Annotated in this window: 56 protein-coding genes (2 of these 56 only partly in view); 19 read left to right on the top strand and 37 right to left on the bottom strand. The window is 72.5% G+C overall.

The window, feature by feature from the left end:
• Positions 1-1576 carry the 3' portion of a beta-propeller domain-containing protein gene (locus tag GA0070213_RS04665; RefSeq protein WP_091057765.1) on the top strand. It extends 386 nt beyond the left edge of the window, so 1576 of the gene's 1962 nt are visible here — the last part of the coding sequence; the start codon falls outside the window, past its left edge; it ends in the stop codon at positions 1574-1576.
• Positions 1577-1679: 103 nt separating this feature from the next.
• Here GA0070213_RS04665 and GA0070213_RS04660 read toward each other — a convergent pair whose 3' ends face one another.
• Positions 1680-2717: a LacI family DNA-binding transcriptional regulator gene (locus tag GA0070213_RS04660; protein WP_091057761.1), complete on the bottom strand. Its 1038-nt coding sequence runs from the start codon at positions 2715-2717 to the stop codon at positions 1680-1682.
• Positions 2718-2870: 153 nt separating this feature from the next.
• On the opposite strand from GA0070213_RS04660, the gene GA0070213_RS04655 reads away from it, so the two are divergent.
• Positions 2871-3821: a LamG-like jellyroll fold domain-containing protein gene (locus GA0070213_RS04655; RefSeq protein ID WP_091057758.1), complete on the top strand. Its 951-nt coding sequence runs from the start codon at positions 2871-2873 to the stop codon at positions 3819-3821.
• 26 nt (positions 3822-3847) lie between these two features.
• A complete protein-coding gene (locus GA0070213_RS04650) occupies positions 3848-5950 on the top strand; it encodes a PQQ-dependent sugar dehydrogenase (RefSeq protein ID WP_245716261.1) in 2103 nt (700 codons plus the stop codon).
• 49 nt (positions 5951-5999) lie between these two features.
• Here the strand turns inward: GA0070213_RS04650 and GA0070213_RS04645 are convergent, their stop codons facing one another.
• Complete coding sequence (locus GA0070213_RS04645) at positions 6000-6674, bottom strand: response regulator (protein ID WP_091057754.1); 675 nt, start codon at positions 6672-6674, stop codon at positions 6000-6002.
• Positions 6671-8305, bottom strand: a complete 1635-nt coding sequence (locus tag GA0070213_RS04640) for a sensor histidine kinase (RefSeq protein WP_091057750.1) — start codon at positions 8303-8305, stop codon at positions 6671-6673. The genes GA0070213_RS04645 and GA0070213_RS04640 overlap by 4 nt, the downstream gene beginning before the upstream one ends.
• A gap of 99 nt (positions 8306-8404) precedes the next feature.
• Between GA0070213_RS04640 and GA0070213_RS04635 the strand changes: the two genes are divergently transcribed.
• The 4 genes from GA0070213_RS04635 to GA0070213_RS04620 are packed head-to-tail and all read left to right on the top strand — an operon-like array spanning position 8405 to position 11930.
• Positions 8405-9406 (top strand): Bug family tripartite tricarboxylate transporter substrate binding protein, encoded by a 1002-nt coding sequence (locus GA0070213_RS04635; protein ID WP_245716260.1) that lies wholly within the window; start codon positions 8405-8407, stop codon positions 9404-9406.
• On the top strand, positions 9403-10038 hold the full coding sequence (locus GA0070213_RS04630) for a tripartite tricarboxylate transporter TctB family protein (RefSeq protein WP_091057745.1): 636 nt from the start codon (positions 9403-9405) through the stop codon (positions 10036-10038). Before GA0070213_RS04635 ends, GA0070213_RS04630 begins: the two co-directional genes overlap by 4 nt.
• Complete coding sequence (locus GA0070213_RS04625) at positions 10039-11541, top strand: tripartite tricarboxylate transporter permease (RefSeq protein ID WP_091057742.1); 1503 nt, start codon at positions 10039-10041, stop codon at positions 11539-11541.
• Positions 11538-11930, top strand: a complete 393-nt coding sequence (locus tag GA0070213_RS04620; protein WP_091057736.1) for a universal stress protein — start codon at positions 11538-11540, stop codon at positions 11928-11930. The genes GA0070213_RS04625 and GA0070213_RS04620 overlap by 4 nt, the downstream gene beginning before the upstream one ends.
• 113 nt (positions 11931-12043) lie before the next feature.
• Here the strand turns inward: GA0070213_RS04620 and GA0070213_RS04615 are convergent, their stop codons facing one another.
• A complete protein-coding gene (locus GA0070213_RS04615; protein WP_091057733.1) occupies positions 12044-13150 on the bottom strand; it encodes a cellulose binding domain-containing protein in 1107 nt (368 codons plus the stop codon).
• 340 nt (positions 13151-13490) lie between these two features.
• Between GA0070213_RS04615 and GA0070213_RS04610 the strand changes: the two genes are divergently transcribed.
• Positions 13491-13823, top strand: a complete 333-nt coding sequence (locus GA0070213_RS04610) for a YciI family protein (protein ID WP_091057731.1) — start codon at positions 13491-13493, stop codon at positions 13821-13823.
• On the opposite strand, the gene GA0070213_RS04605 is transcribed toward GA0070213_RS04610, so the two are convergent.
• A complete protein-coding gene (locus tag GA0070213_RS04605; RefSeq protein ID WP_091057727.1) occupies positions 13820-14179 on the bottom strand; it encodes a hypothetical protein in 360 nt (119 codons plus the stop codon). The two genes, GA0070213_RS04610 and GA0070213_RS04605, sit on opposite strands and share 4 nt — an antisense overlap.
• A gap of 108 nt (positions 14180-14287) precedes the next feature.
• On the opposite strand from GA0070213_RS04605, the gene GA0070213_RS04600 reads away from it, so the two are divergent.
• Positions 14288-14557: a GlsB/YeaQ/YmgE family stress response membrane protein gene (locus GA0070213_RS04600; RefSeq protein ID WP_091057723.1), complete on the top strand. Its 270-nt coding sequence runs from the start codon at positions 14288-14290 to the stop codon at positions 14555-14557.
• Between the two features lie 35 nt (positions 14558-14592).
• Here the strand turns inward: GA0070213_RS04600 and GA0070213_RS04595 are convergent, their stop codons facing one another.
• From GA0070213_RS04595 to GA0070213_RS04545, 11 genes are all read right to left on the bottom strand, one after another.
• Complete coding sequence (locus GA0070213_RS04595; RefSeq protein ID WP_175441200.1) at positions 14593-15165, bottom strand: GNAT family N-acetyltransferase; 573 nt, start codon at positions 15163-15165, stop codon at positions 14593-14595.
• A 62-nt stretch (positions 15166-15227) separates the two neighbouring features.
• Positions 15228-16481 (bottom strand): DUF6357 family protein, encoded by a 1254-nt coding sequence (locus GA0070213_RS04590; RefSeq protein WP_175441199.1) that lies wholly within the window; start codon positions 16479-16481, stop codon positions 15228-15230.
• Positions 16482-16488: 7 nt separating this feature from the next.
• Positions 16489-17142: a hypothetical protein gene (locus GA0070213_RS04585; RefSeq protein WP_091057717.1), complete on the bottom strand. Its 654-nt coding sequence runs from the start codon at positions 17140-17142 to the stop codon at positions 16489-16491.
• Positions 17143-17236: 94 nt separating this feature from the next.
• Entirely contained in the window at positions 17237-18403 is a 1167-nt protein-coding gene (locus tag GA0070213_RS04580) for an SGNH/GDSL hydrolase family protein (RefSeq protein WP_091057713.1), read from the bottom strand.
• A complete protein-coding gene (locus GA0070213_RS04575; protein WP_091057709.1) occupies positions 18400-19542 on the bottom strand; it encodes a glycerate kinase in 1143 nt (380 codons plus the stop codon). Before GA0070213_RS04575 ends, GA0070213_RS04580 begins: the two co-directional genes overlap by 4 nt.
• A complete protein-coding gene (locus GA0070213_RS04570) occupies positions 19542-20381 on the bottom strand; it encodes a sugar phosphate isomerase/epimerase family protein (protein ID WP_091057706.1) in 840 nt (279 codons plus the stop codon). Before GA0070213_RS04570 ends, GA0070213_RS04575 begins: the two co-directional genes overlap by 1 nt.
• Positions 20378-21541: a dihydrodipicolinate synthase family protein gene (locus GA0070213_RS04565; RefSeq protein ID WP_091057702.1), complete on the bottom strand. Its 1164-nt coding sequence runs from the start codon at positions 21539-21541 to the stop codon at positions 20378-20380. Before GA0070213_RS04565 ends, GA0070213_RS04570 begins: the two co-directional genes overlap by 4 nt.
• A complete protein-coding gene (locus tag GA0070213_RS04560; protein WP_091057698.1) occupies positions 21538-22689 on the bottom strand; it encodes a Gfo/Idh/MocA family protein in 1152 nt (383 codons plus the stop codon). The genes GA0070213_RS04565 and GA0070213_RS04560 overlap by 4 nt, the downstream gene beginning before the upstream one ends.
• A 20-nt stretch (positions 22690-22709) precedes the next feature.
• Positions 22710-23531 (bottom strand): ABC transporter ATP-binding protein, encoded by an 822-nt coding sequence (locus GA0070213_RS04555; protein ID WP_175441198.1) that lies wholly within the window; start codon positions 23529-23531, stop codon positions 22710-22712.
• 5 nt (positions 23532-23536) lie between these two features.
• A complete protein-coding gene (locus GA0070213_RS04550) occupies positions 23537-24556 on the bottom strand; it encodes an ABC transporter substrate-binding protein (protein ID WP_091057690.1) in 1020 nt (339 codons plus the stop codon).
• 17 nt (positions 24557-24573) lie between these two features.
• Positions 24574-25452 (bottom strand): ABC transporter permease, encoded by an 879-nt coding sequence (locus GA0070213_RS04545; protein ID WP_091057687.1) that lies wholly within the window; start codon positions 25450-25452, stop codon positions 24574-24576.
• 175 nt (positions 25453-25627) lie between these two features.
• Between GA0070213_RS04545 and GA0070213_RS04540 the strand changes: the two genes are divergently transcribed.
• The 4 genes from GA0070213_RS04540 to GA0070213_RS04525 are packed head-to-tail and all read left to right on the top strand — an operon-like array spanning position 25628 to position 28970.
• A complete protein-coding gene (locus tag GA0070213_RS04540) occupies positions 25628-26626 on the top strand; it encodes a LacI family DNA-binding transcriptional regulator (protein ID WP_245716259.1) in 999 nt (332 codons plus the stop codon).
• Entirely contained in the window at positions 26623-27780 is a 1158-nt protein-coding gene (locus GA0070213_RS04535; protein WP_091057680.1) for a mandelate racemase/muconate lactonizing enzyme family protein, read from the top strand. Before GA0070213_RS04540 ends, GA0070213_RS04535 begins: the two co-directional genes overlap by 4 nt.
• A gap of 21 nt (positions 27781-27801) precedes the next feature.
• Positions 27802-28434, top strand: a complete 633-nt coding sequence (locus tag GA0070213_RS04530) for a tyrosine-protein phosphatase (RefSeq protein WP_175441197.1) — start codon at positions 27802-27804, stop codon at positions 28432-28434.
• Between the two features lie 26 nt (positions 28435-28460).
• Positions 28461-28970, top strand: a complete 510-nt coding sequence (locus tag GA0070213_RS04525) for a pyridoxamine 5'-phosphate oxidase family protein (RefSeq protein ID WP_091057676.1) — start codon at positions 28461-28463, stop codon at positions 28968-28970.
• 273 nt (positions 28971-29243) lie between these two features.
• On the opposite strand, the gene GA0070213_RS04520 is transcribed toward GA0070213_RS04525, so the two are convergent.
• Positions 29244-29870 carry a class I SAM-dependent methyltransferase gene (locus GA0070213_RS04520; protein WP_091057671.1) on the bottom strand — a complete coding sequence of 209 codons (627 nt, stop codon included), beginning with the start codon at positions 29868-29870 and terminating at the stop codon, positions 29244-29246.
• 70 nt (positions 29871-29940) lie between these two features.
• On the bottom strand, positions 29941-30885 hold the full coding sequence (locus GA0070213_RS04515; protein ID WP_091057667.1) for a sugar phosphate isomerase/epimerase family protein: 945 nt from the start codon (positions 30883-30885) through the stop codon (positions 29941-29943).
• Between the two features lie 130 nt (positions 30886-31015).
• On the opposite strand from GA0070213_RS04515, the gene GA0070213_RS04510 reads away from it, so the two are divergent.
• Complete coding sequence (locus tag GA0070213_RS04510) at positions 31016-31492, top strand: NUDIX hydrolase (RefSeq protein WP_091057664.1); 477 nt, start codon at positions 31016-31018, stop codon at positions 31490-31492.
• On the opposite strand, the gene GA0070213_RS04505 is transcribed toward GA0070213_RS04510, so the two are convergent.
• Together GA0070213_RS04505 and GA0070213_RS04500 are read right to left on the bottom strand one after the other, a co-directional pair.
• Entirely contained in the window at positions 31423-32319 is an 897-nt protein-coding gene (locus GA0070213_RS04505; protein ID WP_091057660.1) for an arginase family protein, read from the bottom strand. The two genes, GA0070213_RS04510 and GA0070213_RS04505, sit on opposite strands and share 70 nt — an antisense overlap.
• Positions 32320-32469: 150 nt before the next feature.
• Positions 32470-33201, bottom strand: a complete 732-nt coding sequence (locus tag GA0070213_RS04500; RefSeq protein WP_091057656.1) for a class I SAM-dependent methyltransferase — start codon at positions 33199-33201, stop codon at positions 32470-32472.
• A 93-nt stretch (positions 33202-33294) separates the two neighbouring features.
• On the opposite strand from GA0070213_RS04500, the gene GA0070213_RS04495 reads away from it, so the two are divergent.
• Positions 33295-33828 (top strand): DUF6817 domain-containing protein, encoded by a 534-nt coding sequence (locus GA0070213_RS04495; protein WP_091057653.1) that lies wholly within the window; start codon positions 33295-33297, stop codon positions 33826-33828.
• A 25-nt stretch (positions 33829-33853) separates the two neighbouring features.
• Here the strand turns inward: GA0070213_RS04495 and GA0070213_RS32495 are convergent, their stop codons facing one another.
• The 5 genes from GA0070213_RS32495 to GA0070213_RS04480 form a co-directional block, all read right to left on the bottom strand.
• Entirely contained in the window at positions 33854-34111 is a 258-nt protein-coding gene (locus GA0070213_RS32495) for a DNA/RNA helicase domain-containing protein (protein WP_281182245.1), read from the bottom strand.
• Positions 33996-34589: a DNA/RNA helicase domain-containing protein gene (locus GA0070213_RS32040; protein WP_281182244.1), complete on the bottom strand. Its 594-nt coding sequence runs from the start codon at positions 34587-34589 to the stop codon at positions 33996-33998. Before GA0070213_RS32040 ends, GA0070213_RS32495 begins: the two co-directional genes overlap by 116 nt.
• Positions 34486-34953: a hypothetical protein gene (locus tag GA0070213_RS32035; protein WP_245716258.1), complete on the bottom strand. Its 468-nt coding sequence runs from the start codon at positions 34951-34953 to the stop codon at positions 34486-34488. Before GA0070213_RS32035 ends, GA0070213_RS32040 begins: the two co-directional genes overlap by 104 nt.
• Positions 34954-35382: 429 nt before the next feature.
• The gene (locus tag GA0070213_RS04485) at positions 35383-35718 is read right to left on the bottom strand and encodes a nucleotide pyrophosphohydrolase (protein WP_091057649.1); all 336 of its coding nucleotides are present in this window, start codon (positions 35716-35718) and stop codon (positions 35383-35385) included.
• Positions 35719-35842: 124 nt separating this feature from the next.
• The gene (locus GA0070213_RS04480; protein ID WP_245716257.1) at positions 35843-36445 is read right to left on the bottom strand and encodes a DUF4352 domain-containing protein; all 603 of its coding nucleotides are present in this window, start codon (positions 36443-36445) and stop codon (positions 35843-35845) included.
• A 562-nt stretch (positions 36446-37007) separates the two neighbouring features.
• Between GA0070213_RS04480 and GA0070213_RS32490 the strand changes: the two genes are divergently transcribed.
• Entirely contained in the window at positions 37008-37160 is a 153-nt protein-coding gene (locus GA0070213_RS32490; RefSeq protein WP_281182259.1) for an NUDIX domain-containing protein, read from the top strand.
• A 293-nt stretch (positions 37161-37453) separates the two neighbouring features.
• Here GA0070213_RS32490 and GA0070213_RS04470 read toward each other — a convergent pair whose 3' ends face one another.
• Both GA0070213_RS04470 and GA0070213_RS04465 read right to left on the bottom strand, forming a co-directional pair.
• Entirely contained in the window at positions 37454-37939 is a 486-nt protein-coding gene (locus GA0070213_RS04470) for a GNAT family N-acetyltransferase (RefSeq protein ID WP_217628580.1), read from the bottom strand.
• Positions 37940-38035: 96 nt separating this feature from the next.
• On the bottom strand, positions 38036-38380 hold the full coding sequence (locus GA0070213_RS04465; protein ID WP_139128617.1) for a hypothetical protein: 345 nt from the start codon (positions 38378-38380) through the stop codon (positions 38036-38038).
• Positions 38381-38492: 112 nt separating this feature from the next.
• Here GA0070213_RS04465 and GA0070213_RS04460 point away from each other — a divergent pair, with 112 nt between their 5' ends.
• Positions 38493-44447: a DUF4011 domain-containing protein gene (locus tag GA0070213_RS04460; RefSeq protein WP_091057641.1), complete on the top strand. Its 5955-nt coding sequence runs from the start codon at positions 38493-38495 to the stop codon at positions 44445-44447.
• Between the two features lie 141 nt (positions 44448-44588).
• Here GA0070213_RS04460 and GA0070213_RS32485 read toward each other — a convergent pair whose 3' ends face one another.
• The 4 genes from GA0070213_RS32485 to GA0070213_RS04445 form a co-directional block, all read right to left on the bottom strand.
• Positions 44589-44723 carry a hypothetical protein gene (locus GA0070213_RS32485; protein WP_281182243.1) on the bottom strand — a complete coding sequence of 45 codons (135 nt, stop codon included), beginning with the start codon at positions 44721-44723 and terminating at the stop codon, positions 44589-44591.
• Between the two features lie 232 nt (positions 44724-44955).
• Positions 44956-46038: a hypothetical protein gene (locus GA0070213_RS04455; protein ID WP_091057637.1), complete on the bottom strand. Its 1083-nt coding sequence runs from the start codon at positions 46036-46038 to the stop codon at positions 44956-44958.
• Positions 46035-46601: an RNA polymerase sigma factor gene (locus GA0070213_RS04450; protein WP_091057633.1), complete on the bottom strand. Its 567-nt coding sequence runs from the start codon at positions 46599-46601 to the stop codon at positions 46035-46037. Before GA0070213_RS04450 ends, GA0070213_RS04455 begins: the two co-directional genes overlap by 4 nt.
• 382 nt (positions 46602-46983) lie before the next feature.
• Positions 46984-49362, bottom strand: a complete 2379-nt coding sequence (locus GA0070213_RS04445) for a glycoside hydrolase family 3 protein (protein WP_245716256.1) — start codon at positions 49360-49362, stop codon at positions 46984-46986.
• Positions 49363-49657: 295 nt separating this feature from the next.
• On the opposite strand from GA0070213_RS04445, the gene GA0070213_RS31400 reads away from it, so the two are divergent.
• Positions 49658-50290: a hypothetical protein gene (locus tag GA0070213_RS31400; RefSeq protein ID WP_175441194.1), complete on the top strand. Its 633-nt coding sequence runs from the start codon at positions 49658-49660 to the stop codon at positions 50288-50290.
• A gap of 136 nt (positions 50291-50426) precedes the next feature.
• Positions 50427-51218, top strand: a complete 792-nt coding sequence (locus GA0070213_RS04430; RefSeq protein WP_091057619.1) for a class I SAM-dependent methyltransferase — start codon at positions 50427-50429, stop codon at positions 51216-51218.
• A gap of 162 nt (positions 51219-51380) precedes the next feature.
• On the opposite strand, the gene GA0070213_RS04425 is transcribed toward GA0070213_RS04430, so the two are convergent.
• The 6 genes from GA0070213_RS04425 to GA0070213_RS04400 form a co-directional block, all read right to left on the bottom strand.
• Entirely contained in the window at positions 51381-51665 is a 285-nt protein-coding gene (locus GA0070213_RS04425) for a hypothetical protein (protein WP_091057616.1), read from the bottom strand.
• Positions 51665-52813 (bottom strand): WXG100 family type VII secretion target, encoded by a 1149-nt coding sequence (locus GA0070213_RS04420; RefSeq protein WP_245716255.1) that lies wholly within the window; start codon positions 52811-52813, stop codon positions 51665-51667. Before GA0070213_RS04420 ends, GA0070213_RS04425 begins: the two co-directional genes overlap by 1 nt.
• Entirely contained in the window at positions 52810-53130 is a 321-nt protein-coding gene (locus GA0070213_RS04415; protein WP_091057612.1) for a type VII secretion target, read from the bottom strand. The genes GA0070213_RS04420 and GA0070213_RS04415 overlap by 4 nt, the downstream gene beginning before the upstream one ends.
• Positions 53117-53518, bottom strand: a complete 402-nt coding sequence (locus GA0070213_RS04410; protein ID WP_091057609.1) for a hypothetical protein — start codon at positions 53516-53518, stop codon at positions 53117-53119. Before GA0070213_RS04410 ends, GA0070213_RS04415 begins: the two co-directional genes overlap by 14 nt.
• A 105-nt stretch (positions 53519-53623) precedes the next feature.
• A complete protein-coding gene (locus GA0070213_RS04405) occupies positions 53624-54229 on the bottom strand; it encodes a hypothetical protein (RefSeq protein ID WP_091057605.1) in 606 nt (201 codons plus the stop codon).
• 26 nt (positions 54230-54255) lie between these two features.
• Positions 54256-55055, bottom strand: the 3' portion of a protein-coding gene (locus GA0070213_RS04400; protein WP_091057601.1) for a pyridoxal phosphate-dependent decarboxylase family protein. 601 nt of this gene lie beyond the right edge of the window; only the last 800 of its 1401 coding nucleotides appear in the window; the start codon falls outside the window, past its right edge; its stop codon occupies positions 54256-54258.

Below are 55055 nucleotides of genomic sequence, written 5' to 3'. Positions count from 1 at the left end.
CTCCCGCGGCACGCTGTCCGTGGTGGACCCGGCGAGCCGCCGGCTGACCGGCCGGCTGGTGCTCGACCCGCGGTCCGAGCAGCAGCGGTACGCCGGCGGCGAGGCCAACCTGCTGCTGCACGGCGACCGGGCGCTGGTGTTGCTGCCCGACCGGTGGGTCACCGCGCCGGTCGCGGCGAGGCGCCGGCCGGCGCCGGGCGCCGCCCAGGCCCGGCTGGTGCTGGTCGACCTCGCTGGCGCGCCGAGGATCGTCGGCGACTACCAGGTCGACGGGCACCTCGTCGACGCCCGGCAGGTCGGCGCGACCACCCGGGTGGTGGTCCGCTCCACGCCGCGGATGGCGTTCCCGCAACCGGCGAAGGGCACGGAGGCGCAGCGGATCGCCGCCAACCGGGCGGTGATCGACAAGGTGACGCTCGACGACTGGCTGCCCCGCTACCAGGTCCGCGAGGGCGGTCGCACCTCCTCCGGGCGGGTCGGTTGCGACCGGCTCAGCCGGCCGGCCGGGTTCTCCGGCGCGTCGCTGGTCACCGTGCTCAGCTTCGACCTCGGCGCGGCCGCTCTCGGCACGGGTGACCCGGTGACCGTGGCGGCCGACGGGGACACCGTCTACAGCAGCGGCCCGCGGCTCTACCTCACCAACGACAACCGCTGGCGGCTTCCGCTCCGGCCGGCGACCCGGGCGGACGACTCCACCGAGATCTACCAGTTCGACGTCGGCTCAGGCACGCCGCGCTACGTCGCCGCCGGCACCGTGCCGGGCCGGCTGATCAACCAGTACGCGCTGTCGGAGTGGGACGGTCACCTGCGGGTGGCCACCACCACGGGCGGCGACCGGTGGGGTGGCGGCGACGACTCCGTCTCGGGCGTGCACGTGCTGCGGGCCGACGGCGCGCGGCTCACCGAGGTCGGCAAGGTCACCGGTCTGGGCAAGGGGGAGCGGATCTACGCGGTGCGGTTCCTCGGCCCCACCGGCTATGTGGTGACGTTCCGGCAGACCGACCCGCTCTACACGGTGGACCTGCGTGATCCGGTCGCGCCGCGGCTGACCGGTGAGTTGAAGGTCAACGGCTACTCGTCGTACCTGCATCCGGCCGGCGACGGCCGCCTGCTCGGGGTCGGGCAGGAGGCGACCGACCGGGGGCGGATCCAGGGCCTGCAGGTGTCGTTGTTCGACGTCGCCGACCCGGCCCGACCGACCCGGGTCGCCCAGCACCACGTGGCGCAGGGCTGGTCCGACGCGGAGTTCGACCCGCACGCGTTCCTCTGGTGGGCGCCGGAGCGCCTGGTGGTGCTCCCGGTGATGCGGCCCGGCGTGACCACCGACCGGGCCGGCGGCGAGGGCGCCCGGGGCGCGCCGGGCGCCGAGGTGCTGGCGTTGCGCGTCGGCGCCGACGGGTTCACCGCGGTCGGCACGATCGCGCATCCGCCGTCCCTGGCCGACGGCGCGCAGTGGAGCATGCGGATCCGCCGCTCGCTGGTGGTCGACGGCGTGCTCTGGACCGTCTCCGACGCCGGCCTGAAGGCGACCGGACTGACGGGCCTGACCACACTGGCCTGGGTGCCCATGACCTGACCCGCCCGGTCCCCGACCCGACGGGCCGGCTCTGGTCGCCGGCTCGGCGATGTGGCGGCATCCCGGCGGGGTGGACCCGGCGACCTCCCCGAGCTGGTGTCGATCACGCCGGGGCCGGGGCCGGGCCGGTGGAGTCGCGGACGATCAGCGTGTGGCCGGTGGAGCGTCGGCGCGGTCGGGTGGCGCGGGGCTTCAACGCGAGTTGCAGCGCCATCCGGCCCATCTCGGTCATCGGCAGGCGCACGGTGGTGAGGCTCGGTGCCAGGTCGGCGGCGACCGACACGTCGTCGAAGCCGACCACGGAGATCCGGTCCGGCACCGGGATGCGCCGGGACCGCAGCACGGAGAGCACCCCGATCGCCATCGCGTCGTTGAGCGCGACGATCGCGGTGCTGTCCGGGTACGCGCCGAGGATCCGCTCGGCCGCCACCCGGCCGCCGTCGCGGGTGAAGTCGGAGTGCACCACCGACAGCGCGTCGGGGGAGTGCCCGGCGGCGGCCAGCGCGGCGGCCACGCCGGCGAGCCGGTCGGCCACCGTGGTCAGGCCGGGCGTGCCGGCCGCCACCGCGATCCGCCGGTGCCCGAGGCTGAGCAGGTGCGCGCCGAGGGCGCGGCCGCCGGCCTCGTTGTCCGGCACCACGGCGTCCACGCCGAGCGCGTGCCGCCCGACCACGGCCACCCGGCCGCCGCCGCGCTGGAACCCGGCCAGCTCGTCGCGGGCCTGCGCCTCGACCGCCGGGTCGTCGTAGCCGGAGCCGGCGATCAGGATGATGCCGACCCGCTGGGCGATGAGGTGCCGCAACTGGCGCAGCTCGTTCTCCGGGTCGCGGCCGGAGTGCGCGATCTGGACGAGCAGGCCCTGCGCGGCGGCGATCTCGATGACGCCGCTGGCGATCTCGGAGAAGTAGGGGTCGTCGATCTGGTGCACGATCAGCCCGACCGTGGAGGTGGCGCCGCCGGCCAGCGTCCGGGCGTAGGGGTTGGCGACGTAGCCCAGCTCCCGGGAGACCTCCCGGACGTGCCGGGCCAGTTCCTCGCTGACGCCGTCGCGGCCGGCCAGCGCGCGGGAGGCGGTGGCGAGGGAGACGCCGGCTCGCGCGGCGACGTCGGCGAGGCGCAGCCGTGGACCGGGTCGGGGCATCGACGAACTCCTGCTGAGGGCATTGATCCGCGCCGCGCTCTTGCCTGGGCGTGGGGACAAGCATAGGGTACGAAAGCGCTTACGTAAGCGCTTTCGCATCCCGGTGATCCACCTTCGACACCACCTCACACCGACGAAGGGAGCACCACCACCGTGAGAAGACCTCGACGCCTCGCCGCCGCGGCCACCGTCGCGCTCGCGACGGCCCTGGTCGCCGCCGCCGGCCCGGCCAACGCCGACCGGCCCGCCTCGGGCGACGTCCACCCCACCCTCCGACCGCACCTGGTCGCCTACTACGACTTCGACCACCCGGTGCCGGGCGACCCGGCGCTGGAGCGCGACCAGGGTCGCTCCGGCACCGAGATCGAGCTGGTCAACGGCGGCGCGGCCATGCGGGTGCCGGACCGCGCGTACCCGGGCAGCGGCCGGGCGCTGCAGACCCGGCAGGTCGCGCCGGACACCGCCGGCAACGACGACTGGAAGGCCGGCACCTGGTCCGCCAGCGGCGTGCGCACGCTGCGCCCGTTCGCCGCCACCGGCGGCACCACCGTGATGGGCTGGTTCAAGCGCGAGATGGACGGCCCGGCGCTCAACTCCACCACCGCCGACCCGACGGACCGCTACAACGCCATCGGCCTGGCCGGCGTGCTCACCGGCGACTCCGACGGGCACGGCGTCCGGGCGCTGCTCGAACTCATCGACGTCAACGGCGAGCTGCGCCTGGTGGCGCTCGGCCGGCGGGTCGACGGCGGTGCCTCGCAGACGTTCGCCGCCCGCGCGGACTGGCGCACGCTGCTGCCCAAGGGGGAGTGGGTGCACCTGGCCGCCACGTACGACTTCACCCGCGGCACCATGGCCCTCTACCGCGACGGCCGTCCGGTCGACGGCTTCTACACCACCGCCGGCGACCCCTGGCAGCTGAGCGGGCCCGGCCCGCACCTCACCAGCGCCACCGACCCGCGCGGCATCAAGATCGGCGGGAGCTTCCCGCAGGACACCCTGGAACGCAATCCGTGCGACTGCCGGATGGACGGCCTGATGTTCCTCGACACCGTGGTGCCGGCCCGCGACATCGCCGCGCAGTACCGCCGCATGGCCCGATGACCCGTCCACCCGAGAAGGAGAACCGCGTGTCACACCACCGTGGCAGCGCCGGCCGGCTCCGCAGAGCCGTGTTCACCGCCGGCGTCACCGCCGCCACCCTCGTCCTGTCCACAATGGTTGGCGCGCCCGCGCGGGCCGCCGGTGCGGTCTACGACCCGATCCCGCAGACGCCCACCCAGTCCCGCCTCGGCCTGGTGCTCGAGGAGTACGCCAGCTTCCCGCAGTCCACCCCGAACCCGGTCCCGGTCGACAACCGTCTGGTCCGCAAGGCGCGGATCAACACCATCAGCGAGCTTCCGGACCGCTCCGGCCGCCGCGCGGTGCCCGACCTCAACGGCAACCTCTACCTGGTACGGAACGGGGTGCCGCACGTCTACCTGGACGTGGCCGCCACCTTCGCGCCGCAGTTCTTCTCCGGCCGCGGCCTCGGCCAGGGCTTCGGATACGTCGCGTTCCACCCCGAGTTCGGCCGCAACGGTCGCTTCTACACCATCCACACCGAGCAGGCGTCGCTCGCCACCCGGACGCCGGACTACGCCCAGCCGAAGACGATCTACCAGGCCGTCATCACCGAGTGGACGGCCACCGATCCGGCCGCCGACACGTTCGCCGGCACCCACCGGGAGATGCTGCGCATCGGCTTCGCCGGCCAGATCCACGGCGTCCAGGAGATCAACTTCAATTCGACCGCGAAGCCGCGCGACCGCGACTACGGGATGCTGTACCTCGCCGTCGGCGACGGCGGTCAGGGCGCCGGCAACGGCGACCCGCAGAACATGGGTCTGCCGCACGGCAAGCTGCTGCGCATCGACCCGCGCGGCACCAACGCCCCCAACGGGCGGTACGGCATCCCCGCCGACAACCCGTTCGTCAAGCGGGCCGGGGCGCTCGGCGAGATCTACGCGGTGGGCTTCCGCGACCCGCACCGGTTCTCCTGGGACAAGGCCACCGGAAAGATGTACCTGGGCCACATCGGCGAGCACGCCGTCGAGTCGATCTACGAGGTGCGCGCCGGCGACAACTTCGGCTGGAGCGAGCGGGAGGGCAACTGGGTCTTCGACAAGACCGCCACGAACCCGTGCGACAAGCTCTACCCGCTGCCCGCCGACGACGCGAAGTACGGCTACACCTACCCGGTCGCCGCGTACGACCATGACCCGCCCGCGGACTGGAACTGCACCTCGGACGTCGGGGTCGCGGTGGCCGGCGGGTTCGTCTATCGTGGCCGCACCCTGCCGGCGCTGACCGGCAAGTACGTCTTCGGTGACCTGGTCGACGGTCGCGTCCTCTACACCGAGGCCAAGGAGATGCGGCGCGGCCGAGGGCTCGCCGAGATCCACCAGCTCGCGCTCTACACCCCGGCCGGTGACCTGGTCCGCATGCGGGACCTCTCCGCGCCCGGCGCGCCCGGCGACCCGAACCGCGTCGACCTGCGTTTCGGCACCGACGCGGCCGGGGAGATCTACCTGGTGGCCAAGGCCAACGGCACGATCTGGAAGGTGGTCCGCACGAAGAAGGTGGCCGACGGCGACGTGGGCCGCACCCGGGTGAACAATACCGCGGGCGAGCGCAACTGGGCGCCGCGGACGCCGTCGAAGTGGCGGTTCGAGGGCAACCAGGTGATCCTCGCCGAGGCCGGTGACGCGCCCGTGGGCCCGCGGCGTCCCTTCGAGTACGCGGTGCTGACCAAGGGCCCGGCCTGGACGTCGGTCCGGATCGACGCGAAGGTACGCCTGGACACGCCGGTCGAGGTGACCAACCGCGACGTGATCGTGGTGTTCGGCTGGCAGTCGGACACGCAGTACTACTACGCGCACCTCTCCACCGACAACACGATCTATCCGCACAACGGCATCTTCAAGGTGGACAACGCCGACCGCGAGCGCATCGACCACCAGTGGAACGGCCGCTCCCGGGGCGCCGACCCGGCGGTCACGGACGCGAAGTGGCACGACGTGCGGGTGGTGCACCTGCCCGCCACCGGCGAGATCGCCGTCTACGTCGACGGTCACGCCGATCCGTTGATGACCGCGAAGGACACCACGTTCACCTCGGGTCGGGTGGGCTTCGGCTCGTTCGACAACGTCGGTCGTACCCGGAACTTCACGGTGACCGGCAGGCCGGCCTGACGGACGTCGACGGTGGGGGCGGTGGCCGGACGGTCACCGCCCCCACCGGTCAGGACAACCAGGCGTAGCGGCGTTCCGGCCGGCCGGCGGCGCCGTAGCGCAGCGTCACCTCGGCGCGGCCGCTGCCGGAGAAGTGCTCCAGGTAGCGGCGGGCGCTGACCCGGGAGATGCCGACCCGGTCGGCGCACTCGCTCGCCGACAACGTCCCGTCGTGCCCGCGCAGCGCGCGTTCCACCAGGTCGGCGGTCTCCGCGCTCAGGCCGCGCGGAAGCGTCGGGACGGCGGCGACCGCTCCGCCTCGTGACAACACCCGGTCGACGTCGGCCTGGTCGGCGACGACCGCCGCGCGCAGCGCGCTCCGGCGCGCGGCGTACTGCTCCAGGCGGACCCGCAGCTCGTCGAAGCCGAACGGTTTGAGCAGGTAGTTGACCGCGCCGTAGCGGACCGCGCGGCGCACCGCCTCGGCCTCCCGGGCGGCGCTGATCACCAGCACGTCGCAGTCGTGCCGGGCGGCCCGGATCCGGGTGACCACGTCCAGGCCGAACATGTCGGGCAGGTAGAGGTCGAGCAGGATCAGGCCCGGGCGCAGCCGGTCGATCTCGGAGACCGCCTCCTCGCCGGTGCTGGCGGTGCCGACCACCCGGAAGCCGGGGATCCGCTCGACGAAGCCGCGGTGGATCCGGGCCACCATGAAGTCGTCGTCGACCACGAGTACGTCGATCATCGGGCCCCCTGCGGCGCGGTCGGAAACGTCGACATCCGGGCGGTGAACATGGCGCCCTCGTCGGTGTTGGTCACCGCCACCTCCCCGGCGCGGCGGTGGCACACCAGCCGGGTGAGCGCCAGGCCGATGCCGCGTTCCCCGCCCTCGGCGGCCTTGGTGGTGAAGCCGTGGGTGAAGACCTCGGTGGCGAGTTCGGGTGCGACGCCGGGGCCGCTGTCGCGGACCACGATCTCCACCGAGGCGGTGTCCTGGCGCAACTCGACCTCGACCCAGGCCGGGCCGGTGGCGGCGTCACCGGCCACCGCCTCGACCGCGTTGTCCAGCAGGTTGCCCAGCACGGTGGCCACGTCGGCGGCCACCTCGGGCGGCAGCCGGTCCAGCCCGGTGCGTTCGGAGACGCGCAGCTCGACCCGGCGCTCGGCGGCCGCCGCCGACTTGGCCATCAGCAACGCCGCCACCGCCGTGTCGTGGATGCGGCTGGTGATGGTCAGGTCGAGTGAGGCGCGGTGCCGGCTGAGCGTGTCGACGTAGCGGACCACCTCGTCGTGCTCGCCGATCTGGATCAGCCCGGAGATGGTGTGCAGCTGGTTGGCGAACTCGTGGGTCTGCGCGCGCAGCAGCTCGGTGGTGCTGCGGAACGAGCCCAACTCCTGCTCCAGGCGGGCCAGCTCGGTGCGGTCGCGCAGGGTGGTGACGGAACCGAGCCGGCGACCGTCCTTGGTGACCGTCGTCCGGTTCATCACCAGCACCCGGCCACCCCGGACCACCACCTGATCCGGCGTCGCGCCGCCGCCGGCCCCGGCCAGCACGTCCCGGAGCCGGCCGTTGATCCGCAGCTCGGCGAGGCTGCGGCCGAGGCAGTGCTCGGGCAGGTCGAGCAGGCGGCGGCCGACCGCGTTGACCAGGGTGACCCGGTGCTGCGGGTCCAGCGCGATCACCCCCTCGGCGATGCCGTGCAGCAGCGCCTCCCGGTGCTCGGCCAGGCCGGCGATCTCCCGCGGCTCCAACCCGAGGGTCTGCCGTTTGATCCGGCGGGCCAGCAGCCAGGACCCGGCCACACCGAGCGCGCTGGCGATACCCAGGTAGGTGAAGAGGTACGACGAGGCTCCGACCAGCCGCTGCCACCAGCTCGGCGACGCCTCGCCGATGACCACGACGCCGAGGTGCCGGCCCAGGTTCTCCTCCCGGGCGCCGAGCACCGGCACCTGGGCGACCAGTTCCCGTGACCGGCCCAACTCCAGCTCGCCGAACCAGCTCCGGCCCCGGGTCACCCCCGGGTCGCCGAGCACCAGTTGACCGCCCACCAGCGTCGGGTCGGTCGAGCTGACCACCCGGCCCCGGGCGTCGGCCACCGTCACCGAGGTGACGCCGGACTGGGTGAGCGTGTGCTGCACCAGCGGGGCGATCGCCTCGCCCGGTGCGGGCCGGTTGAGCCGGTCGCGCAGCAGCGCGTTGCCGGCGAGCTGTTCGCCGAGGGCGGCCACCCGGCGGCCCTCGACCCGGTTGAACGTCGCCGCCGACTGGGCCAGGGACACGGCGGCGACCGCCACCAGCACCACCAGGATGATGGCGAGCTGGAGGATCAGGAGCTGCCCGGCGAGCGTACGACGCCGGGACGTGACCGCGACCACAAAGACCTCAACTTCCGCTGGTGACACAACGCAGACGGGCGACCCGACCGGGAGCCATCATCTTGCCGCCGGACTCATTCGAAACGGAAGAGAAACATGATGGCAACCAGGAACAGTGTGCTGGTCATGGGCGTCGCGATGGCGACGGCTCTCGCGCTGGGCGGGTGCGGTGCCACCGCCGGGCAGGACGAGCCCGGCGAGGACGGCAAGCCGGTCGCCGGCTTGCGAATCATGGTGCCGAACAGCCCCGGCGGCGGTTACGACACCACGGCCCGGACCGCGGCCAAGGTGATGGAGGACGCCAAGATCGCCACCGGCGTGCAGGTGTTCAACCTGCCCGGCGCGGGCGGCACGGTGGGCCTCCAGCGGACCGTGAACGAGAAGGGCAACGGCAAGCTCGCCATGCAGATGGGGCTGGGCGTGGTCGGCGCCTCGTACACCTCGAAGTCGGCGGCGACGCTCACCCAGACCACCCCGCTGGCCAAGATGATCGAGGAGGCCGGTGCCGTGGTGGTGCCGAAGGACTCCCCGTACCGGACGATCAACGACCTGGTGGCGGCGTGGAAGGCCGACCCGAAGAAGGTCGCGGTCGGCGGCGGCTCCTCGCCCGGCGGCCCGGACCACCTGCTGCCGATGCAACTCGCCAAGACCGTCGGGATCGACCCGCGCCAGGTGAACTACGTGTCCTACGACGGCGGCGGCGAACTGCTGCCGGCGGTGCTCGGCGGCAAGGTCGCCTTCGGCGCGAGCGGCTTCGGTGAGTTCCTCGACCAGGTGGAGGCCGGTCAACTCCGCGTCCTCGCGGTCACCAGCGAGGCGCCGATCGACGCGCTGAAGGACGTCCCCACGCTCAAGTCCGCCGGGATCGACCTGGTGTTCACCAACTGGCGCGGGATCGTCGCCCCGCCCGGGATCAGCGACGCCGACAAGAAGGTCTGGATCGACGCGCTGACGAAGATGCACGAGTCCGCGGAGTGGAAGGCCGAGCTGGCCAAGCGCGGCTGGACCGACGCGTTCGTCACCGGCGACGAGTTCGGCGCGTTCCTCACCGCCCAGGACACCTCGGTGGCCGACCTGCTCAAGCAGCTCGGACTGGCATGACCGGCGCGTCGACCCGACCGGACCGGGACGGCGACCCGCCGTCCCGGCCTCCGGGCGTACCCGAGATCCCGGCACAACCCGGTCCGACGCCCGCCGGTGAACCGCTCGACGCCGTACCCCCGGGCGCCGGGCCGTCCGCCGGCGAAGCGCGGCCGGACCGCGCGCAGTACGCGGTGTGCGTTTTCCTCGCCGTGCTCGGCGCGCTCGTGCTGGTGGACGCCGGCCGGATCGGCCAGGCCCTCAACGCCGCCGACCCGATCGGACCGAAACCGGTGCCGATGCTGCTCGGCGCGCTGCTGCTGGTGGTCGCGGCGGTCTACGCGGTGGACGTGTACCGCGGCGGCGCCGGCGAGCCGGAGGGCGGCGAGGACGTCGACCTGAGCAGCCCGATCGACTGGCGCACGGTGCTGCTGCTGATCGCGGCGTTCGTGGTGAACGCGGTGCTGATCGAGCCGCTGGGCTGGGTGATCAGCGGCGCGCTGCTGTTCTGGGGCTCCGCGTTCGCGCTCGGCAACCGGCACCACGTGCGCAACCTGGTGATCGCGGTCGCGCTGTCGCTGATCACCTTCTACGCCTTCGCCATCGGGCTCGGCGTCAACCTGCCCGCCGGTGTGCTGCAAGGGATCCTCTAGATGGACAGCCTCTCCGCCCTGCTCGACGGGTTCGGCCACGTGCTGACCCCGATGAACCTGCTGATCGCGTTGCTCGGCGTCACGATCGGCACCGCCGTCGGCGTGCTGCCCGGCATCGGCCCGGCGATGACCGTGGCGCTGCTGCTGCCGGTCACCCACGGCATGGAACCGGCCCAGGCGTTGATCCTGTTCGCCGGCATCTTCTACGGCGGCATGTACGGCGGCTCGACCACCTCGATCCTGCTGAACACTCCCGGCGAGTCGTCGTCGGTGGTCACCGCGATCGAGGGCAACAAGATGGCCAAGGCGGGCCGGGCCGCGCAGGCGCTGGCCACCGCCGCGATCGGTTCGTTCGTCGCCGGCACCATCGCGACGCTGCTGTTGGTGCTGGTCGCGCCGCCGGTGGTGTCGTTCGCGGTCAGCCTGGGCGCGCCCGACTACTTCGCGGTGATGCTGCTGGCGTTCGTGGCGGTCACCGCGGTGCTCGGCGCCTCCCGGATCCGCGGCTTCGCCTCGCTGCTGCTCGGCCTGGTGATCGGTGTGATCGGCATCGACCAGACCGGTCAGCAGCGGCTCACCCTCGGCCTGCCGCAACTCGCCGACGGCATCGACGTGGTCGTGGTGGCGGTCGGCATCTTCGCCGTCGGTGAGGCGCTCTGGATCGCCGCGCGCCTGCGGCGACGCGCCGGCGAGGTGATCCCCGTGGGCCAGCCGTGGATGGGCCGGCAGGACTGGCGGCGGTCCTGGAAACCGTGGCTGCGCGGCACCGCGCTCGGCTTCCCGTTCGGCGCGGTGCCGGCCGGCGGCGCCGAGATCCCCACCTTCCTGTCGTACGTGACGGAGAAGAAGCTCAGCCGGCATCCGGAGGAGTTCGGGCGGGGCGCGATCGAGGGCGTGGCCGGACCGGAGGCGGCCAACAACGCCTCCGCCGCCGGCACGCTGGTGCCGATGCTCGCGCTGGGACTGCCCACCAACGCCACCGCCGCGGTGATGCTGGCCGGCTTCCAGCAGTACGGCATCCAGCCCGGCCCACTGCTGTTCACGCGCGAGTCCGCGCTGGTCTGGACGCTGATCGCCAGCCTCTTCGTGGGCAACCTGATGCTGCTCGTGCTCAACCTGCCGCTCGCGCCGGCCTGGGCGCGGCTGCTGCGGATTCCCCGCCCCTACCTGTACGCCGGCATCGTCTTCTTCGCCTCGATGGGCGCGTACGCGGTCAACGCCCAGCCGTTCGACCTGTTCCTGCTGCTCACCCTCGGCCTGCTCGGGTTCGGCATGCGGCGCTTCGGGCTGCCGATCCTGCCGCTGGTGGTCGGCGTGATCCTCGGCCCGCGCGCCGAGTTGCAGGGCCGGCGGGCGTTGCAGCTCTCCGGCGGCGAACTGCACGGCCTCGTCGGCGGCTGGGTGTCCTGGCTGGTGTACGCGGTCATCGTGGTGGTGCTCGCCTGGCCGCTGCTGGCGCGTTTCGTGGTGCGACCGCTTCGGGAAAGGTCGGTGACGGCATGACGATCCTGGTGGGCTACGTCCCCTCGCCGCTGGGGGAGGCGGCGCTGCGGGCCGCGATCGAACAGGCCCGCCTCCGCGGCGAGGAGGTGCTGGTGCTGAACACGTCCCGCGGCGATGCCTACGTCGACCCGAGGCTGGCCGGCGAGCCGGACCTGGACCGGGTGGTCCGGGAGCTGGTCGCGGCCGGGGTGCCGCACGAGATCCGGCAGTTGGTCCGCGGCCGGGACGCGGCCGAGGAGATCGTCGAGCTCGCCACCACCACGGACGTGTCGTTGGTGGTGATCGGCGTGCGGCACCGCACCCCGGTCGGCAAGCTGATCATGGGGTCGACCGCGCAGGAGATCCTGCTCCGGGCGCCCTGCCCGGTCCTCGCGGTGAAAGCCGACTGAGTGGCGGACCCGGCCGCGTCTGCCGCCACCCGGCGGCACCGCTCGCGCGGGTGGACGGCCGTGCGCCACGACGGTGGCGACCGGCCGTCCATCCGTACGGCGGGCCGCGGTGCTCAGGCGGTCGAGCAGACGGCACCGTTCAGGCTGAACGACGCCGGTTTGCCGGTGTTGCCGGTGTGGGTGGCCTGGAAGCCGATGTCGATCGAGCCGTTCGGGGCGATGGCGCCGTTGTAGGAGACGTTGCGCGCGGTGACCGCGCCGCTCGTCGGCGCGTAGGTGGCGTTCCAGCCGCTGGTGATCGTCTGTCCGCCCGGCAGGGTGAACGCCAGCGCCCAGCCGTTGACGGTCGAGCCGCCGGTGTTGGTGATCGTCACGGCGGTGGTGAGGCCGTTGTTCCAGGCGTTGACCGTGTAGGCGACCCGGCATCCGCCGGCCGGCGGCGGGGTGGTGGGCGGGGGAGTCGTGGGCGGGGGAGTCGTCGGCGGGGTGGTGGTGGGCGGCGCGCTGGTGGGCGGGGTGCCGTCGCTGATGCTGCCGGGCACCGACCGCAGCGCGGTGTACCAGGCCGCGGCCATCTTGTTGTAGCCGCCGGCGTTGGGGTGCACCCCGTCGGCCAGGTCGCTGAGGGTGAGGGCCGCGTACATGTCCACCAGGTGCACCCGCCGCCCGGCGTCGGCGCGGCTCTTCACGATGCCGGGGATCGCCGCGTTGTAGGCGCGGACCTGACTGTCCGCGCCGGACTTGGGGACGATCGTCGCGACGAAGACCTCGGTGGTGGGCGCCGTCGTGGTGATGCGGTCGATCAGGGTGGCCAGCCGGGACGGCGCGCCGCTGGTGTCGCCGTACATGTCGTTGGTGCCGATGTGCAGCAGCACGGTGCGGGGGTTCGTCGCCCGCAGCCAGTTCACCACGTTGGCGTCGACCTGGGCGATGGTCCACCCGGAGTGGCCTTCGTGGTCGTGATCGCCGAGGCTGCTCGGGCCGTTGAACTGTGAGCCGACGAAGTCGATCCGGTAGTTGTCCGCCGCCAACCTGCGCCACAGTTCGATCCGGTAGCCGCCGGGGACGTTGAAACCGTCCGTGATGGAGTCGCCGAGCGGCATCACCCGTACGCCGCCGTTGGATTCGGCGCTCGCCGGGCCGGTGGTCATGGTCGCCGCGGCGACCAGGACGGCGACGGCGGCGGCTGCCGCGCTGAACAGTCGAAGTCTTCGGGTCATCGGGTCCTCCGGATGGGGGTCGGTGGGTGGCGTGCTGCGCGCGGCGCGACGGCGTGGACCGGCCGGCGGCGAGGTCGTGCGGAAAGGGGTGGGCGCGATGTGGAACAGCCCGCCGGGGACCCGGACACCGACGGACGGCTCGTGCTGTGTTGCGGCGCGGGACGGCACCCGGCTTCCGGCGGGGCACCTGCCCTCCGCTCCCGCCGACCTCACGCTACTGCGCCTTCGAAAACGATGTCAATAAACGATCTTCGATTGACGCCTCGCCCGGCGGGCGGCGCGCCGGGGGAGCGCGTGGTACGCAGGGCGGTGACCGCACACGCGAGGAGAGGACCGAACCATGCCGACGTTCATCACCATCGGGTACGGCGACCAGGCGGGCTACGACCGCACCGATCCGGCCGTACGCGACGCCGCCCACGCACACGACGAACGGCTGCGGGCGGCCGGGGTGCGGATGGGTGTGGCCGGCCCGCCGGCGCAGGTGCGCAACCACGACGGCGCGGGCACCGAGGTGCGCGACGGCGCGTTCCTCACCTCGGCGCTCCCGATCGGCGGCTTCGCCGTCATCGAGGCGGCGTCGATGGAGGAGGCGATCGAGATGGTGTCCGGCACGCCGTGCGCGGTGGCCCACGGCGTGGTCGAGGTGTGGCCGCTGGGGGACACGCCCTAGCCGAGCCGGCGCAGCGCCGCGTCCACGGTGTCCTCCGGCGTGCTGTTGAAGGCGATCGCCGCGCCGGGAGCGTGCCGGTGCACCAGGTTGACCACCTGTTCGAAGAACTCCAGCAACGGTTCGTGCTTGCGGATGCCGCCGCCGACGACCACGCAGGCGTACTCCCGGCGGGTCAGCGCCGCCGTGATCTGCTCCTCGGCGGCCGTGTCGGCCGCCGTGAGGCACAGGTCGGCCTCGATCCCGTACTCGGCGAACCGGGCGTGTCCGCGCGCGATCGCGGACACGACCGGATCCGGGTCCCAGCCCGGGATCCGGGCCGGGTCGAGTCCGATGACCAGCACGGGGCCATGTGCCATGTGTCCTCCTCGGGGTGCCTGAGCCATCACACGCCAGTCGGTTTCGTTTTTCGTTGCCTTGGGCAATCAGGTCGGCGACGACAACCACCCCGTGGAAGGGCGACCATCATGCACGTCGGCGGCATCATCTCCGGCATCATCATCGGTCTGATCATCGGCGCCCTGGGTCGCCTGGTCGTGCCGGGCAAGCAGAACATCCCGATCTGGCTCACCCTGGTCATCGGCGTGGTGGCGGCCCTCCTGGGCACGGCCGTCGCCGGCGCGCTGAACGTGGCCGACACCAACGGCATCGACTGGATCGAGCTGCTGATCCAGGTCGTCTTCGCGGCCATCGGCGTGGCCATCGTCGCCGGCACGTACGGCCGCCGACGGATCTGACGCTGGGGGAGCCGCCAGCCGGGCGTGACGACCCGTCACAGCGGTGACGGGTCGTCACGCAGCCGGCTGTAGAGCCACCCGTCGCGCCAGGCGCCGGCCCGGAACTCGCAGGCCCGCACGACCCCCTCCAGATGGAACCCGGCCTTCTCCAGTGAGCGCTGCTCCGCGGTGTTCTCGGCATGCGTGCCGGCCTGGATGCGCTGCGCCGGGGTGTGGCTGAACAGGTAGTCGCAGAGCAGCGCCTGGGCCCGCCAGCCGATGCCCCGGCCGCGCCACTCGGGCAGCAGCACGATCCCGATCTCCCAGTAGGGCGCCCGGCCGCCGTACTGCCCCTGCAGATAGCTGAGGTAGCCGGCCGGGCCGTCCTCCGCCGGGTCGACCTGCACGACCAGGCCGCCGGTGCGCTCGCCGAGATAACCGTCCTCGGCGAACCGGCGGGCCGGTGCGGCGGCGTCCCGGAAGCCGGCCCAGTCGAGCCCGATCAACCCCGGTTCGACAGCGAACCGGCGCAACATCGCCAGATCGCCCTCGGCCACCGGACGCAGTCGGACGGTCGAGCCGGGCGCGTGGTGCACGATGCCCGCCACCGGCGGGTGGGACCTGTCCACTCTCCGCACCGTACTGGCGGGCCGCACCGCCCGCTGCCCCGCGCGGCGGTTCCCGCCGGGACCTACCGCCCGTGGCGTCGACCACGCGCGCGTTCGAACTCGGCGACGTCCGACATCCAGGGACCGTGCCGGTCGAGTGCGGCGCAGCCGCCGCGGACGAAGGCGCGCACCAGGTCGCGGTATCCGCCCATGCCGTCGACCAGGCGGTACTCGACCCGGTACTGCGGATCCGACCCGGCCTCCCCGGGGCGGGCCGTGGTGATCCGGGCGATGGAGTCCGCGTAGAAGTGCAGCTGGATCCCCTCGCCCATCTCCTCGTCCTCGATGGTGAACACCTCGTTGTCCGCCGCGGAGCGGTCGGCGACGAACGCCCAGAACTCGGCGGAGGCGGTGCGCGGACCGTCCCGCAACCACGTCACCTCGCCGCCCTTGTCGTCGGTGAAGGACAGGGCCGTCTTACCGGCACTCCCACCGACGTCGGCGGCCTCGTCGTCGTCCTCCACCGGGGTGCTCCTGGAGCGTTCCGCCACCTCCGAGCACATCAGAAAGCTCACCGTCCGCACCGCGTCGGCGGCGAGTCCCGGGTACGCGCGCCGCACGGCCGCGTCGACCGCCGCCGCCGTCCGATCCCAGTCGCCCTTGTCCGTGGCCCGGTTTCCCCGCCGTGGATCGAGGCCGATCCGCATCCCGGCGCACGCCTGCTCCGCGGTGGCGATCACCCGCATGACCTGCGGCAGCAGCGCGGGATCGACGTCGTCGGGCAGTCGCCTCGGAATCGTCGCGCCGTGCCGGTACTGACCCGTGTACCGCAGAATCTGCGCGTCGAGCGGCCCGAGGACCACTCCGCGCTCGGCGCGACGGCGGTCCGCGGCGTGCTCCTGGGCGCGCTTCTCGTCCGCCCCCTCCGTCGCCGCGCGCATCGCCTCGCAGACCCGACCGCGTTCGAGCAGGTCGAGGTCGGCGCCGTGGGCGACGAGCCGGCTCCGGTCCCACCGGATGCGCCGGAAGAGCGCGTCGACCTCCGCGGGCGGGGAGAGCAGGACCGGGTCCAGGAGCGCGGCGGCGGCGTTCTCGTCGAGCTGCCCCCGGCTTCCGGCGGCGTCGCACAGCGGCAGGACCGCGCTCCACAGCAGCAGGTGTCGGGCCAGGTCCTCCCGGATCACCGCGAGGTGGGCCTCGGAGATCGGGACCGTGAACACGCGAGGCTCGTGGTTGGCGTCGGCGCCGGCGGCGAGCATCAGCTTCAGCCCACCGTCGGAGCGGACCACGTCCGGGATCCAGCCGTTGCCGAGGCGCGTGAAGACGACGTCTCTCACCGCCTGCTCACGACCATCGCTCGCATTCGGCGTCGAGTCGCGGATCGCTGCGTACCCAGACCTCGCCCCCGGCGGCCCCGACCGGGGGGTCGACCCGTTCCAGACCGAGGAATGCGATCAGCTGGAGCAGTTCGGCGCGTTCGGCCCGGTCGTGGTCGAGATCGTCCGATTCGAAGAAGACGTAGTACTGGTCGCTCGGGTCGACGATGCCGGAGTCCGCCCAGATCCGGCCGACCTCGGCGACGGCCGCCGCTTCCGTCGTGAACATGGCGGCGCGGGTGGCGCCGCGGGTCTCCGGTGCCGCGTCGAGGTCGGAGAGGTCGGCGAGCCACTGGCCGAAGTGGTCGAGGCCGGCGTATCCGTTCTCGAAGAACAGCATCGCGCCGGGAAGGTAGCGGTTGCCCCGGTCGACCTTGAGGTGCTCCGACCGGGGCTGGTCCGCGTCCCGGAATCGGGAGATCAGCCCTCGGCGGGGCATGAGCACCAGACTCTGCCCCGCCGGTTCGTCCCTGATGGTGTAGGTGTCGGACTCTCGCGCCCGCAGGAACGCGGCGAACACCTCGTAGGCCTCCTGCGGATCACGCACCGAGACCCGTTGGTCGTCGCCGTCGTCGGCGGCGAAGACGAACTGCTTCGGTCCGGGACCGTAGGGGCGGGCCATGTGCGTCCTTCGTTCGGGTGGGACAGTCCGGCGAGTGTAGTGGATCGGAGCGGAACCCTCCGCGGCGTCGGCGGAGCCGGGATCGCCCGCGCGCTCAGCCGGCGAACGGACCGCCCGGGCCGAACGCCAGCGCCGCGAACCGCTCGCCGATCCGGCGGTCCGCCACCGGGTCGGGGTGCAGCGCGTCGGGCAGCGGCAGCTCGGCGAAGTCCGCCTCGCCGTAGAGCGCCAGCCCGTCGAGGTAGTGCAGGTTCGGGTCCTCGGTGGCCCGCTCCGCGACGATCCGGGCCAGCTCGCTGCGGATGACCCGCAGGGTGAGCTTGCCGGCGGCCTGCTCGGCCGGGTCGCCGGTGGCGACGAACCGCAGCGTGCCGGTGCTGAGGTCGGCGGCGCCCGGCCCGGGCGTGTCCTCCTGGATCGGGCACAGGATCGACGACACCACCAGCAGCGGGGTGTCCGGGTGCCCGTCGCGCAGCGTGTCGAGGAAGCCGTGCACCGCCGGGGTGAACGCCCGCAGCCGCATCGCGTCGCTGTTCACCAGGTTGATGCCGATCTTGACGCTGATCAGGTCGGCCGGGGCGTCGCGCATGGCCCGTGCGGTGAACGGGTCGAGCAGCGCGCTGCCGCTGAAGCCGAGGTTGACCAGATCCACGCCGGCGAGCCCGGCGGCGATCGCCGGCCAGGTGCCGGTGGGGCTCTCCGCGTCCGAGCCGTGGCTGATCGAGCTGCCGTGGTGCAGCCACACCCGCCGGCCGCGGTCGCCGACGGTCTCCACCGGCGCGTCGGTGCGCAGCGCCACCAGCTCGGTGATCTCGCGCTGCGGCAGCCAGATCTCCACCTCCTTGTCGGTGGCGGGCAGGCCGGCGAAGCGGACCGCGGCGACCGGGCCCGGCTCGGTGCTCACCGCGCCGGTGCTCAGGTCGATGGCGAGCACCTTGCCGCCGCCGGCCGTGGCCTGGCCGGTCAGCCGCCCGTCGACGAGCAGGTCGTAGCGGCCGTCCGGGCGCGGCGGCGTGCCCCGGTAGACCATCTTGGTGGCGAGCACGTCCAGCTCGACGACGGTGGCGCGGGTGCGGAACACCAGCCGGACGCCCGACGGCATCGCCTCCGCCATCGCCACCTGCGGGTCGGCGTTCTGCGCCCGGGCCCGCGCGGGCAGCCGGTGCGGCAGCACCCCCTGGGCGGTGCGTTCCAGGTCGAGCGCGCCGCGCAGCAGGTCGGCGGTGATCGGCGTGGTGATCGAGGGGGGCGCGGAGGTCATGACCCGATCTTGCCCGCGAGCGGCGACGACGGCCACGTGTTCTGTCCGACAGGCCCGACTCGCGCGGCGAGCCGGCCGCCGGCCGCGCGCAACCACCGGCCCGGCTCGGCCAGCGCCGACTCCACCGACCCGGCCAGCTCGACCAACGACACCGCCGCCGTCACCGCGTCCGGGGGCGTCGCGCCGAGCTGACCGGCGACGACCTGCACGGGTACGCCGGCGGCGGCGGCCGTGTCGAGCAGCGTGCCCACCACCTTGCCGCCCAGCGACGTCTCGTCGAACCGGCCCTCGCCGGTGAGGACCAGGTCGGCGTCGGCCAGCGCGTCGGCGAGTCCGGCCAGGTCGGCGACGGCCGCCGCGCCGGGCACGATCCGCGCGCCCCAGAGCGCGGCGAGGCCGTAGCCGGTGCCGCCGGCCGCGCCGGCGCCCGGCTGGCCGGGGTCGCCGCCGGCGTGCGCGGCGAGGTGGCGCAGCGCGGCGTCGAGCGCCGCCACGTCGTGAGGGCCGGCGCCCTTCTGCGGGCCGAAGACGGCGGCGGCGCCGGTCGGTCCGGTCAGCGGCGCGGTCACGTCGACCAGCAGCCGCACCCCGCCGGGCGGGGCGGGCCGCAGGCCGCTGCGGTCCAGGTCGGCCAGGTCGGCCAGCGCGGCGCCGCCGAGCGGCAGGTCCCGGCCCCGGCGGTCGCGCAGGCGCAGCCCGAGGGCGCGGAGCGCGCCGGTGCCGCCGTCGGTGCTCGCCGACCCGCCGAGACCGATCACCAGGTCGGTGGCCCCGGTGTCGAGCGCGGCGGCGGCGACCGCGCCCAGGCCGCAGGTGTGCGCGTGCCGGGGATCGGGCGCGCGCAGCAGCGGCAGGCCGCTGGAGCGGGCCAGCTCCAGCACCGCGCTGCCCTCCGGCAGCAGCAGCCAGCCGGCGTCGACCGGCCGGCCGTCCGGCCCGGGCACGGTGGTGGTGTGCCACACCCCGTCGGGCCGGGCGGCGGCGAAGGCGTCGAGCGTGCCCTCGCCGCCGTCGGCCAGCGGAAGCAGCCGTACGTCGTCGTCGGGCCGGCGGGCCCGCCAGCCGTCCGCGACGGCGCGGGCCACGTCGCGGGCGGCCAGCGAGCCCTTGAACGAGTCCGGCGCGACGACGACCCGCATCAGTCGGCCAGCACCAGCTCGACGTAGCGCTCGGCCATGGTGGCGAGCACCCGGTCCGGGTCGGTGGCCCACACCTCGGCGTTGAAGATCTCCACCTCGGTGTCCCCGGTGTAGCCGGCCGCCTGCACGGCGCGGCGCAGCGGCGGGAAGTCGATGTGCCCGTCGCCCATCATCCCGCGGCCGAGCAGCACGTCGGCCGGGAGCGGGGTGAGGAAGTCGCAGACCTGGAAGCTGGCGATCCGCGCCCCGGCGCGGGCGATCTGCCGCCACACGTCCGGGTCCCACCAGACGTGGAACGTGTCCACCACGACGCCGACCTGCTGCACCGGGAACGCCTCGGCCAGGTCGAGGGCCTGCCCGAGCGTGGACAGCACCGCCCGGTCGGCGCAGTACATCGGGTGCAGCGGCTCCAGCGCCAGGCGCACGCCGCGCTCGCCCGCGTACGGGGCCAGTTCGGCGAGCGCGTCGGCGACGCGCTGCCGCGCGCCGGCCAGGTCGCGGGAGCCGGGTGGCAGCCCGCCGACGACCAGCACCAGGCACTCGGTGCCCAGCCCGGCGGCCTCGTCGATCGCCCGGCGGTTGTCGGCCAACGCCTCGGCCCGCGCGCGCTCGTCGGCGGCGGTGAGGAACCCGCCCCGGCACAGCGACGACACCCGCAGCCCGGCGTCGGCGACGAGCTTCGCCGCGGCCGGTACGCCGATCTCGGCGACCGGTTCGCGCCACAGCCCGATCGCGCCGATGCCGGCGCGTACGCAGCCGTCGACCGCCTCCCGGACCGACCAGCGTTGCGTGGTGCGCTGGTTGAGCGACAGCTTCGCCAGCCGCGGGTCGGTGGTCATCCGGTCACCCCGGCCACGGTCAGGTATCCGCGCATCCGGGCGGCGGCCAGGTCCGGGTCGAGCAGCAGCCCGGCGGCGTCGGCCAGCCGGAACGCCTCGACCAGGTGCGGGACGCTGCGCCCGCCGTGCAGGCCGCCGACCATGGTGAAGCCCAGTTGCCGGCCGTTGAGCCAGGCCAGGAACGCGATGCCGGTCTTGTAGTAGCGGGTGGGTGGGGCGAAGACGTGCCGGGACAGCGGCACGGTCGGGTCGAGGATGGCCCGGAAGCCGGCCGGGTCGCCGGCGTCGAGACGGTGCAGCGCCGCCGACGCGGCCGGTGCGATCGCCGCGAACGCGCCGAGCAGGGCGTGGCTGGACCGTTCGCCGTCGCCGGCGATCAGCTCAGGGTAGTGGTAGTCGTCGCCGGTGTAGACCTTCACGGTGGGCGGCAGCAGCTCCCGCAACCGCACCTCGCGGCCGGCGTCCAGCAGCGACACCTTCACCCCGTCGATGACGTCGGCGTGCGCGTGCACCAGCGCGACGAACGTCTTGGTGGCGTCGTCCAGGTCGGTCGAGCCCCAGTAGCCGGCGAGAGCCGGGTCGAACATGTCGCCGAGCCAGTGCAGCACCACCGGCGCGCCGGCCGAGCCCAGCACCCGCTCGTAGACGCGCCGGTAGTCGTCCGGGCCGGTGGCGAGCGCGGCCAGGTGCCGGCTGGCCATCAGCACCGCGACCGCGCCGCACTCCTGCACGAACGCGACCTGCTCGGCGTACGCGGCGACGACGTCGTCGAGCGAGTCGGGCACGCCGGTGAGCTGGTCGGTGGCCGCCCCGGCGACGATGCGCCCACCGCAGGCGGCGGCCTCGGCGGCACTGCGCCGGATCAGCTCCCGGGTGGCCGCCCAGTCCAGCCCCATGCCGCGCTGCGCGGTGTCCATCGCCTCGGCCACGCCGAGCCCCCAGGACCAGAGGTCGCGCCGCACCGCGAGCGTGGCGTCCCAGTCCAGCCGGGCCGGGGCGTCCGGCGCGTTGTCGGCGTACGGGTCGGCGACCACGTGCGCCGCCGCGTACGCGATCCGGCTGGTCGGCGGCGCGGCCGGCCGCTGCCAGCCGGCCGGCTCGCGCAGGGTCAGCGTCTCGACGCCGCCGCCCGCGACGGGCAGGGTGATCCGTGCGGTCACCTGTCGATCTCCTCGATCTCGATCCGCCGGCCCTCGCGGGCGGAGCGCAGGCCGGCCTCGGCGAGCTGCACGCCGCGCACGCCGGCCAGGAAGTCCCACGGGAACGGCTCGCCGTCGACGACGTGGCGCAGGAACGCCTCCCACTGCACCTTGAACCCGTTGTCGTAGTCGGCGTTGTCCGGCACCGTCTGCCACTGCGCCCGGAACGGCTCGGTGACCGGCAGGTCCGGGTTCCACACCGGCATCGGGGTGGCGCCGCGGTGCTGGATGCGGCAGTCGCGCAGCCCGGCGACCGCGCTGCCATGGGTGCCGTCGACCTGGAACTCGACCAGTTCGTCCCGGTAGACCCGGACCGCCCAGGACGAGTTGATCTGGGCGATGACGCCGCCAGCCAGCTCGAAGATGCCGTACGCGGCGTCGTCGGCGGTGGCCGGGTAGGTGGCGCCGTTCTCGTCGACGCGTTCGGGGATGTGCGTGGCGGTGACCGCGGTGACGGCGGTGACCGTGCCGAAGATCTGCTCCAGCACGTAGTGCCAGTGCGGGAACATGTCGACGGTGATGCCGCCGCCGTCCTCGGCGCGGTAGTTCCAGCTCGGCCGTTGCGCGTCCTGCCAGTCGCCCTCGAACACCCAGTAGCCGAACTCGCCGCGCACCGACAGGATCCGGCCGAAGAACCCGCCGTCGACAAGGCGCTTGAGCTTGCGCAGGCCGGGCAGGAACAGCTTGTCCTGCACCACGCCGTTCTTCACGCCCTTGGCGGCGGCGAGGCGGGCCAGCTCCAGCGACCCGGCCAGCCCTTCGGCGAGCGGCTTCTCGGTGTAGATGTGCTTGCCGGCCTCGATCGCCGCCCGGATCGCCTTCTCCCGCTGGGCGGTGACCTGCGCGTCGAAGTAGATCTGGTGGGCGTCGTCGGCGAGCGCCGCCTCCAGGTCGGTGGTCCAGGAGGTCAGCCCGTGCCGGGCGGCGATCTCGGCGAGTCGGGCCTCGTTGCGGCCCACCAGGGTCAGCTCCGGCCAGATGCGGCTGCCGTCGCGGGCGGGCAGTCCGCCCTGCTCACGGATCGCGAGCAGGGACCGGACGAGATGCTGCCGGTAGCCCATCCGTCCGGTCACGCCGTTGAGGATGATCCCGATAGACGTGCGCTCCACGTGTGTGTCCTTCCCAGTGCTCAGTCGGCGGACGTCGTCGCGCCCAGCAGGTCGCGGATGCGGCCCGTGACGCGGGCGAAGACCGGGTCGGACATGGTCCGGCCGTAGTCGCGCTCCGCGGGCAGGTCGACGTCGATGACCTCGGCGACGGTGCCGGGTCGAGGGGTCATGACGATCACCCGGTCGGCGAGGTAGACGGCCTCGGCGATGGAGTGGGTGACGAGCAGGACGGTGGTGCCGGTCTCCCGCCAGATGCGCCGCAGCTCGACGTTCATCTGTTCCCGGGTGAGCGCGTCGAGCGCCCCGAACGGCTCGTCCATCAACAGCACCGGGGGCCGGTGCAGCAGCGCGCGGCACAGCGCCACGCGCTGCTGCATCCCACCGGACAGCTCGTTGGGGTACGCGTCCTCGAAGCCGGTCAGCCCGGTCATCGCGATCAGCTCGTCGACCCGGGCCCGGGCCTGCGCCTTGGGCAGGCGCCGCATCTCCGCCTGGAGCAGGATGTTGCGTCGGGCGCTGCGCCACTCCAGCAGCGCGGCGCGCTGGAAGACGTACCCGATGTCGCGGCGCGGCCCGCGGACGTCCTCGCCGTCCAGGCGGACCTGGCCCGACGACGGGCGCAGCAGCCCGGACACCAGCTTCAGCAGCGTCGACTTGCCGCAGCCGGACGCGCCGACGATGGCCACGAACTCGCCGGGGGCGATGCGCAGCGTCACGTCGCGCAGCGCGGTGGTGTCCTTCTTCTTGGTGCGGAAGCGCACCGCCACCTGGTCGATCTCGACCGCGGCGCCGGTCGCCGTGGCGCCCGGGGCGGCGTCGGTGGTGGGGTTGCCGACCGTCATCGCGCTCATCCCTTCGGGGCGAAGCTCGCGTCCCAGTAGGACGCGGGCGGCTCCGCCTTGGTGATCACGCCGGAGTCGGCGAAGACGGTGATGGTCTTCTGCCAGTCGGCCTCGTCGTTGACGCCCGGCGCCATGGACTTCGTGGCGTCGGTGTGCAGCAGTTGCAGGGTGGCGGTGAACTGGTCGGTGAGCACCTTCGCCGAGGGCAGCTGCTGGGACGCGCCGGCCATCGCCGCGACCGCGGCGGCCGGGTCGGACTGGGCGGCGGCCCATGCTTCGCTGCTGGCGGCGACCATCCGCTTCACCAGGTCCTGCTTGTTCCTGATGGTGTCGGTGGAGGCGATCAGGCCGTTGCTGTAGAAGTTGAGCCCGTGCTCGGCGAACTTCAGGTACGACACCTGCTTGCCGGCCTTCTCCTGCATGGTCGGGCCCTGGTCGCTGGCGAAGCCGAGCAGCGCGTCGGTCTTGCCCGACATGACCGCGGCCATCTTGCCGGCCGGGTCGGTGTTCTGCAGCGTGACGTCGCCGGCGGCGAGCCCGTTGGCCTTGAGGAACGCCGGGAACGTCTTGCTCAGCGCGTCGCCGGCGGTGGAGGCGATGGTCTTGCCCTTGAGGTCGGCCGGGGCGTTGATGTTCTTGTCGCTGAAGAACTGCACCGACGACGGGGTGGTCTGCAGGAAGACGCCGACGCTCTTGACGTCCATGCCCTGGCCGACGGCGGAGAGCAGCGCCGGGGTGTCGGCCCAGCCGAAGTCGGTCTGCCCGGCGGCGGTGGCCTGGACGGTCTTCTGCGAGCCCTGCCCGGCGTTGATGGTCAGGTCGATGCCGTGCTTGGCGAAGATGTCCTTCTTCTGGCCCAGGTAGAACGGGGCGTGCTCGCCGTACGGGTACCAGTTGAGCGTCAGGGTGACCTTGTCCTTGCCGTCGGCGGACTTGGCCTGCTCGCCCCCGCCCGACGAGCCGCAGGCGGTGACGGAGATGAGGAACGCCGGCAGCAGCGCGGCGGTGAGGAAACGCTTCTTCATCTGCGGATGACTCCGTTTCACATCGTTGTGGTGGTGGCGTCGGTGCGGCGGCTGGCGTGCCACGGCAGCAGGAGGTGTTCGAGCAGCTCGACGACGACGAACAGGACGACGCCGAGCAGCGACATGACGACCAGCCCGGCGAACAGCGTCGGGGTGTCGAGGTTGCCGTTGGCCTGCAGGATCACGTAGCCGAGGCCCTCGTTGGCGCCGACGAACTCGCCGACCACGGCGCCGGTGACGGCCATCGTGGCGGCGACCTTGAGGCCGGCGAACAGGTGCGGCAGGGCGGCCGGGAAGCGGATCTTCCGGAACGTCTGCGCCGGCCCGGCGCCCATGGTGGCGCTCAGTTGCAGCATCTCCGGGTCGATCGACTTCAGGCCGGTGACGGTGGAGATGACGATCGGGAAGAACGCCATCAGGACCGCGACGACCACCTTGGGCGACAGCCCGAAGCCGAGCCACACGACGAACAGCGGCGCGATGGCGATCTTCGGGATGACCTGGGCGAACAGCAGCAGCGGGTAGAGGCTCTTCTCGACCGTGGGGGAGTAGACCATCACCACCGCCGACAGCACGCCGACGGCGATCGCGATGACGAAGCCGAGCACTGTCTCGTAGGTGGTGATCCAGGTGTGGTGGGCGAAGTAGCCCGGCTGGGCCCGTACCACGTCGAACGTGGCCGACGGCGACGGAACCAGGTACGGCTTGACCAGTTCGGCGGCGGTGACCACCCACCAGAGCACGAGGATCGCCGCGAGGACCGCGGCCGGTCGCCAGGTGCGGGAGGCGAACCGGAGCGCGGCGGCGCCGGGCCGGGCCGGTCGGCGGGCGGCCGGCGTGGGGCGGTCGGGCGGACTGGTCCGTCCGGGCTGCTCGATGGTGCTCTGCGCGGCCATGACCCTCCGTTCTCCGCAGGGCCGACGATCCCCGGTGAGGTCGGGGATGCAGCCCTGAATGCGCTTTCAGTAAGCGCTTTCAGGGTGCTACGGTAACCACGCAGAAACAAGCCGGTCAAGACGTACCGCAGGGGGAAAACCGATGCAGCCACGGACGCACGTGACCCTGGAAGACGTGGCCAGAGCCGCCGACGTCTCGCTGGCCACGGCCTCCCGCGCGCTCAACGGCATGCGCGTCACCCCACACCTGCGCGACCGCGTCCTCGCCGCCGCCGCCCAACTCGCCTACACCCCGAACGCGCACGCCCGCGCGCTGGCCGGCGCCTCGCACCGCACCGTCGGCGTCATCTGCCACGACGTCACCGACCCCTACTTCGCCGCCATCGCCGGCGGCGTCATGCGCGTCGCCGGCGCCAACGACCTGCTGGTCATGCTCGCCAGCACGTTCCGCGACCCGGAACGCGAGATCGCGTACGTGTCGATGCTGCGCGCCGAACGCGCGCCGGCCATCCTGCTCATCGGCTCCGGCTTCGAGGACACCCGCTGGGAGCGGGCCATGGAGGCCGAGCTGAAGCCCTACCTCGACGGCGGCGGGAAGGTCGCCGTGGTCAGCCGGCACCGCAGCCTCAAGGTCGACAGCGTGCTGCCGGAGAACCGCGCCGGCGCCGCCGCCATGGCCCGCGCCCTGCTGGAGCTCGGCCACCGCCGCTTCGCGGTGCTCTCCGGCCCCCGCGCGCTCACCACCGTCATCGACCGCCTCGGCGGCTTCCGCGACGAACTCACCGCCGCCGGCGTCCCGCTCGACGCGGCGCACGTCGTCGAGGGGCCGTTCACCCGTGACGGCGGCTACCAGGCGATGACCGAGCTGCTCGACCGCGGCCTCGACGCCACCTGCGTGTTCGCGCTGACCGACGTGATGGCCATCGGCGCGTACGCGGCGCTGCGCGACCGCGGGCTCTGCGTGCCCGGTGACGTCTCCGTCGCCGGCTTCGACGACATCCCGATCGTCCGCGACCTCACGCCGCCGCTGACCACCGTGGCGCTGCCGCTGCGCGAGATCGGCGAGAAGGTGATGGAGCTGGCGCTCACCGAGAACACCGGCAGCCGGCGGCGGATCGTGCGACTGACCGGCGAGGTCGTCCTACGCGCCAGCACCGCCAAGGTGGGCTCGTGACCACGCTCGCCGGCCTCACCGTCGACCGCGTCGAGACGTACGCGGTCGCGCTGCCCACCATCCGCTCGTTCGGCGTCTCCGGCGGCGCGGTCGCCGTCGCCGGCACCCCGAGCATCCGGGTGCTGGCCAAGGTGAGCGCGGACGGGATCACCGGCTGGGGCGAGGCCACCCCGATCCCCGCCTGGACCTACGAGACCGCCGAGTCCATCGTCACCACCATCGACCGCTATCTCGCCCCGGCCATCCTCGGCCGCCCCGCCTGGGACCTCGACGGCGTCACCACCGCCTTCGACCGGGCCATCAACCGGGGCTTCACCATCGGCGCGCCGCTGGCCAAGGCCGCCGTCGACATCGCGCTGCACGACCTGCTCGGCCGCGCCCTCGGCGTCTCCGTCGGCGTGCTCTGGGGGCAACGCCGCCGCGACACCGTCGACCTGGGCTGGATCGTCGCCGGGCAGAGCGCCGCCGAGGTCGCCGACGCGGTCGCCGAGGGACGCGCGCTCGGCTACCGGGCGTTCAAGGTCAAGATCGGCCTGCACACGGAGGCCGAGGACGCCGCCGTGGTCCGCGCGGTGCGCGACGCCGCCGGAGACGCCGCGCTCTGGGTCGACGCCAACCAGGCGTACACCGGCGACGCCGCGCTGCGGATGGCCCGCCGCCTGGCCGACCTCGACGTCACCGCGTTCGAGCAGCCGCTGCCGGCCAACGACGTCGCCGGGCTGCGCCGGCTGCGCGCCGCGTCGCCGGTGCCGGTCGCGCTCGACGAGAGCCTGCGCCACCCCGGTGACCTGGCCACCTTCGTCAAGCTCGACGCCGTCGACGTGGCCATCGCCAAGGTGCAACGCAGCGGCGGGCTGACCCTGTCGCGGCGGCTGTGCGCGCTCGCCGAGGACGCCGGGGTGCGGCTGATGGGCTCCGGGCTCACCGACTCCGACCTGGGCCTGGCCGCCTCGCTGCACCTGTTCGCCGCGTACGGCATCGACACCCCGGTCGACCTCAACGGCCGGCAGTTCCTCACCTCGTCCTACGCCACCGGCGAGACGGTGCGGATCCACGACGGGGTGGCGACCGTGCCCACCGGCCCGGGCCTCGGCGTCGACGTGGACGAGTCGGTGGTGCGCGAGCTGGCCGTGGACGTGCTCGCCCGACCCTGACCCCGGGCGTACGCTCGATTCGTGCCCCGACTGGCCTGGCCCGACCTGCGCAACGCGCGCGATGTGGGCGGCGCTCGGACCGCCGACGGCGGCCGGATCCGCCAGCGGGCGCTGGTCCGCACCGACAACCACCGCCGGCTCGGCGCCGCCGGACTCGCCGCCCTCCGCGCGTACGGCGTGAGCCGGGTGCTCGACCTGCGGTGGCGGGCGGAGGCGGAGGCCGACCCCAGCCCGCTGGCCGCCGACCCCCGCTACCGACTCGTGCCGGCCTGCTTCGACCCGACCGGCGACGAGGACATCCCGCCGGACAGCTACCGGTTGCTCGTCGACGCCAGCCGCGACCGCCTGGCCGCCGCGTTCACCGCGATCGCGCAGGCGCCACCCGGCGCGGTGGTGGTGCACTGCCACGGCGGCCGGGACCGTACCGGCGTGCTGGTGGCGCTCGCGTTGCACGTCGCCGGTGTGCCGGTGGACGCGATCGCCGCCGACTACGCGCTCACCGAGGGCGCCCCGGCCTCCATGATCACCAATACCTGGGTCCACCTGCACGGCCGCTACGGCGGCGTCACCGACTACCTGCTCGGTTCCGGCGTGACGCCGGCGCAGATCTCCGCCGTCCGTGCCCGGCTCACCGAGGGGTCACCGGCCCGGTAGGGTGCCGCCATGATCGAGGACGCCGCGTGCCGTTGACGAATCCGTGGCTGGCCGGGCCGACGCCGACGAAGAAGCTCGATCGGGAACGCCTCGAGGAGCGCATCCTCAACCTGCTGTCCTCGCAGAACATGTGCGTCCTCGCCACCGCCGGCCCGGACGGGCCGCTGGCCACCCCGGTGCGCTACTACCCGCTCGACTTCACGCTGATGTTCACCGCCGCGCCGCGCTCACCGAAGATGCGCAACATCGCCGCCGACCCACGGGTTTCCGTCGGCGTCTTCGCGCCGCTGGTCGGGCTGGCCAGCAGCCGCGGCGCCCAGGTGTTCGGCACCGCCCGGGTGCTCGCCCCGGACCACCCGGACCACGCCCACCACTGGTCGGCGTTCCGCTGGCAGAACGAGCACGCCGAGCGGGGCCGGTCGCTGACCGAGCCGCCCCAGGAGACGCTCGTGCTCGTCGAGGCGCAGCGCGTCGTCTACACCGAACACTGGCTACGCCGCGAGGGCTACGCCCCACGCCAACACTGGCGCCGCTGACCCCCCCGGGCCCGCCGCCCGCCGCTCCGTCTCGTCGATCTTGGACTTGTGGTGCCAGGGTTTGCGGTGTGCGCGCCTTTCGCGAGGTGCCACAACTCCTAGATCGACGGGCGCGCTCGTACCTGGCGCTGGGTGGCTCGGGCTGGGCGGCCGTTCATGGTCCGCACCGGGGGACGCACGCTCGAGGGTCGACGCCGTCCAGCCACGAGGCGTCGATCGGGTGACCGAACGTCTTCGTGGTTCCCGTGGAGTTCCACTACGCCGCCAGATCCGTCACGAGATCAGGGAGCGCGTAGTCCGTAGCAGGTGGCCGGGCAGGTGGAGATCCTCGGTGTCGACCCGGGCCAGCACGGTGATCGGCTCGACAAGGGTGTCCGTCCAGGTCGGCTCGGGGAACGCCGACCGCAGCGCGTCGGCGTCCAGGCCCCAGCCTCCGCCCGCCTCCGGCGACACGGCCAGCACGCACACGGTCCCGCCCGGCGCGGTCAGGCGCGGCAGCAGCGCCAGGTAGTCGCCGACCGCGGCTCCGCGCCGGTCCAGCGTGTGCAGCAGCCCGGAGTCGAACACCGAGTCGTACGGCGTGGGCGGCACCGGCAGGCGGGTGGCGTCGTGCACCTCGAAGCGCACGGTCAGGCCGGTCGCGGCGGCCTTGGCCCGGGCCAGCGCGATCGCCACCGGCGACAGGTCGACGCCGGTCACGTCGTGGCCGAGGCGGGCCAGCGCCAGGGCCAGCTCACCGGTGCCGCAGCCGACGTCGAGCACGCGCGGGCCGCGTACCCCGGTGTCGAGCACCGCGGCGAGCGCCGGCTGCGGGCCGCCGATCTCCCACGGCGGGCGCCCGGTGTCGCTGGTGTCGCGGTAGAGGCGGTCGTAGTGGACGACGTCCGGCTCGTCGGTCATCGCGTACCTCCTCGGTCGGTGCGTGACCACGACCCGAGCCTGCCACGTCCGACGGCGGCCCGTGGGGGCGTCAGTAGGTCAGGCGGCGCAGGTAGCGGTAGCCGACCTCGGCGGTCCGCTGCGGGGTCACGTCCGGGGTGTCGTTCTCCACGATGTACTCCAGCACCGGGTGCCGGCGGAAGATCCGGGCGAAGTCGATCATGCCGGTGCCCAGGTCGGCCATGTCGCCGGTGGCCGGGTCGCGGTCCTTGACGTGGTATTGCAGCACCCGCTGCGGCGCGGAGCGGATCACGTCGAGCGTGAAGCCCTCCGGGTCCCGCACGCCGTCGCCGGAGTTGATGCCGCCGGTGACCGCCCAGTAGATGTCGATCTCCAGGTGCACGAGCCGGGGGTCCAGCTCCTCGGTGAGCACGTCCCACGGGCGCCGACCGTTGCCGAAGTCGATGGTGAACTCGTGCGCGTGGTTGTGGTAGCCGTAGCGCAGGCCGGCCCGGCGCGCGGCGGCGGCCTCGACGTTCATCTGCTCCGCCCAGCGCTTCCAGTCGTCCTCGCGGTCGGAGTTCAGGTAGGGCACCACCATGAACCGCTGGCCCAGCGTGCGGGCGTCGGCGATCTTCTGCGCCAGGCCGGCCGCGTCGGCGGCGATCCCGTCGTGACTGGAGCTGGCCCTGATGCCGATGCCGTCGAGGAACCGGCGCAACTGCGCGGCGGTGCGGCCGAAGTAGCCCAGCGCCAGCTCCACCCGGGGGTAGCCGATCCGGGCCAGGTGGGTCAGCGTCGCGTCGTAGCCGGGTGAACCGTTGAGCGCGTCGCGGACGGTCCAGAGCTGGAGGCTGATCAGCTCCTTCGGCACGTGCCGCCGGCCGTGGTGGTGCACGCCGCCCGCCTGGGCCGCGGACGCGCCGAGCCCGCCGGCCAGTCCGACGCCGGCCAGCGCCGCCAGCGAGCCGCGCAGGAGGTCGCGCCGGTCGAGCGAGCGCCGCAGCGCGCCCTCCCCGTCGAATCCGTAACACATGACGGTTCTCCTCTCGGCCGGCCTGCGTCCGACGCTACAAAAGACCTGTCGATGTGTCCATGGCTTTCGCTGTTCCCGTCTCGACTTCTGTCCTGTCGAGACAAAAGGTGTGGTGTGGCATGCTCGGGCGGTGGCCTTCTACGACGTAGCCCTCGTCCTGCTCGTCGACCGGGCCGGCGCGGTCCTCCTGCAGCACCGCGACGGCCACGCGCCCGTCTCACCGCACCAGTGGAGCCTGCCCGGCGGCAGCATCGAGCCCGGTGAGACGCCCGAGCAGGCCGCCCGCCGCGAGCTGCTCGAGGAGACCGGCCTGACCGCCGGCGAGCTGCACCTGTTCTGGAGCGGCCCGCGCCCGCACGAGGAGGGCTTCCCGCACACCGTCACCGTCCACGTCTTCCGCGGCGACACCGACGCCCGGCAGGGGGACGTGGTGCTCGGCGAAGGCCAGGCGATGGTCTTCGTGCCCCGCGACGAGGTGCTCAACCGGGAGTTGGCGGTCAGCGCGGCGAAGGTGCTGCCGATGCACCTGGCCGAGGTTCAGCCCGCCGCCAACGCTCCGGCCAGCTCCCGCACGAACCGGGGAAGCACCTCGCCGTCCGGCAGGTGATCCGGGTTGATCTCGGTGACCGACAGCCCGGCGAACCGCGGGCTCGCCACCAGCTCCGCCAGCGTCGCGGCCGCCTCGGCGAGACCCAGCCCGAACGGCTCCGGCACGTCGGCCAACGGCGCGTCCACGAAGCGCAGCACGTCCACGTCGAAGTGCACCACGAACGTCTCCGCGGCGGCCTCCGCGACGACCCGCGCCCGGCGCGCCGCCGCGACCGGGTCGGCGTGCACCTCGTCGGCCGGCACGTAGGCGAGCCCCAGCTCCGCGACCAGATCCCGCTCGTGGTCACCCCGGGGCAGCGAATCGCCGTACACCACCACCCGCTCCGGGGTCAGCAGCGGCACCGCCGGCCCGACACCCGCCACCTCGGGCAGCGTCCCGGGTAACCCGAGCAGGTGCGCCAACCCGGTGGCGTCCAGGTTGCCGTTCGGCCGGGTCAGCGGCGTGTAGAGATCCGGACCGCCGTCCACGTAGACCAGCGCGGGGGACCGGCCGGCCCGCGCGTGCCCGGCGACCAGGCCGATCGTGACGGTGCAGTCGCCGCCGAGCACCAGCGGCGTGCGCCCGCCGGCCACCGCCGCCGTCACGCGCGCCGCCACCTCCGACGCCACCGCGGCCACCGCGCCCGCGTTCTGACCCCGGGGGTACGCCGGATCCGGCCGCCACCGGAACTCCCGGGTGTCACCGGAATCCTCGACGTGCGCGTGCCGGCCGAGCAGGTCGAGCAACCCGGCGGCGCGCAGGGCGGCCGGCGCGCGCTCGACACCGGGAGTGTGGGCGCCGGCGCTCGACGGCGCACCGATCACGGTCCACATGCGAGGGCCCATGACCCACCCTAACCAGCGCGACGGCAGGCCCGCCTTTTGCGTGCCGGCCGGGTTCGGGGCGGCATCGTTCGGCGCCGCCTTTCGAGCTGACGTCGGCAACGACTCAGCCGCCCCGGTCGATTCGCGTGGCGGGTGCCGGCACGCTGTCGATCAGCGCAGGACGAGCAGGTCCAGCGCGTCGACCACCGGGCCGGTGCGCACCCGTGCGGCCTCGCGGAGGCGCGCGACGCCCGCCGCGTACTCCTCATCGGTGATCAGTTGGAGCGGGGTGTGCGCCTCCCGGCGCAGCGTGGCCGCCGCCTCCCGCAGCGACGGAGCGGTGACCTGCGGCACCGGCTCGACCGCGGCGGTGGCGAAACCGGCGGCGGCGAACGTCGACTCGACGTCGGCGATCGAGGGATAGGTGTCCAGCACCCGGACCGCCTCCAGGAAGTAGCGGAACAACGTGATCCCCTCGTGCCGGCCGGCGAACGCGGACCGGATGAGCACGGGCGCACCGGGGCGCAGCACCCGCCGCAGCTCGCGAGCCGCGGCGGCCAGGTCGGGGACGTGGTGGATGACGGTGGAGAGCCATACGCCGTCCACCCTCGCGTCGTCGAGCGGGAGGTGCGCGGCGTCACCGGCGAGGACGGGCCGGAACGGGCAGTGGGCGCGCATGGCCGCCGACGGCTCCACCGCGACGACCTCCAGGCCCGGGAACCAGGCGGTGAACGCCTGGGCCCAGCTGCCGGTGCCGGCGCCCAGGTCGAGCAGGCGCATGCCCGGCTCCGGGGCGAGGTGCCGCGCCACGGCCTGCCGCCAGGCGGCGCGCCCGTCGTCGCTCAGGTGACGCGTCGCCGCGAAGGCCTCCGCGTCGGAGTCGTCGTACGCGATGCGAGCCATGCCGTCGAGCCAACTCCCCGGCCGGGGCGCAGGGCAAGCGATGTGACGAACCGCGCACGCACCGTGGGCTGCTGCGCGCCTAGGGTCGGAACCATGAGCAGCGACATCGAGGTGTGTGCGTGGCTGCGCGACCGGGGAGCCGAGACGATCGCGCATCCGGGCGGCACCCTCTACGCCCACCTGCGCCGGGTGGGGCGACGCCTCGCCGAGCTGGGCCAGAGCTCGGACGTGCAGATGGCCGGGCTGACGCACGCGGCCTACGGCACCGACGGCTTCGACGTCGTGCTGCTCGACCACACCGACCGGGGCCCGCTGCGCGACCTGATCGGGGCCGAGGCCGAGGACCTCGTCCACCTCTACGGCGCGTGCGACCGGAAGCGTTCCTGGCCGCGGCTCGCCACCACCGGCACGGTGCACGACCGCTTCGCCGGGCGGACGGTGAGTGTCCGCACCGACCGGTTGACCTCGCTGGTCGATCTGAGCATCGTCAACGAATTGGACGTGGTGGAGCAGCTGGCGTCGGTGTCCGACGCGCATGTGGCGTACCTGCGGGAGTTGTTCGCCGCGTGGTCGCCGGCGGCGTCGGCAGCCGTGCGCGGCGAGGTGGGAAGGGTGCTCGGTGGGTAGCCGCGTCGGCCGGTTAGGGCGATGCTCACTCGTAGATCGTTTCCAGGCCACGTTCGACCCGGACGAGTGACCCCAGCCACTCCCGGGTCTCCGCGTCCGTCGAGTAGAGGACGGTGCCGCGCATGCCACGGGTCATCAGCACCTTGTAGGTGTTCCGGATCAGGCGGTCAGCCTCGGTATCGGTGAGTGCCTTCCGGCTGCGGAACGCCGGATCCTTCGACTCCGCCCGCTGGGTGACCAGTTTCCCGTCCCGTACGACGAGGTCGGGGTCCGATGATGACACCGGACCACCCGTACTCGAATCCCTGCGCGGTGTAGACGCAACCCACCTGCCCGAAGCCGTGGGGGTCGGTGGCCCAGAACGCGCTGCCCGGTGCCTCTCCGACACTGCGGTCACTCATGACGTTCCACGGACGCGCCCGGTCACCGACCTGGACATCGGGCACCAGGGACCCGTCCGACCACGGGTCACTCCACGGCCAGCAGTACCCGGCCGACATGCGCGCCGTCTCGCCGGCAGCCTGCTGCTCTGACAGAAATGTCTCCATCTCCTGGGGCGACTCCGCCCCCCGCAGGTCGAAGCGTCCGTCGCCGACCCACATCGACGGTTCCCCACCGTCGAGGCCGAGCAGGTCGAGGACCCACCCCTCGTACGCCTCACTGCCGCCGCAGCGGAACTGGTCGTGCAGCGACACCACTGCCGGGTCCGCCGGACACGACCACGACCGACTTGCGGTCCGCGCTGCGCGCCCGCTGCACATCGTGCAACACGAGTTCGTACGCCAGACGTTGCTCGTCGAGCAGCGTGAAATGCGCCCGATCCTTCAGCTCCGCCTTCGCGTACGAGAGCAGGTGCCTGCTCGGGCGCACGGAGCGGGTGAGGAAGCGGTCGGCGGCGGCCGCGCCTGGCGCGGGGGCTAGGTGGCTGCGAAGGTAGTCGAGGAACTGTCCGCGGCGCTGGCCGGTGAAGATTCGGCTCAGCGCGGTGGGCTGCCGCTGGTACAGGTCTACGACATCGCGATCGACGGCGTTGTGCAGATAGGCGGCGCCGGCGACCGGGAGGCGGCCGTGTGACAGCACACCGAGGAAGTCGGTGAGGTATTCGCAGTAGTCCTGGACCTGCACTCCGGGGTGCAGGCGGGGTCCGGACGCGTGCTCGACCAGAACGAGCCGCTCGGATCCCTCGTAGGACTCGACCCGACGTCGACCCGCTTGCTGGTCAACGGGAGTTGGTACTCCACCAGCATCTCGACCTGCCCGAGACCGGCATCGACCAGGTCCTGCCCGAGCGCGGTCAGGCTCCGGTTCCAGGACCGTCGTTCGGCAGGGCCCGCATTGTGCCCGATGTGCGCCGCGATGCGATCGGTCAGGTCGCCGGCGGTCACGTAGCGCAGCAGACCGTCGGCGGACGTGCGGAACGCTGACAACACTTGCCCCCGGGCAGCACGAATTGATCGTGCGCATGGGGGGCCTGTCCGGCCACGGCCGGAAGCCCGTCGTTACGCGCCTGTACGCGTGGACTGTAGCGAAGAGATCATCTCCTCGCACGCTCCGCTACCGCTTGTGTGCGGAGCCCCTGACTTGCTCGGCGGGATAGCGGACCGCGACCTCGGCCAACTTGGCGACGGCGGCATCCTTCAGATCGATCCCGAGGACGTCCGCCAACCGGGTCAGGTAGATCACGACGTCGCCGATCTCCGCCCGGACCCGGGCGCCCGCGTCGGCGTCGTCCATCACCGCGGCTGCCTGCTCAGGTGTCAGCCACTGGAATTCGGCCACCAACTCACCGACTTCACCGGCCAGCGCCATGGCGAGGTTCTTCGGAGTGTGGAACTGTTGCCAGTCACGCTCCTCGGCGAAGGCCCGTATGCGAGCCGTCAGGTCGTCCACCTCAGCAGTCTGGCACGGCCGAGAGGACGACCTGACGGTCGACGCCGTGTCACAGCGTGACGACGGCATCCTCGGCCAGCGTGAAATTGCCAGCGTCGAAGGTGATGGTCTTCAGTTTCGTGCCCTACGGAACGTCGAAGAAGACGTTCGCGCTCACCGAATTGCCCGGGTTGATCTCATCGAGGAAACCTCTGCCGTCCCTGTTGCCGTAGATGCCGGCCTCCCCGTCGGCGTCATACTCGCGGCCGGCTGAGTCCTGTGCCGTGACCGTCCCGTCGGCGTGGAGAAGGTGAGCCGACTTCGTCACGTTCTTCACCGTGATGGTGATCCGGCAGAAGCTGCCCTGCGCCTTCTGATTCAGGAACGAGTCGCCCACCTGGCTGATGCCGCACTTCATTCCCCTGACCGTGAATTCGAAGTCACCACCGCGAACCTTGTCGCCGATCCGGTACGCCTTCGGACCGGCTGCGGGAGGTTCCGACTGGACCGCCTTCGGAGGAGCGGCCGCAGTGGTCTTCGGGGCGACTGCCTCAGGCGAGTCGTTCGGGCCGGCTGACCTGCTCGCCGCCGCGTCGACTACCCGGCCGGACGACACGCCGGTGGGTTCCGAGTCACCCAGGACGGCGCCGACAATGCCTACCCCACAGCAGAGGGCGACCATGGCGCCGACGCCGACGAGGATCGGAACCAGCCATCTCGGTCGTCGCCGGACTGCCGGCGGAGTCATCGGCGGAGCACCGAAAGGCGGTGGTGGTCCGCCGGGTGCGACTCCGTATGGCTGATCCTGGCTCGGCGGCCCAGGAAAAGTCATGTAGTCCTCACAGGTCAAAGCGGCATCCCGTCGCAAGTCCCGTTGACGGTACTGTGCTCGCAAGGGAGCGCTCGGCCCCTGTCGAGTTGGAGACAAGTAACCGCGAGGCAAATGCCTTCATGGCATGTCGTTGTCCGCGAAGGGGCCCCAAGCTCACGGCCGAACGGCCGATGGACTCGTCTATTTGGCTCGTCCTTGCTGCTGTCGCGACGCGTTCATGAAAGCGCAGGTGGAGGTTTCGAGAATGGCGGCCGACGCAGATGGTTGCCAGTGGCGGCGGAAGTGCCCGTAACGCCGACTGCCCGAGTCTCACCTGGAGGCTGCCGCATGAGCGACCGACCGCCGTGCCTCGTCGAGCGCGACTCCGCCTATGTCGAGTACCAGCTGCTGATTTCGGTGAAGCTGGTCGTCGACCACCACGGCCGGGTGCCGCTGCTGAAGAACGAGCACGGCGAGTGGGAGCTGCCCGGAGGCAGAGCTGGAGGTCGGCGAGACACCCGAGGACGGGGTGCGTCGCGAGATCGGTGAGGAACTCGGCCTGACCGTCATGGGCGTCGACATCATCGACGCGTGGGTCTACGAGATCACGCCGCAGCGGCACGTGTTCATCGTGAGCTTCGGCGCTGTGTAGACGGGCGACGAAGAACTCGTCTACACCGCGGAGCACAAAGAGTTGGGCGTGTTCACGTATGACGAGGTGCCGGAGCTGCACATGCCTCAGCCCTACAAGCGGACCATCGCCCGGTGGCGTGAGCGGGTGGCCTCGACGTCGTGATCAGCGACGCCCGTCGCGCACCGGACCGTCGAGGAAAACGGGCCAGGTTTGCGAGGTGGCGGCGGGACTGTGACACGCCGACCACGACGGCCCCCTGCTTCCGCCGTCTCCTGCCCCGCCCGACGACCGCCGTGCGGCCGCGCCCGGAATCAGGGCGGCCCGTCGGCTAGCAGCTCGTAGACAGCACGATCCCTACCCGGCCCTTTGAAATCGGTGATCACCTGCACGCCCTCGACGTCCCGGTCGCCGGGGACGTTGCGGAACCCGAGCGCCCGCCACGCCCGGTGCGCCCCGAAATTCCCAGGTTCCGACGTCAGGTAGAGCCGGTGGCAGCCCCAGTCGGCCGCGCGGGCCCGCACCGAGTCGAGCAGCGTCCGCGCCACTCCGCGTCGGCGGAAGTCCGGATGAGTCAGCACATCCTGCACGTAGACGTCGGCCGGGTCGTCCTGGCTGCGGAAGGCGATCACCGCGCCGGCCATCGCGCCATCCTCGAACGCCACCGGGCAGGTCGACGAGAAGAGCCGCGCGTACAGCCAGTAGTCCGACGAGGTGCGTGGCCGCAGGTGGGGTCCGCCCAGCGCCATCAACCGTTCCAGGTCGCCGGTCAACTCCGGTCGTAACGGGCTGACGATCACCGCTCCTCCTCGTGCGAGCGGCGTGCCGCCGCCACCAACGGTCGTTGCGACCAACTCTGAACAAGTTCTTCGGTGATGGCGTCGGATGCGCCGCCCTCAGCTGGCCAGCGCGCCGAGGCCCCTGCCGTCGAGCAGGTTGACCAGGTCGTCGTCGCGGGTCACCTGGTAGCCACGCCCGCGCAGCTCCGCCACCAGCTCGTCCTCGCGGTCGAGCGGGATCTCCAGGTAGTCGCCGTCGTGCACGGTCAGCTCGCGCCGGCCGTACGTCTCCCGCAGGTCCTGCGGCAGCGCGTCGAACGCGCGGGTGGTGACCATCCGCGGCCACCGCCCGTCCACCACCGCACCCACCTCGGTCAGGTCGAAGGGTTCGTCGTCGGCGTCGACGAAGGCGAGGCAGTCGTGATGCGTGGCGTGGCCGTAAACCTGGTGGTGCGTCGTCACGGCGTCATCCTGCCCGAGCGGTACGACGATCAAGATCGGCCGGGGGCGGCTCCACCGAACGGCCGACCGCTAGGCTGGGCGCTTCCTGGCCTCGCCACCTGGAGTAACGCCCATGTCCGACAGCGTCTTCGCGCAATTCACCGCCGACGACGACCAGCTCGCCGTCGCGTTGCTCGTGCAGCCGGCGATCAACGCCGCCCTGGTGCACAACCGGGTGCCGCTGGTCCGGCACCTCACGCTGACCAACCGGGGCGCCGAGCCGCTGGCGGACGTGACCCTCACGCTGGAGCTGCTCGGCCCGGACGGCGCCCTCGCCGAGTCGTGGAGGCGGACCCTCACCCGACCGCTGCGGCCCGGCGCCGGCACCGGCTGGGACGACTTCCGGGACCTCACCCCCGACCGCGCGCTGCTCTACCGCACCGACGAGGCGTTCCCCGTCGACTACCGCCTGACCGTCGAGGCGAACGGCAGGCCGCTGAGCCTGGTCGCCCCGTCGCGCGTGCTCGCGCACAACGAGTGGTTCAACAGTCCCGTCCTCTACGACAGCCTGGCCGCGTTCGTGCAGCCGAACACCCGCGCGGTGGACGCGGTGCTGCGGTCGGCGGCGCGGCTGCTGTTGGCGCGTACCGGTTCCGGGTCGTTGCAGGGCTATCAGGAGGGGTCGGAGCGGGCGGCGCTGATCGCCGGCGCCGTCTACGAGGCGCTGCGCCGGTTGGAAATCACCTACCAGACGTTGCCGGCGTCGTTCGAGAACACCGGCCAGAAGGTACGGACCACGGCGGCGGTGCTGGACGGGCGGCTCGGCAACTGCCTCGACCTGTCCGTCACGTACGCCGCCTGCCTGGAGGCGGCCGGGCTGCACCCGCTGGTCTTCGTCAGCGAGGGGCACGCGTTCGGTGGTTTCCTGCTGGAGGAGGAGCGGCTCAGCGCGGCGGCGGTGACCGAGACGAACATGCTCGCCTCGATGGTCGACTCGGGCCGGGCGGTGCCGGTCGAGCTGACCCGGGTCGGACCGGGTGCCCAGAGCGCGACGTTCACCGAGGCGGTACGCGTCGGACTCGGTCACTTCCGCGGCGACGGCCACCGGCTGCTGGGGGTGGTCGACGTCCACCTGGCCCACCGCTCCGGCATCCGGCCACTGCCGTCCGCCGACGAGCTGGTCGCGCCGGTTGACGCCGCGCCGTCCGACGGCGCCACCGTCGAGGCGTCGCTGGATCTGCCGGCCGGGGTGGCTGCGGCCAAGCTGCGCCGGCTCGCCGACGAGGGCGAGGAGGTGCCGCAGCCCGCCGACGGGTCACCGGCGCGTATCCAGCAGTGGCGCAAGTCGCTGCTCGACCTGAGCCTGCGCAACCCGCTGCTCAACCTGCCGAAGCGGGGCCGCGGCCTGGAGCTGCACGTGCCGGCCGGCGCGCTGGCCCTGCTCGACGACCTCATCCATGACGGCCGTCAGGTGCAGGTCATTCCGCAGGACGACATCAGCCGTGTCCACGAGTTGGCCGGCGCGCGTCGGGCCCAGGACCTCGACGCCGACATCCTCACCCGGGACCTGCGTACCGACCGTCGGGTCTACGGTGCGGTCACCGAGGCTCGCTACAAGACCGTAATGCGGGCGTTGCAGCGTGAGGCGCGCACGATGGAGCAGGAGACCGGCAGCAACTACCTCTATCTGACCATCGGCACGCTGGTGCATCCCCGGGCGACCGGGGGAGAGGCGTACGCGCCGCTGTTCCTGCTGCCGGTGCGCATCGAGGGCGGCACCGGTCGCCGCCCGTACGCGATGGTCATCGACGGCGCCGAGGTGGCCAGCCCGAATCACTGCCTGGTCGAGTGGCTGCGGGTCAAGCACGGCGTCCGCATCCCGGAGCTGGAACAGCCGGTCCGCGACGAGCACGGCATCGACGTGGCGAAGACGCTCGCCGCGATCAACACCGGGTTGGTCGACAACCGGCTCAATTACCGCATCGACGAGTCCGCCAGCCTGCGGCTGTTGCAGTTCTCCACCTTCCAGATGTGGCGGGACCTCGGCGAGCACTGGCCGCGTTTCCTGGAGAACCCGGTGGTGCGGCACCTGGTGGAGTCCTCCGGCGCCACGTTCGACGACCCGGCGCGACCGGAGGACCAGGCGGAGGCGACCGTCGACGAGGCGGAGCTGCACCTGCCCATCCCCGCCGACGGCTCGCAGATGCAGGCCATCGTGATGGCCGAGCGCGGCCAGTCGTTCGTCCTCGAAGGACCTCCGGGCACCGGCAAGTCGCAGACCATCACCAACATGATCGCCCGGGCGGTCGCCGCCGGCCGGTCCGTGCTCTTCGTCGCCGAGAAGCAGGCCGCGCTGGAGGTGGTGAAGCGGCGGCTGAAGCAGATCGGTCTCGGGCCGTTCGCGCTCGACCTGCACGGGCGCAAGCAGTCCCTCAACGCGATCCGCCAGCAGTTGCGCGACGCCCTGGACCAGTACGATTCGGGCGGCGACGGCACCTGGACGGCCGTCGAGACCGCCTACCGGACCCGGCTCGCGCCGCTGGTCGAGTATCCGGAGCAGGTCCACACCGCCAACCCGGTCGGGATGTCTCTCTGGTCGGCCTACGAGCAGGTCCTCGCGTACGGCGACGGGCCGGTCGCCGTCATCCCGGTGAGCTATCTGCACGCGCCGGACGAGACGCGGGCCGCGGTGCAGCGCACGCTGCGTGAGTTCCCGGCCGCCGCCCGCTCGGCGCGAATCCGGCCGGCGCACCCGTGGGCGTTGAGCGGGTGCCGCGCGCTCGACGGGCTGCACGCCGCGGCACTCGCCGAGATCGCCGTCGACCTGGAACGCGTCCGGACCGACCTGGCCACCCGCCCGCACCTGGTCGAGCTGCTGCGGACGCTGCCGGCCCCGGAGGCGGTCGGCGAGCTGCTGGCCGGCGCCTGGCTGGCCGTACGCGGCATGCTGCCGGACCGGGAGACCACCGCGCGGGCCGGCGATCGGCGCTGGGACGAGGCGGTGGCTCGCCTCCAGGCGGAGGTGGCCGGCTTCCACCAGGCCTTCGCCGGTGAGCTGGCCACGTTCCGACCCGATGTGTACGCGCGCCCGGAGCTGGCCGCCTGGCACGCCGAGGCGCAGGAGGTGGCGAAGAAGGTCTTCGGTAAGCGCAAACGCCGGCAGGCCGTGGTGGACAGGCTGGCCGTGCACCTGGTGGCCGGGGCGACGCTCGACGCCGAGCAGGTCGAGGTGAGCACCGGCCGTCTGGTCGCCGCCCAGGCCCAGGCCGCGGCGCTGCACCGGCAGATGGCCGCGCTGGGTGGGCTGCACCTGCCCGGGTGGCTGCCCACCGACCCGGACGCGCCGCGGCGGCTCGCCGCCGCGGTCGAGGCGACCCGAGCCGGTCGGGTGCTGCTGGCCCGGCACCCGCAGGCCTGGGAGCTGTTCCGGCGCGGCGTCGCCGACACCGACGCCGCGCTTCTCGACCGGGTCGCCTCCCGCTGGCGGGCCTGGCGTGGGGTGCTGCGCTCCGGGGAGCAGGAGCTGGCGCTGTGGGCCGCCGGCGGGCACTGGCTCGACGCCTGGGAACGCGACGGCGCGACCTGGCCGCACGAGCTGCGCGCCGAGGAACTGTTCCCGCTGCGCCGGTGGGCCACCGTGCTCGGCCACGCCGACGTGCTCGCCACTGCCGGCCTCACCGACTACCGCGACCGGTTGCTGCGCGGCGAGGTGACCGGGCAGTTCGCCGAGGAGACCTACCGGCGGGGCGTCGCCGAGGCCTCCCTCGCCGAGCGGGTCCGGGCCGGCGGCCTGCAGTACTTCGACCCGGAGCTGCACGACGACGAGATCGCCCAGTTCGAGACCGCCGCCGGTGAGCTTCGTGCGGCGCTGCCCGAACACCTGCCGTCGGTGCTGGTTCGCCGCCGCCCGTTCAGCCCGACCGACCGGCGGGGACGCTTCGCCGACTTCGCGGCGGAACTGCGTCGCAAGCGCGGCGGCCGGTCCTTCCGGGAGCTGTTCGAGCGCTACCCGGACGCGGTCCTGGCCCTGACGCCGTGCGTGCTGGTCAGCCCCGCCTCCGCGGCGAACTTCCTCGCCCCCGGTAGCCAGCGGTTCGACCTGGTGATCTTCGACGAGGCGTCGCAGATCCGGGTCGCCGAGTCGGTCGGCGCGATGGGACGCGGCCGGGCGGTGGTCGTCGTCGGTGACTCCCGGCAGATGCCGCCCAGCAGCTTCATGCAGGCCAGCCACACCGTCGACGACGCCGACGACGGCGAGGAGCCGGTGCTGGAGGACCTGGAGAGCATCCTCAGCGAGGCCGTCGAGTCCGGGTTACCGCAGCGGTGGCTGTCCTGGCACTACCGCAGCCACGACGAGTCCCTGATCGCCTTCTCCAACCGGTACTACTACGACAACAAGCTCTCCAGCCTCCCGTCGCCAGGCGTCAGCGGCTCCGCCGGCGTCACCTGGCGACGGGTCGACGGCCGCTACGACCGGGGTGGCTCGCGGACCAACGAGGTAGAGGCGCGGGCCGTCCTCGCCGACATCACCCGCCGCCTGCACGACCCGGGCACCGCCGGGCAGTCGATCGGCGTGGTCACCTTCAACATCCAGCAGCGCGACCTCATCCTCAACCTGCTGGAGGAGACCGCCGACCCGCTCGTTCGGGAACAACTCACCGACGGGGTCGCCGAACCGATCTTCGTCAAGAACCTGGAGAACGTGCAGGGCGACGAGCGCGACGTCGTCCTGTTCTCGCTGGCCTTCTCCACCAACCCCGAGACCGGGCGGCTGCCGCTGAACTTCGGCCCGCTCAGCCAGGCCGGCGGCGAGCGTCGGCTCAACGTGGCGATCACCCGGGCCCGCCGGCAGGTGGTGCTGTTCTCGTCCTTCGACCCGTCCGACATCGACCTGTCCCGCACCTCGGCCGTGGGTACCCAGCACCTGCGGGCGTACTGCGAGATGGCCGCCGCCGGCCCCGACCGGCTCGGTGACCTGGCCACCGACCGGACCGAGCGGCGCAGCCGCGTCCGCGACGAGGTGGCCGCCGCGCTGCGCGAACGCGGCCACGAGGTACGCGTCGCCCACGGCCTGTCCGACTTCACCGTGGACCTCGCCGTGCGGCGGCCCGGTTCGGCGCGGTGGCAGGTCGCGGTCATGCTCGACGGTCCCGACTGGAGCGCCCGCCCGACGGTGGCCGACCGGGACTCGGCCCCGGCGCTGCTGCGGCACATCATGGGCTGGCCCGAGGTGGTGCGGTTCTGGCTGCCGGCGTGGATCCACGACCGGGCCGCGCTGCTCGACCGCGTCGACGAGGCGGTCACCCGCGCCGACGAGCCGGTCACCCGGGTCGACGAACCGGTGGCGCCTCCCGGCGAGGTCGAGGTGCCATCGCCTCGCGAGCCCGTTGCGGCCGAGGTGTCCCTCGGGGACCCCGGGCCGCTGCCGGTGACGAGCCTCGTCGCCGCACCGGCCACGGTCGAGTCGCTGCCGGCCGCGCCGGCCCCGGTGTCGGTCGCGTCGTCGGCGGCCGCCGGCACCGTCGAGGTCCGGCCGTTCGTCCCGTACGCCCCGACGCCGCTCGGCGACCAGGCCGACCTCGACCTGCTCGCCACCGACCAGCGGACACGCAGCCTGGTGCGGGAGGCGCTGCGGGAGATCATCGAGGTCGAGGGGCCGATCGAGCAGCACCGGCTGGCCCGCCTGGCACTCGCCCGCTTCGGCTTCCTGCGCACCCGGGAGGACCGGCGGCTCGCCGTGCTCTCGCTGGTCGACGCCCGCCGGCTCCACGACCACCCGACGGTCGGGCGGTACGCCTGGCCCGAGGGGACGGACCCGCAGGGCTGGCACGCGTACCGGGTCACGCAGGTGAGCAACGACCGGGCCTTCGAGGAGGTGCCGCCGGAGGAGGTGGCGAACGCGTTCGTGCACGTGCTTCAGGGCTACCCGAGCATGGACGAGGACCGGCTGGTGCGTGCGGGACTGGAGCGCCTGGGCTACCGGCGGCGCACCGAGAAGATCGACCGGTTGTTGCGCTACGGCCTGCACGTCGCGGTGACCAGCGGACGGATCCGCTTGGACCCAGAGCGACGCCTCACGCTCGGCTGACGCTTCCCGCTCGCCCTGCCCACAATGCCGGAAGAGGCCTCGCTCGCCCTCAAGCATCCTCCCGGTCCACCCCGATGCGGGTCATCCCAGGGCTGGCGTTGCCGGGCTCGGGCAGTGCGACGGTCGCCGGCCCGACCGTGGTCATGGCACGTCGATGGTCCGGGTCAGGAACGCGCGGAGCACGTCGATGTTCCCCGCCTCGGCGTGCGCGGTTCCGTCGATCCGGTGGTACTCGACGAGATCCGGGCGGCGCCAGCAAGCCCCGGACGAAGTCACGCACCCGACGGCGAGGCTCGGGTGGTTCGATGATCAGCGTGTGGAACAGCCGTCGGGTTGGTCGGCTCCAGCTCGCCGGTGAGGTCCGTGATCACCTTACGGACCATCGCCCTGATCGGTGCGAGATCGATGACAAGCCCAGTTCGGCTTCAGACGTAGGGCAGGCGTCGGGCGCTGAGGATTCGCTGATCCCCAGCGCCCTACCCGCCAGATGTCGGGCGATCCGGGACGGCTACTCGCAGCCAAGCGCCGCTTGGTACTCGGCCGGCGGGTTTCCGGCGGCCACCTTGTCGGCGGTCTCCCAGAACACCTCCGGCCAGTCACCCTCCTCGTTCATCTGGTGCAGCACCGTCCACTTGTGGCTGCTGCGCAACGCCTCAGCGGCCCGTTGGCGGGCGGCGTCGTCTCCGGCCTTGTTCGCGCGCAGCCATTCGGCGATCCACGCGCAGCCAACTCGGCTGGTCACCTTGGCACCGAACTGGTAGGCATCGTTGGTGCCGACATCGCTCAGCATGCTGGTGTCGAAGCCGGGAGGCAGCGGCACGTCGGCGAGCACCTTGGCCGCCTGCGCGTCCACCCGCTTCGGCGTGACGACCTCCGCCGGGAGCGCGGCCAGCCACGTACGCGCGTCGACGCGCACCACGTCGGCGAGAACCCGATCGAACTCGCTGCGCGTCCAGGTGCCCCCGGTACGCAGTTCGACGAAGGAACCGTCGCGGGGCCGGAGCATGACCGCGAAGTCGCTGGCGCTGTATCGGAACAGGTCCGCCGGCCAGCCGTCGACCTTCACCGGCTCCGGCTTGCTGACGTGCAGCCGATCCTGGTGGTAGCCGTCGTACTGGTCGGCCGGGTACCAGTTCATCTCCACCTGCCGTGCGCCGTTGCTGAACCCGATGGTGCCCGTCTTTTCGGCGAAACCGTAGACCGTGGTCGCCTTCCAACCGGGTTGGTCGATCAACAGCCGGGGGTTCTCCTCGGCAGCTTTCAGCACCATCGCCGAACGCGTGACCGGGTCCGTCGCGGCGGAGGTGACCGCCGGGTTGGCCGGTCGCCCTTCCGGCTGGTCGGACTTCATGATCGAGACGGTCAGGACACCGGCGAGAAGGGTGGCCGCGACGCTTGCGCCGGCGAGGCCACCCATAACGCTGCGGCGCGCCCGGAATCGCTTGCCCGGCGGTTCGGCGACGGGGTCGAGGGTCGGCACGGACATGATGTCCTCCAGGAGGTTCTGCGCGGCCCCGTCGAGGTGCCTGATGACACCGGGTCGGTACGGGTCGGCGTCTCGGACCATCCGGTCGAGGTGCTCGTCGGTCATCTGCCCTCCTCGGCGGTGCGTACGGCCATGACGTCGAGTACATGTCCGGGCGGGCCGAGGTCGTCACCGATGAGTTCGCGCAACCGGGCCCGGGCCCGCGACAGCCGGGTACGGACGGCAGCCGCCTTCACGTCAAGGACCGCCGCGGCCTCCCGCGGCTCCAAGCCCTCCCAGAAGGTCAGCATCAACACCTCCCGGTCCAACTCACCCAGCCGGGCCAGCGCGGCCTGGACCGTGAGCCGCTCGGGTACCTCGCTGCCCGGGTCGACGGCGACGGCGACCCTGAGCCGTTGCCGCAACCGTTCACCCAGCCGTTCCCGGCGCATTCCGCCCCGGTGGTGGTTGGCCAGCACCCGCCGGGCCACGCCGTACAACCACAGTCGGGCCTCGCTCTCGGGCGGCATGTCACGGCTGCGCCGCCAGGCGACGAGGAAGGTCTCGGCGACCACGTCGGCGGCGTCATCGGGCTGCCCGACGCGCCGCATCGCGTACGCCAGCAGCGGCTCGAAGTTGACCGCGTAGACGCGTCGGAAGCGATCCTCGTGCTCAGTCCCGGGGCTCACGTCTACTCCATGTCCGGTCGAGCGCCCATCGTGACAAGCCCGAACCAGGATTCGCGCAGTTCGCCAGGCCGGCTCCGACCATCAGGGAGCAGATGGGAGCGCTGAAATGCGGGATGACAGCGACCGGGACAGCGCTCGAAGGGCCTGGAACCCCAGGTCGGGGCGGTCGTTTCCGCCAGGAATCACGCGTGACCTCCTCGATGACACCGAATAGGCCACTGGCTCGATCTCAGTATCGCCCACGCAGGTCAAAGGCCATTTCCCGCTCCGGGGGGCCTGTCTGCTCGTCGATTCCCGAAGCGGAGGCCGCCGGCTCGACCCAGCCTCCACTGTGCCGAAGCGGGCCGGGCGGTTGAGCCGCCCGGCCCACTGACCGGATCGCCTAGCCGGCCGCCCGACGCAGCAGGGTGAACGCCTTCGCCGCGTCGCCGGTCTGCGCCGCTTGGTCCGCGTCGGCGATCAACGACTGCCAACCCTGCGGTGCCGTGCCGGCCACCACGGCCGCCTGTGCCCGGTCCCGCACGACCGCCAGGATGGCATCGACAAGCGCACCGGTGTCCCGGTGCGACCGACCCAGCGACGCCAGCGCGGCGCTCAGCGCCCCGTGGACCCGCCCGGCGTCGCGCACCGAACCGTCCGGATTCCAGTTCCGCCCGGTCAGCGCCGCGTCGAGGTGCTCGACCGCGGCGCGGAGGTCGCGGTCCCGGTGGTCGTCGCCGAGGCCGCGCAGCGCCGCCCGCAGCCGGTCCCGCGCCGAGCCGGTGCGCAACCCCCAGCCGTACGGGTAGAGCGGCCGGTAGTTCGCGTCGCCCACGTTGATCGGCACCTGGGACTCGGCGGCCGGCCAGCTCACCGGCAGCCGGCCGGTGAACGGCCGCTTACCGAACAGCACGTCGGCGACGCCGGTGCCCTCGCTGCCGGGCAGCCAGGAGGCGACCAGGCCGTCGATCTCACCGAGCTGGTCGGTGAGCACCTGCGGGCGGCCGGAGACGACCAGCACGAGACACTTGCTGATCGCGGCGCACACCTTGTCGATGGTCGCCTTGTCGGACGCTTGGAGTGACAGCGACTTCTCCTCCTGCTGCGGCGTGGCGCAGAAACCGCACTCGGGTCCACCCACGTCGCCGTAGCCCTCGGCGTACGGGGTCTCGCCGACCACCACGACACCCACGTCGGCGCCGTTCGTCGGGGCGGACGCGTCGGCGCTGTAGGTGACCTGGGCGCCCGGGGCGACCTGCTTGATGCCGTCCAGGATGGTGCTGCCCGGGATGATGTCGCCGGACTGGCCCTGCCAGGTGATGGTCCAGCCACCGGCCTGGTTGCCGATGTCGTCGGCGTTGCGGCCGGCCACGTACAGCTTGGCGTTCTTGCGCAGCGGCAGCACTTTGCCGCTGTTCTTCAGCAGCACCTGCGACTCGGCCGCCGCGGTGCGGGCCAGCGCCCGGTGCTGGGCGCTGCCGACCTGGTCGATGTTGTCGGCCGAGGCGTAGGGGTGCTCGAAGAGGCCGAGCTTGAACTTCGCGGTGAGGATCCGGGCGACCGCGTCGTCGATCCGAGCCCGGCTGACCCGACCGGCGGTGACCTCGGCGAGCAGCAGGTCCTCGAACTGCTTGGCCGTGTTGGGCTCCATGAACATGTCGGTGCCCGCGTTCACCCCGGCGCGTACCTTGTACGCGGTCAGGCCGCCGTTGGTCGGGTCGGCCGGGTCGGGGATCTGGTGGATGCCCTCCCAATCGGAGATGAGGAACCCGTCGAAGCCGAGCTGTCCCTTCAGGGTGCCGGTGATGAGGTCCTTGTCGGCGTGCATCTTGATCGGGTTTCCGACGCCGTCTTCGGTCCAGTCCACGCTGGAGAACGATGGCATGACGCTGCCGACGTTGTGGCGCTTGACGGCGGTGACGTAGGACGCCAGGTCGATCCGGTTGAAGTCCTGCCGGTTGGTGGCCGTGATGCCCTGGTCGATCGGGTACTTCTGGTCGTACCAGGGCTTGGTCTTGTTGGCCTCGGCGACGGTCGTGTCGTATTGGGTGTCGCCGTCACCGGCGAAGTGCTTGGCGGTGGCCAGGACATGGTCGTCGGAGGCGAGCCGGCGCGGCGAGCGGCCCTGGAGGCCGTCGATGACGGTTTCCATCCGGCCCACCAGCGCCGGGTCCTCGCCGAAGCTCTCGTAGCTGCGACCCCAGCGCTCGTCGCGGCTCACGCAGACGCACGGCGCGAAGTCCCACGGGATGCCGGTGGCCCGTACCTCGGCGGCGGTGGCGGCGCCGACCTTCTCGGCCAGCGCCGGGTCGCGGGTGGCGCCGAGGCCGACGTTGTGCGGGAAAATCGTGGCACCCAGCACGTTGCCGTGCCCGTGCACGGCGTCGATGCCGTAGATCATCGGGATCTGGAGCCGGGTGCTCAGCGCTTGGGCCTGGTACTTGTTGACCATCTCCACCCAGGCGGCGGGCGTGTTCGGGGTCGGCGTGGACCCGCCGCCGGAGAGCACCGAGCCGAGCTGCCACTGGGCGACGAGGGTGGGGTCGGCGTCGACCGCGGCGCGCTCGGCCTGGGTCATCTGGCCGATCTTCTCGGTCAGCGTCATCCGGCCGAGCAGATCGGCCACCCGACGTTCGATCGGTAGCCGGGCGTCCATGTAGGGCAGGCCGTGGACGCTCCGGTCGGTGGTGACGGTGGCGGTCGGGCCGGTGGCGGCACCGGCCGCCTGCGCCGGCAACAACGACGTGACCAGGGCGCCGACCCCGATCAGAGCGGTACGCACGCGATGACCCCGCACGCGGGAGCGTGATCGCATCTCGTCCTTCCCGCGGGACGAACGGTCCCTGGCAGCCCTCGTGGCCGCCCGAACTCCACCCCGCTACCGCTTGATCCTCACCATGCCAATCAGTCTCGTCAATATCTTTGGCCGATTTCTTGGGAGCGCTCTCAGGTGGATGAGCCGTACCCCCCGAGGTAGTGCTCTCCGATCCCGGCGGGCACCCTTCCCGGAGGGCGCAGCGCGTGGTCGATCCAGCCCGGACCGTGCCATGCTGCACGGACCCAATGGGAGGACGCCGATGGCAGCTGGCGACGCCGCACACGTGCGACCGGCCCGACGGTCGCTGCGACCGCTGGCGTCGGGGGCGGCGCTGGTCACGATCCTCGCGCTGCTGTTCGGGCTACCGAGGTGGACGTTGACGGTGGCGGCACGGTGGCCCGGGCCGGTGGTGGCCGCCGGCACGGCGGTGTTCGTGACCGCGCTGGTCGCGTTTCCCGCCCTGATGTACCTCGGGCACGGCCGCCGCCGGCTGGACGCGGCGGCCCGCGCCGACGACACACTCCTCGGCCTGGTCTGGATCCTCTTCGTCTGGGCGCGCTCAGTGCGGCGTCCGCGACGCGTAGCCGCTCACGTCCTGGGTAGACGGCTGTCAGCTCGCGAAGAGCATCCTCTGTGGGAACTCACCAGCGCTGCGCCACGCATTGACGATCTTCGCAGCAATGGCGCTGGCGGCCGCGTTGAACTCACCGTCCTCGACGACGGCCTCGAGGGTCTGCGGGTCGATGATGAGAACGCGGTCGAACCTGTCCTCGAAACCGAACTCGTATCGCACCTCGTGCGCCGGGGCGTCAACCCGACGCGCGACCACCATCATGCCCATGTCGCTATTCTCCGTACCTTGAGTAGTCCCCGAATGGTGTTGATGGGGTGACTCGCGATGCGGTAGCACTCGACCTCGACGGCCGCCCAGCGGCGTCAGTACCGCTGAACCCTCGGGTCAGCGCTACGCCCGCATGCCCTGAGCAGAACGGCTCGCCGATACCGCCAACGGCGGGCAGGCTTCCGCCATGACAAGCGGCTTCAGCGGTGAGGTGGCCACCTACTACGCCCGGCATCGACGAGGCTATCCACCCGAGGTGCTCGACGCGCTCACCGCGACATTCCACCTCGGTGTCGAGGACACGGTGATCGACCTAGGCTGCGGCACCGGCCAGCTGAGCATCCCGCTCGCCGCCCGGATCGGTGCGGTCCTCGGCGTGGACCCGGAGCCGGACATGCTTGCCCTTGCCCGCAGCGCCGGTGTGGAAGCCGGAACGACGAACGCCACCTGGATCCTTGGCGGTGACCGGGACCTGCCCGCCCTGTCCCGGCCGCTGGGTGGTCGGACGGTCGGCGCGTTGACTGTCGCCGTCGCCATCCATTTCATGGACCGCGACACTCTGTTCGAGGCCGTGCGGCCGTTGCTGCGTCCCGGTGGCGGCATCGCCGTGGTCACCAACGGTGCGCCGTTGTGGCTGCAGAACACCGCATGGTCGGAGACGCTGCGCGGATGCCTGGAGCGGTTGTTCGGCCATCCCGTCACCGGGAGCTGCCAGACCGACGAGGCGGGCCGCCGTCGCAACCGGGAGGCGCTCGTCCGGGCCGGCTACCGGTACGCGGAGACGTGCGTGGAGTACGACGCCCCGCTTACTGTCGACGACATGGTCGGCGGTGTCTTCTCCGCCATGTCGGCCGACTCGCTGCCCTCCGTGCAGCAGCGGGCCGAGTTCGCCGCGGAGGTTCGCGAGGCTCTCGGCGGGACGGATGAGGTCACGGAGCGGGTGCGGGTCTGGCTGCAGTACGGCGTCCGCAACGCGTAGCCGTACGGCCGGCCCGGGCTTGGCGATCGTGCAGAGTCATGGTGAGCGATGACAGTAAGGCCGCGCGGATGTTGATCAAGGAGTTCTGGTCGGGATCGACGCGGAAGCTGACGCAAGGTCCTTGGTCAACATGGGCGTCGAGTGACTCCTTGTAGTACCGGACTAGGTCACCAGGCGATAGTTGGGGATTCCCCTGTTACGCTCCTCTGCCGGTGCGTCGATGGAGCGCGCTATCACGCCGGCCGGGACCGGTGCCCGGGACAGGTGGATGCCCTCCAGGCAGGTGTCACACCAGAACGAGACGTAACCGTAGTCCGCACCGGTGGGACCGGTGAACACCACACGTAGCGTTCGGTGGCCGCAGTTCGGGCATTGGAGGTCCGATGTGGCCGGCAGGGTGCGATAGACGGCCTCGTACGCGCCCAGCCAGCTTTCGAACGTAGCCATCAATCCACTCCTTCCGGTTTGACCGGTTGACTCTGCCACCACTCATCCTCGCGAGCATAGGCGCGGTCCTCGAAGGCGTCCGCCTCTTCACGAGTCTTGGGATAGGGATGGCCCTCGCGGAGCTCCGAGACGTGGAACCGCTCATGTTCGAGTGTCCGCGCCAGGTCCTCCTCACTTCGGAATGCCTCTCGGCACAGCATGACGGACTGATCGGCCCTGGTGACTCCGCACAACCCGGACATCCGATTATTGATCGTGATCTGGATGTCGGAGACATCCACACCGTACTTGGCGGCGATGCGCTGCACCGCCTCCATGTTCATCGGCATTCGAGGGCCGCGTCCCCTGCCGCGTACTCTGCTGAGATCGCCAGGAGGATCAGGTTCGGCTCGGCGCAACCTGCTCAGTGCCTGCTTCAGCTTCTTGATCAGCTCGCCGAGCCGCCGCACCTCCGGCATCAGCCGCCGCAGGCTCGCCATCAATCCCCGCAACAACCGCGCGATCCGCGCCGCCCAGGACGCCACCGTCGTGGTGACCTGCTCCACGACCAGCGGCGTCGCCAGCCCGGCGCTGGCGACCAGTTCCGTGGCGTACACGATCAGGCGGGAGACGCAGGCGGCGATGGCGTCGCGGACCAGCAGCCGGACGGCGGCGACCAGGCCGGCGGCGCCCTCGGTGATCGCGGCCAGTGCCTCGGCGCCCTGCGCCAGCCCGGTGATGGCCTGCTGCTGCTCGTGGGCCCAGGTGCGGTATCCGGCGCCGGCGGTGCCGGTCCAGCCGGCGACCTCGGTGCGGACCGCGTGGGCCAGGTCGGCGGCGTCCTCGCGCAGCGAGGCGGCGACGTTGCGCCAGGTCTGGGCGTGCGCGGTGATCTCGGCGGGGTCACCGGCGAGCCAGTCGAGGGCCTCGCTGAGCGGCTTGACGTGTTCGATGAGCCAGGCGATGCCGTACTGCAGCAGGGCGCTGGCCGGGTCGGACACGATCGCGAGGGCGTCCAGACCGGCGCTGACCACGCCGAGGCTGCCGTCGATCCAGCTGCCGGTGCGGACGCCCTGGGCGATGAGTTCGATGTCCTCGCAGATCCAGATGCCCGCCCAGGCGCTGGGGCCGCCTTCCGCCGCGCCGGCGACCAGCGGGTTGGTGGTCACCGGCCGTTCCGCACCTGGTCGAGCAGGTGTGCGGCGTGGGTGTCGGAGGCGCGGTAGCGCTCGGCGCCGGTGCGGACCTTGCCGGCGGTGTCCCGGACCGACGTCGCCGCGGCGGCGACGCCGTCGACCAGGGTGCGCTGGAGGCCGTCGAGCAGCACCGGCATGATCTGGCAGAGCTGCCCGTACGCGTCGGCGCCGAGCCGGACGTGCTGCCCGGCCTGGCGTGCCGTGTCGATGCTGTCGGCGCAGCGATCCAGGTGGGCGGCGTGGGCGGTCAGGTCGTCCGGGTCGACCTGGAGGATCTCACCGCCGGGCATCCGGCGGGCCCTGGTCGGGGTCGAGCCGCCGCCGGTGGGAATCGACGATCGCCCGCGCGGCCGGGTCGTCCGCGCCGAGCGTCTCGGCGGTCGCCTCGGTGAGCCGGCGCAGCAGGTCGGCGCGCGCGGCCCGGGCGGTGGCCACGACCTGCCGGGCGGTGTGGGCGGCGGAGTGCCGCCGGGTGCGTTCGTCGAGCCGCAGATCGGCCAGCAGCCCGGCGGCGTCGACGGTCACCTCGACCAGGCCGTCGTCACTGCGGGCGATGCCGGTCAGGGCCTGCGTGCGGGCGGCGAGGTCGCGCGCCCGGGCGGCCTGCGCGGCGAGGCCCGACTCCCACTCGTCGAGGCGGCGACCCGCCGCGTCCAGTGCGGCCTCGTCCGCCCACATCGCCACCCTCCCCAGGGGACATCGGTGACCGCTACGCTACCAACCGGTGGCGCTGGGTGTATGTCCCGTCCTGCGGCGATCTCGGACGGCGGGAGGGGGCGGCGGTCAGCCCTGGAGCCGCCGTGCCCAGTAGACCTGGTGGTCGGGTCCCAGGTAGGCGAGCGCCAGCAGCAGGTCGGGCAGCGTCACCGGCGCGGTGGCGATCGGAAACTCCTGCCGGTTGCTCTCCAGGCGCGGAAAGAGTGCCACGAACGTCACCGGTGAAGCCCCGGCGTCCCCGATCGCCAGCCGGCTTCCCCCGTTCCGCCACTCATGCTCGCCGACCTGCACATCGCCCGCGCCGCGCAACCAGGGGTAGCGATCCGAGATCCCGTTCTCCACCCCGGCGCTGCCCGTGCTGATGCTCTCCTGCGGCGCGGACACCGCGAACACCGGCGGTTTGAGGTCGGTGCGCTTGTCGATGAGGAAGAGCGCGAAGTATCCGGCGTCCATCGGTACCGGCGGCGTCTGCCAGGACACCCGCCCCAGCACCAGTTGGTCACCGCCGGACGCCACCGGCGCCTGGTACGCCGAACCGAGCGCGGCCTGCGCCTCGTCGTAGGTGACGAATTCCAACGACGAGCGGAGATGGAGTGCCTCCGGCCCGTAGGGCGGGTGCTGGTGCCACCAGCGCCATCCGCCGACCGCCGCCACGATCACCACCAACGCCACCGCCGCGGAGGCTGCCCGTCGCCACGTCACGACCGTGAGTGAAGCATGCCCTCGCTCGTCCGGCGGGCCAGCCGGCGGATCGCGGCCACCGAGCGGTCCACGTCCGCGTCCGTGGTGGTCGCGTTCGACACCGAGATCCGCATCAGCCGCCGCCCCCGCCACGTCGTGCCCCCCACCCAGCACGTCCCGTCGGTCTGCACGGCGGCCACCACCCGGTCGGTGGCCGCGTCGTCGCCGAAGCCGACCAGCACCTGGTTGAGGACCACGTCGTTGACCACCTCGAACCCGGCCGCGGTCAGCCCGTCGGCGAACCGGCGGGCCAGCGCGCAGCAGCGCTCCACCAGCACGGCCACGCCGTCGCGGCCCAGCTCCCGCAGGCCCGCCCAGGCCGCGAAGCCACGGGCACGCCGCGAGGACTCCGCGGTCAGGTCGGCGCCCGCCGGCACCCCACCGGAGCCCACGAGGTAAGCGGCCGCGTACGACATGGCCGCCGCGTGCACGTCGGGTCGGGCGCAGAACGCGAACGCGGTGTCGTACGGCAGGTTCAGCCACTTGTGACCGTCGCAGGCCCACGAGTCGGCCGCCTCGACGCCGTCCACCAGGTGCCGGGTGGACGGGGCGGCGGCGGCCCACAGCCCGAACGCGCCGTCCACGTGCACCCAGCCGCCGTGCCGGTGCACCAGGTCGCACGTCGTACGCAGCTCGTCGAATGCGCCGGTGTTCACGTTGCCGGCCTGCAGGCAGACGACGGTCGGGCCGGTGCCGCCGTCGCGCAACGCCGCCGCCAGCGCCTCCGGGTCGATCGTGCCCTGCGGCCCGGCGGCCA

The organism is Micromonospora humi (assembly GCF_900090105.1).
GTDB classification, from domain to species: domain Bacteria; phylum Actinomycetota; class Actinomycetes; order Mycobacteriales; family Micromonosporaceae; genus Micromonospora; species Micromonospora humi.
The sequence above is the reverse complement of the archived record's forward strand: the minus strand, read 5'-3'. Positions and strand labels throughout refer to the sequence as shown.

Bases quoted from the DNA above. Each gene is read 5' to 3' on its own strand.
- GA0070213_RS04660 (WP_091057761.1), bottom strand. From the start codon at position 2,717: ATGCCCCGACCCGGTCCACGGCTGCGCCTCGCCGACGTCGCCGCGCGA.
- GA0070213_RS04645 (WP_091057754.1), bottom strand. From the start codon at position 6,674: ATGATCGACGTACTCGTGGTCGACGACGACTTCATGGTGGCCCGGATC.
- GA0070213_RS04635 (WP_245716260.1), top strand. From the start codon at position 8,405: ATGGCAACCAGGAACAGTGTGCTGGTCATGGGCGTCGCGATGGCGACG.
- GA0070213_RS04630 (WP_091057745.1), top strand. From the start codon at position 9,403: ATGACCGGCGCGTCGACCCGACCGGACCGGGACGGCGACCCGCCGTCC.
- GA0070213_RS04625 (WP_091057742.1), top strand. From the start codon at position 10,039: ATGGACAGCCTCTCCGCCCTGCTCGACGGGTTCGGCCACGTGCTGACC.
- GA0070213_RS04620 (WP_091057736.1), top strand. From the start codon at position 11,538: ATGACGATCCTGGTGGGCTACGTCCCCTCGCCGCTGGGGGAGGCGGCG.
- GA0070213_RS04615 (WP_091057733.1), bottom strand. From the start codon at position 13,150: ATGACCCGAAGACTTCGACTGTTCAGCGCGGCAGCCGCCGCCGTCGCC.
- GA0070213_RS04610 (WP_091057731.1), top strand. From the start codon at position 13,491: ATGCCGACGTTCATCACCATCGGGTACGGCGACCAGGCGGGCTACGAC.
- GA0070213_RS04605 (WP_091057727.1), bottom strand. From the start codon at position 14,179: ATGGCACATGGCCCCGTGCTGGTCATCGGACTCGACCCGGCCCGGATC.
- GA0070213_RS04600 (WP_091057723.1), top strand. From the start codon at position 14,288: ATGCACGTCGGCGGCATCATCTCCGGCATCATCATCGGTCTGATCATC.
- GA0070213_RS04585 (WP_091057717.1), bottom strand. From the start codon at position 17,142: ATGGCCCGCCCCTACGGTCCCGGACCGAAGCAGTTCGTCTTCGCCGCC.
- GA0070213_RS04580 (WP_091057713.1), bottom strand. From the start codon at position 18,403: ATGACCTCCGCGCCCCCCTCGATCACCACGCCGATCACCGCCGACCTG.
- GA0070213_RS04575 (WP_091057709.1), bottom strand. From the start codon at position 19,542: ATGCGGGTCGTCGTCGCGCCGGACTCGTTCAAGGGCTCGCTGGCCGCC.
- GA0070213_RS04570 (WP_091057706.1), bottom strand. From the start codon at position 20,381: ATGACCACCGACCCGCGGCTGGCGAAGCTGTCGCTCAACCAGCGCACC.
- GA0070213_RS04555 (WP_175441198.1), bottom strand. From the start codon at position 23,531: ATGACGGTCGGCAACCCCACCACCGACGCCGCCCCGGGCGCCACGGCG.
- GA0070213_RS04550 (WP_091057690.1), bottom strand. From the start codon at position 24,556: ATGAAGAAGCGTTTCCTCACCGCCGCGCTGCTGCCGGCGTTCCTCATC.
- GA0070213_RS04545 (WP_091057687.1), bottom strand. From the start codon at position 25,452: ATGGCCGCGCAGAGCACCATCGAGCAGCCCGGACGGACCAGTCCGCCC.
- GA0070213_RS04520 (WP_091057671.1), bottom strand. From the start codon at position 29,870: ATGACCGACGAGCCGGACGTCGTCCACTACGACCGCCTCTACCGCGAC.
- GA0070213_RS04515 (WP_091057667.1), bottom strand. From the start codon at position 30,885: ATGTGTTACGGATTCGACGGGGAGGGCGCGCTGCGGCGCTCGCTCGAC.
- GA0070213_RS04505 (WP_091057660.1), bottom strand. From the start codon at position 32,319: ATGGGCCCTCGCATGTGGACCGTGATCGGTGCGCCGTCGAGCGCCGGC.
- GA0070213_RS04500 (WP_091057656.1), bottom strand. From the start codon at position 33,201: ATGGCTCGCATCGCGTACGACGACTCCGACGCGGAGGCCTTCGCGGCG.
- GA0070213_RS04495 (WP_091057653.1), top strand. From the start codon at position 33,295: ATGAGCAGCGACATCGAGGTGTGTGCGTGGCTGCGCGACCGGGGAGCC.
- GA0070213_RS32040 (WP_281182244.1), bottom strand. From the start codon at position 34,589: ATGTGCAGCGGGCGCGCAGCGCGGACCGCAAGTCGGTCGTGGTCGTGT.
- GA0070213_RS04480 (WP_245716257.1), bottom strand. From the start codon at position 36,445: ATGACTCCGCCGGCAGTCCGGCGACGACCGAGATGGCTGGTTCCGATC.
- GA0070213_RS04460 (WP_091057641.1), top strand. From the start codon at position 38,493: ATGTCCGACAGCGTCTTCGCGCAATTCACCGCCGACGACGACCAGCTC.
- GA0070213_RS04455 (WP_091057637.1), bottom strand. From the start codon at position 46,038: ATGACCGACGAGCACCTCGACCGGATGGTCCGAGACGCCGACCCGTAC.
- GA0070213_RS31400 (WP_175441194.1), top strand. From the start codon at position 49,658: ATGGCAGCTGGCGACGCCGCACACGTGCGACCGGCCCGACGGTCGCTG.
- GA0070213_RS04430 (WP_091057619.1), top strand. From the start codon at position 50,427: ATGACAAGCGGCTTCAGCGGTGAGGTGGCCACCTACTACGCCCGGCAT.
- GA0070213_RS04425 (WP_091057616.1), bottom strand. From the start codon at position 51,665: ATGGCTACGTTCGAAAGCTGGCTGGGCGCGTACGAGGCCGTCTATCGC.
- GA0070213_RS04415 (WP_091057612.1), bottom strand. From the start codon at position 53,130: ATGCCCGGCGGTGAGATCCTCCAGGTCGACCCGGACGACCTGACCGCC.
- GA0070213_RS04410 (WP_091057609.1), bottom strand. From the start codon at position 53,518: ATGTGGGCGGACGAGGCCGCACTGGACGCGGCGGGTCGCCGCCTCGAC.